We start from the raw sequence: 54,589 nt of genomic DNA, 5'->3' as shown, positions 1-54,589 counted from the left end.
ATGTCGATGGCCTTCTGCTCCCAGTCGACGAAGAGGTCACGGTACTCGGGCTTCAGGAACACCAGCCGTGCCCAGTTCCGCTCCGCGGCCGGCAACTCCGCCCAGTCGCCGAAGACCGCGGCCGCCATCCGGTTCCAGGCGAGGATCTCCGTGCGCCGCCCGACGACGTACGCGGGCACACCGTCCATCGTGTCCAGCAGCTGTCGCAGGGCCACCCGCACCTGCTGCGGGCGGGCCGTCTGCTTCTTCTTGTGCTTCGGTTTCGCCAGGTGGGTGAGGTGCGCGTGCTCCGCGTCCGAGAGCCTCAGCGCCCGCGCGATCGAGTCCAGGACCTCCGCCGACACATTCCGCCCGTTGCCCTGCTCCAGGCGCGTGTAGTACGCCACCGACACCCCGGCCAGCTGGGCGAGCTCCTCGCGCCGCAGCCCCGGCACCCGCCGGTGCCGGCCGAAGTCCGGCAGGCCGACGTCCTCCGGCTTCAGCCGGGCCCGCCGGGTACGCAGGAACTCACTCAGCTCGGCCCGCCGGTCCAGGGGCGCGCCGGAGGCCTCGGGCGGATCGGTCGTGGAGTCCATGCATCCAGTATTCATGGTCCTACGACCACGATCCTGACCCCGCCAGTAGTAGGCACGGCAGACGTACGCAGAAGTGTGACCTGGGTGAATCCGGGGACAGCGGGCACACTGGACTCCGTGCCCGGCCGGAAGGCAGGCCGGGACGACGCCCCCCGCTAGGAGATCCCCGGCATGACCACCGTTGCCGCGTACGCCGCACCCGCCGCCAAGGCTCCGTTGGAGCGCACGACGATCGAACGCCGTCCGGTCGGAGAGTTCGACGTCCTGATCGACATCAAGTTCGCCGGAATCTGTCACTCCGACATCCACCAGGCCACGGAGGGCTGGGGCGAGGCGATCTTCCCCATGGTGCCGGGCCACGAGATCGCCGGCATAGTCTCCGAGGTCGGCCCCGGCGTCACCAAGTACGCCGTCGGCGACCGCGTCGGCGTCGGCTGCCTCGTCGACTCCTGCCGTGAGTGCGACAACTGCAAGGCCGGCCTGGAGCAGTACTGCACCGGCGGCAGCGTCGGGACGTACAACGCGATCGGCAAGGACGGCGAGCCCACCTATGGCGGCTACTCGGAGAAGATCGTCGTCGACGAGAACTACGTCGTCCGGATCCCCGACGGCCTCGCCCTGGACGTCGCCGCGCCGCTGCTGTGCGCCGGCATCACCACGTACTCCCCGCTGAAGCACTGGAACGCGGGCCCCGGCAAGAAGGTCGCGATCCTCGGCATGGGCGGCCTCGGCCACATGGGCGTCAAGATCGCCCACGCGCTCGGCGCCGAGGTGACGGTCCTGTCCCAGTCGCTGCGCAAGAAGGACGACGGTCTCAAGCTGGGCGCCGACCACTACTACGCGACCAGCGACGAGAAGACCTTCGAGGACCTGAAGGGAACCTTCGACCTCATCCTCTCCACGGTCTCGGCCCCGCTGAACCTGGACGCGTTCCTCTCCCTCCTCAGGACGGACGGCGCGTTCGTGAACGTCGGCGCTCCGGAGGAGCCCGTCAAGCTCAACCTGTTCTCGGTGATCGGCGGCCGCAAGACCCTCGCCGGATCCGGCATCGGCGGCATCCAGGAGACCCAGGAGATGCTGGACTTCTGCGCGGAGCACGGACTCGGCGCCGAGATCGAGCTGATCAGCGCGGCGGAGGTCAACGACGCGTACGAGCGGGTGCTCTCGAGCGACGTGCGGTACCGCTTCGTGATCGACGCGGCGACGATCTGACGACCGTCCCGCCCGTGCGCAGGGCCCTCGGCGTACGCGCCGGGGGCCCGTCCTCATCCCAGGCAGTCGAAGGGCCCGTCCGGCGACGGCTGGTACAGCGACCAGAGGATCAGGCCCTGGAGGACGAGCAGCAGCAGGGCGGCCGGCAGCACCATCCCCGCCATCTGCACCGGCCCCCGCGGATGCCGCGGCCGCAGCAGCCGCCGCCCGGCGAGCGCCACCGCGGCGAGCGTGGCGAAGAGTCCGGCGTACGCCGTCGCGTACATGGCCCAGCCGTTCACCAGGTCCCGGCAGGCGGCCAGTTCGGCCTGGGCGTGCCGGTCCTCCACCACGTCGAAGCCGTACGCCAGCAGCACTCCGAGCGCGAGCAGGACGACGGACGAGGACGCGATGCCCCAGCCCTCGGTCTTGGTGTCGGTGGTCGCGCCGGTGCGCAGCTCCGGGAGCGTGTCGGTACTCATGCCCATCAGGATGTGCGCGAGGGGCCTCCGGGTTCCCGCCCCAGCAGCAACAGCAGATACGGCCCGCGGACCAGCGCCGTCAGCGCGCCCCGACGGGGGCGGACGGTCATGCTCATCCGGGTCGGCCTCCTTGACCGGTGCCGGGAGTATGTTGAGTAGGAGGGAGGCCCAGCGATGACTGTCCAGCTGAACCACACGATCGTCGCCGCCCACGACAAGCGGGCCTCGGCCCGGTTCCTCGCCGACATCCTCGGCCTGGAAGTGAGCGAGCCCTACGGCCCCTTCGTCCCGGTCGCGATCCCCAACGGCGTGACCCTCGACTACCTGGACACCGACGGGGACATCACCCCGCAGCACTACGCGTTCCTGGTCTCCGAGGACGACTTCGACACGATCTTCGGCCGTGTCCGGGAGGCCGGGCTGACCTACTGGGCCGATCCCTTCCACCGCCGGCCGGGCGAGATCAACCACAACGACGGCGGCCGGGGAGCGTACTTCGACGACCCCGACGGCCACCGCCTGGAGATCCTCACCCGGCCCTATGGGAGCGGGGGCGACTGAGCCCGCCGAACCCCGCCGGTTGCCGGTTCGTGGCTCAGGCCCGCAGACCCTTGAGCCCGTCGTAGGCGGACATCACCATCTCCAACCCCCTGGTGTCCCCCGAGGGTTCACGCATCTGGTTCGTCACGTACGCCACCGTCATGCGCGCCTCGGGCTCGATCATGACCAGCGAGCCGCCCCAGCCGCCCCAGCCGTAGGTGCTGCCGAACAGCCCGTAGCCCAGACCCCAGCGGACCGGCATGCCCAGGACACGGTCCTCGCCGTTGAACTGCTCCTCCCACGCACGCGCACAGCCCGCCTGCGACAGCAGCCGAGTCCCGCCCACGGATCCTCCGCAGGCCATCACCGACTGGACGAGGGCGACCGAGCGGGCGTTGCCGAATCCGCCGGCCGCGGGGATCTGCGCCCGCCGCCAGGCCACGCTGTTCCCGTCCCGGACCCGGAACGCGGTCGCGGTCCCGTCCCCGTCTCCGGTGCCCGCCGCCGGGGCCGCCGCCTGGCCGGGTGCGCTCGCGGTGTAGTCCTCGTCCCGGCCCGGTGGCGGGACCGTCGGCGCCACCCTGTGGTCGTGCTCGGCCGACAGCCCGAGGTGGAAGTCCGCCCCGAGCGGCCCGGCGACCTCGTCGGCGAAGAACTCGCCCGGACCGCGACCGGTGATCCGCCGTATGACCTCACCGACGAGAAACCCCTGGGTGAGCGAGTGGTACCCGGCCGCGGTGCCCGGCTCCCACTGCGGCGCCTGCCCGGCCAGCCGAGCCGTGGCGGCCGGCCAGTCGTAGAGCTCTGTCACCGGCCCGTTCCAGTCGGGCAGGCCCGCGGTGTGCCCCAGGAGGTGCCGCACCAGGACCCCCTCCTTGCCGGCCGCGGCGAACTCGGGCCAGTACCGGGCGACGGGCGCGTCCGGATCGAGCTCGCCCCGGTCGGCCAGTATCAGCGCGCACAGCGCCGTCATCGTCTTCGTGACGGAGAAGACGTTGACGATCGTGTCCCGCTCCCAGGGCACCGTCCGCTCCGGGTCGGCGAACCCGCCCCAGACGTCCACCACCGGCTCACCGTCGACGAACACCGCCACCGAGCCGCCCACGTCCCCGTCGTCCAGCAACTCGGCCAGCGCACTGGGCACCGCCGTGAACAGATCGTCGTACGAGCCCTGAATGTCAGCCATGCACGGTATTACCCCGCACCCGCAACCGGAGAGCAACCGAATTCCGGGGGCGGGCCCGGCGTGCGGACCGCCGGCCGTACCGGGCCGCTACCGTCCGGAACCGCCGGCCGAGGTCTTGGTCAGCGGGGAGGCCTGCCCGCCCATGTCGAGACGGAACGGCGGATATTCATCGGTCATCAACGCGGCATAGGCCGCCACCCGCGCGGCCCAGCGAGCCAGACCGAGCAGGAAATCGAAGAGGTGAACCGGATACCGGGCGGTGACCGCCAGGATGATCACGGCGACGAGGGAGAGGAAGGGAATCAGGCCACCGCCGTGCCAGCTGTCGTCCCCCCAGCCCCAGGCCCAGTCGCCGAAGAACATCCCGACGACGATGTACTGCGGGATCGCCAGCAGCCACCACTTCACCAGGACGAGCCCACGGGAAAGACGCTCGGGATAGACGACGTCGAAATGCGCCGGGTAGTCGGATACCTCCGCGAGGGTGAACGGCGGATAGCGGTCGGTGCCGAGCACGGTGTGCGCGTAGTAGCCGACACGCCAGTTCCAGCGCATCACGCCGACATTGAAGTCGAAGAGGGAGCGGGGGTACCGGCCGGTGAACAGGATGGCGAAGAACGCGACGACCGTCGCGACGGAGAACGCGATCCACAGGAAGAACAGCACGATGTAGTGCGGAATGGCGAGGAGCCACTTCACCAACCACAGCCATCTGGACAACCGGGGATCGAGGAACGCCTCGATACGCACGGGTGACACGGTGACCGGAATCATGTGGGCCGCCCCTTTCCGAGCGCGATCATGAATTCAGGCTCGCACGGGAGGGGAATGGCCGCGACCTGGGCCACGGGGGGCGCGCCGGACGGCCCTCGGCGGATCGCTGCCGTCGACGCCGGCGCACGGCCCTGCCCCCGACTCGGCTCCCGCCGGATCCGGCCGGTCAGTCCACCAGGGGCAAGGCGGCCGCAATCTTGTTCCGCTCCTTGCGGCCGACCAGCGGGAAGATGATCCTCAGGCCCTGCTCGCTGTCCGCCGACGAGACGACGAAGGACGAGTTGAGCACCCGCTCCTTGATCGCCGAGCGGACGAGGCCGGCACGCGGGATCGTCATCAGGTGCTCTTCCGGCCGGGCGAACGTCGGGTTCGCCCGGAAGATGAAGATGCGGCGGTCGGTCATCGCCAAGTACATGGGGGTCGGCACCGGGATCACGGCCATTCCACCGCCGCTGAGGATCGCCGAGGCCGCCGCGAACGCCGACGTCCTGCGCACGGTGACGGAACTCAGATTCACGATGGTCGTCACTTCGACCTGCTCCCCGGGCTCGAGCATGGGCTCGACGGCGGCCAAGAGAAGCCGGCGGCGCTTTCCGTTCACGGGGACACTCCTGAAAGATCGACTGCGAACCGTACGGGACTGTCCCGTACGACGTGCGTGATCAGGTATCCCATGAGATGCCCGGGACACATGGGCCCACAGCGCGGAGCGGGGCCCCGCGGGGGCTTGAGAGTTCGGTTGTGCGGCAGCCCGTCATCCTTGCAGGGTGAGCAAGAAGCTCGTCTTCGACGGGACAAGGGCGTTCCTGGGGCAGCAGGCGAGCGGCGGAGTCCAGGTCTCCCCTGCTGACGAGGGCGTGGATCTCGTGGGTGAGTGGGGTGACGTCGCGGATGGCGACCGTCCACTCGTCCGCGTAGCGCCGTGCGGCCTCACCGGAGAGGCCGAGTCCTAGGGACCGGTACGGCAGGGGGTGGAGGTGCAGGTGCCGCTCGGAGTCCCACTGCACGCGGGTGGCTGCGCGCTTCTACTGGCGCTGCCAGGCGGCGCGATCGGGGCGCGCCCCGCGGACATGGTTCGACAGACAGGCCTGGCGCAGGGCAGAGTCTCCTCGGCCGCAGGCAGCTGAGCGCGGACCTGCTCGGCGTCGAGAAGGAAGTCCGCGAACCAGCCCGGCAGTCGCGTCGGGGCCCAGGGCGTCCTTGTGGTCAGGCACCGCGCCGACGATCCACACACCTGTGAGCCGATCCCCAGGAGTCCGCCGAACAGCGTGTACACGATGCGCCGCCAGGATTCGGGCGTCGGCAGCACAGAGGCGGTGAGGAACCTTTCCCTTGTCTCCCGCTGGTATCCGGAAAGCCTCTGTTCAAGGTCCGGCCGCTCGACTCAGGCCTCCTTCTTCGTCCCTTTCATCACGCAACCATGATCCACGCTTCCGCGGGTTCACCCAAGGGGACTGATTGTGCAGTCCGATTTGATCAGGTTTGATCAGGCTTCGGTGCTGCCGAAGAGGGTGTCGGCCGGCCCGCGTGTCCACAGGGAAAGGTCGCTGCTCGTCGCCACGGCGATGGTCTGTCCGGAGGGCGAGAAGCCGGCTGTGCGGAATGTGGAGTAGTTCGAGTGGAAGATGTGCCACCACTGCTCTCCGTGCGGACCCGCGTGGGGCAACCCACCGTCGCGGGACAGCAGGACACGCTCGTTCGGCCAGGCCGGGGTGACGACCTCCAGGGTCCAGCCGTCCGCGGTGGTGGTGTGCAGCCCCCCGCCGAAAAGCCCCGCGATGCGCACGCGGCTTCCGGCGATCGGCCCCAGTCCGGGGCACGAAAGGTCGGCAACCGCGTCGGGGGTGCTGTCCTCGGGGCCGGGGTCGCGGTCCCTGGCGATCTTCTCCCCGGTGACGGCATCGAAGAGACCGTGACCGTCGTGGGAGACGACCATCACCAAGTCGTGGCCGCTGGCGGGATGCGTCGCGAAGCCGATTCCGAGCAGTCCGCCGACAGGAACGCCGTATGCGTACTCGAAGACGGGCTGCCAGGGTTCAGGAGCGGGCACCACGGGGGCCGCGAGAAGCCGGTTCCGCATCGCCTGCTGGTACACCGAGAGCTCGGGCTCACGCTCCGACTGCTCGACCGGAGCCGCCTTCCTCGTCCACTTCATCACGGCTCCATGATCCACGCTACGGCGGGTTCCCCAACGGAGTCGATGATGCAGGCCAGCGCTCAAGCACATGCTCTTGCAGTCTGTGAACGCGGCTTGATGACCCACGTCATCCTGTGGAGTCGGCCGGTTCAGGCGGCCACCGGTTTTCCCCTTCACCACGTAGGGCGTCGGTCAAGACGTCCCCGAGTTCGACTCGAACGGGCCCTCGGACTCTCCGGGTGAGGCCACCGGCGCGGGGCGGGCCCAGGCCGGTGCGCTCCCCGCGGTGGTCTCGGTGGCAGGTGGCAGGTGGCAGGTGGCAGGTGGCAGGGGGTCGGGCGGCCGCGGGCGGGTTGGACGGGCACGGAATCGCTTGGAGCCCTCGCGCGTTGAGCACAGTGGCTAGGGGATGCCGGTGGTGTGCGAGCCGAGTAGACCGAGTGAGCGAGCTGACAGAGATGGGAGGCCGTAATGGCTGCGCAGACGCAGAGGGCCGTGCTGGCCGGCGGATGCTTCTGGGGGATGGAGGAGCTGATCCGCAGGCTCCCGGGCGTGACGGCGACTCGGGTCGGATACACGGGGGGTGACGTGCCGAACGCGACGTACCACAACCATGGCACGCACGCGGAGGCCATTGAGATCCTCTTCGACCCCGAGAAGACCGACTTCCGCACGATCCTGGAGTTCTTCTTCCAGATCCACGACCCGAGCACCAAGAACCGTCAGGGCAACGACATCGGCCTCAGCTACCGCTCGGCGATCTACTACGTGGATGACGAGCAGAAGCGGATCGCCGAGGACACCATCGCGGATGTGGACGCGTCCGGACTGTGGCCCGGCAAGGTCGTCACCGAGGTGGAGCCGGTCGGCCCCTTCTGGGAGGCCGAGCCCGAGCACCAGGACTACCTGCAGCGTTACCCGGACGGCTACACCTGTCACTTCCCGCGCCCGGGATGGCGGCTGCCCGCCCGCGCGCAGGGCTGACCACGAGGCGGCCCGGCAGAAGACGGAGGCCGCGCCGGGCGAGGCTCCGCCGACGCTCTCCCCGTCTTCGTCGTACGACAAGGCGTCGTGGGGCGAAAACGAAGACGGCTGTCGGCTGCGGCTCAGCCGGCGGCCGTGGCGACCAGCCGGCCGCCGTGGCGGCGCCGGTGGGACGAGACGCCCCCCGCTGCTCAGTGCGGGAGTGTCGCCGGGCTGCCGCCATTCGCCTCGTAGCCCGCCACCGCCAGCGCCCGGTACACCGCGAACTCGCCGGCCGGGTCCGCGGAGAGGGTCCAGGGCAGGGCGCCGACGTGACCGTCGACGTGTATGAGCTGGTTCATGGCCTCCGCCCAGCGCTCGCTCCGCACCAGGAAGAAGACGAGCAGATGGCGCACGTGCGCCAGCATCGGGTCGTCGGGACGGGCCGCGTGCACCGCGAAAAGGGCGCCGTGGATCGCCTTCGTCACGACCTCGCTCTGGTAGAAGCTGCTGACCAGGTTCACCTCGGGAAGGTGCTCGAAGACCGCGAAGAGCGGCATCGCCGCGAGGAGCGAGCCCCGTGGGGCCCGGGCCGCGGCCGCCTCCGCGAACGAGTTGGCCAGCTCGCGCGAGCCGTGCCACTTCTCGCACCAGTAGTGCAGGGCAGCCAGATGCGCTCCCATGTGTGCCGGGGCGCGGTCAAGGATCTTCAGCCAGAGCTGCTCGAACTCCTTCTGCGAGTAGTTCAGCCCGCGCGCCACCGACAGCTCGACGATGTACGGCACCGGGTCACCGGGGGAGAGCAGCGCCGCCTGGCCACAGGCGTCCTTGGCCTCCTCCATGATGATCCGGAAGTCGTCCGTGCCCGGCGTGGACGTCCGCCACGCCTGCTGGACCAGGAACTCGGCGTGCACCGCCGCACCGCCGGCGTCCTTGGGCGCCTCCACCCGCCACACCCGCAGCCACTGCCCGCCCGGCGCCTCACTGACACCACCCGGCCGCTGCTGCAACTCCAGCGCCGCCGCGCCGGCGAAGGCCTGCACGCGCTGCCAGCGCAGCTCGCCCTCGATCTCCGTACCGGCCAGCAGCTGCTGGGCCGCCCGGTAGTCCTGCGTGTGCTGCACCACGTCCAGGACGTCCAGCAGGTCCTGGTCGGGTCCGGGCATGCGGATGTCCAGCTCCTCGGTGCGTACGAAGCCGTAGTTCGCCGGGTCCGCGGCGTCCGGGTGGCCTTCCGGCACCTGCTCGATCATCCCGCGCCTGCGCCGCAGGAACGGCAGCACCACGAAGCTGAGCATGATCAGCGCCATCAGGACCCAGAGAATCTCCATGCCTCAAGCGAACCAGACCGCGCCGACAATTGGCCAACCCCGCCCCCACCACCTGTGGAAAAAGTCCCTTCCGACCCCCGCAGCCTGTGGAAAACGCCCCCTCCGGCCGCACACAGCACCACGCCGGACCCCGGAGCGCGGCGGGCGGCCGGGCAGCAGTCCCGCAGCAATCCCGCGAGCGCACTACGCTCGATGCCCATGAGCGACAGGCACATCAGTCAGCATTTCGAGACCCTGGCGATCCACGCGGGCAACACCGCCGATCCCCTCACCGGCGCGGTCGTCCCGCCGATCTACCAGGTCTCGACCTACAAGCAGGACGGCGTCGGCGGCCTGCGCGGCGGCTACGAGTACAGCCGCAGCGCCAACCCGACCCGCACCGCCCTGGAGGAGAACCTCGCCGCCCTCGAGGGCGGCCGCCGAGGCCTCGCGTTCGCTTCCGGACTGGCGGCCGAGGACTGCCTGTTGCGTACGCTGCTCAGCCCCGGCGACCACGTGGTCATCCCCAACGACGCGTACGGCGGCACCTTCCGCCTCTTCGCCAAGGTCGTCGCCCGCTGGGGCGTGGAGTGGTCGGTCGCCGACACCAGCGACCCGGCCGCCGTACGGGCCGCGATCACCCCGAAGACCAAGGCCGTGTGGGTGGAGACGCCCTCCAACCCGCTGCTCGGCATCACCGACATCGCCGCCGTCGCCGAGGTCGCCCGGGACGCGGGCGCGAAGCTCGTCGTCGACAACACCTTCGCCACGCCGTACCTGCAGCAGCCGCTGTCGCTCGGCGCGGACGTCGTCGTGCACTCGCTGACCAAGTACATGGGCGGCCACTCCGACGTCGTCGGCGGTGCGCTGATCGTCAGCGACCGGGAGCTGGGCGAGGAACTGGCGTACCACCAGAACGCGATGGGCGCGGTCGCCGGGCCCTTCGACTCCTGGCTGGTGCTGCGCGGCACCAAGACGCTGTCGGTGCGCATGGACCGGCACAGCGAGAACGCCACGAAGGTCGCCGACATGCTGACCCGGCACGCGCGCGTGACGAGCGTCCTGTACCCGGGCCTGCCCGAGCACCCCGGTCACGAGGTGGCCGCCAAGCAGATGCGGTCCTTCGGCGGCATGATCTCCTTCCGGGTCGCCGGCGGCGAGGAAGCGGCCGTCGAGGTCTGCAACCGCGCCCAGGTGTTCACGCTCGGGGAGTCCCTCGGCGGCGTCGAGTCCCTCATCGAGCACCCCGGCCGCATGACGCACGCCTCCGCTGCGGGCTCGGCCCTGGAGGTCCCCGCCGACCTGGTCCGGCTCTCGGTGGGCATCGAGAACGTCGACGACCTGCTGGAGGACCTGCAGCAGGCCCTCGGGTAGCCCTTCAGGGCTTCACCAGCCAGTGAGCGGTGGGGTCGTCTCCGACGGCGGCTCCACCCAGGGGCGGGTCGTGACCGCCCAGACGGTGAACACCACGGTCGCCGCGAACAGCAGCAGCCACAGCAGCCGCAGAGCGGTCGTACGGCGCCGCAGGATGCGGCTGCCGCGACGGACGGCGTCCGCGTGGAGTTCCGCCGGTACGTGCGGCGTGGTCCGCTCCATCATCTGCCGTACGACGGCCTCCCGCTCGGTCCGGTTCACGATGCCGCCGCCTTCGCCCGCAGACGCGCGGGAGCCGTGCCGTGCGGCGGCCGCAGGAGGGCCGCCGTCGCGCGGTCGCAGATCAGGTGGACGCGTTCCGCGGGCAGCCCGAGCAGCGCCGCCACCTGTTCCTCGGCGACACCCTCGTAGAGCCTCAGGACCAGGACGAGCCGCTGCTGCGGGGAGAGCACGGCCAGCGGGCCGGCGGGACGCGTGCGGGCACGTCCGAACGGCAGCCCGGCGTACGGGTGCCATGTCCCGCGCGCGAAGCGGACGGCCAGACACTCACGGGCGTGGTTGTACGGGTCCTCGCCCCGCAGTCGGCCCCAGCACGCGTACGTGTGCGCGAGGGCGCGGGTCAGAAGGCGCCGCGCGCGCGGGTTGTCGTCCGGGGCCTCCGCCGTCAGCAGCGTGGCGGCCTGCAGCAGCCGTCCGCCCGCGCCGGCCACGAACGCCTCGAACTCCCGGGCCCGGCCGGCCTCCTGGACCGTACGCCTCTCTCGCACAGCGAGCCTCCCGCCTGACGGCGACCCCCTGGGAACGGATCCCGGCTACCGGTCTCATATGAGGCCAGGGGCGGCCTCCCGGTCAAGAGTCACGCACGCCCGCCGGGAAATCGCCCCACGCGCGGGTGCGCCCCGGCCCCTAGGACAGCAGACTCACCCTCACGGCCTTCGTCTTGATCGGTGCACCTTGGTCGGAGCACAGGATCAGACCAAGGCGCCCGCCCCCACGTCCGGCGAATCCCCAGGTGAGCGACCCAGTTCGAGCCGTCGTTCGAGGCCGGAAGAAACAGAACAAGCTTAAAGCTTCGATTCTGAGTTGTTCAGGAGGAGAGGGCCGCCGAGCCGCACGCGCCCGTTCGTACGAATCCGTACATGGAGCGGTACGCGCAGGATTAGACCTCGTCCACGGGTGTGAACCAGAAACGGATCCTCGTCGTAGCGGTAGGTGGCCTCACCGAGCCGAAGACCCGGCGTCAACACGCGATCAACGGTGCTCGCTCGGTCCACTCAAGTTGCAGAGCAGGAGAGAACCTGGTGAAGAAGCCCTTGAGGAAGATCCTGGCCGGTTTGACCGGTGTACTGGCTGTGGCCGGTTTGACCGTCGCCAACGCTCCCAGTGCGCAGGCGGCACCCCAGTCCACCGTGGCAGCCCAGGGCATTGTGTGGGAGATCTGGAACAACTACAACGGCCTGTTTCTCGATGCCGACTCCGGCCGCAACGTTTACACGTACCCCAGGAACAACGGCACCGGCCAGCTTTGGGCCGAGCGCGCCGGAGACCGCCGATCCAACGTGGCAACCGGAGAGTGCCTCAACCAGTCATCGTGGGGCGGGGACGTCGGGACGTACCCCTGCTCGACCCTTGACACCGAGAAGTGGGTCCATGAGTCGCACCCCGGCGGCGTAGTGATCAGGCTCCGGGGTTTCCCTTACTGCCTGTCGTCGGGCGATAAGCCCGGCCCTGTCCCGGGCTCCCGGCTCGTCACCACGGAGGTCTGCGCCCCCGACAAGAAGCAGCTCTGGTCGGTTCGCGCGGTTTTCTGAGCTTGTTTTTTCTTCCGGCCTCGAACGACGGCTCGAACTGGGTCGCTCACCTGGGGATTCGCCGGACGTGGGGGCGGGCGCCTTGGTCTGATCCTGTGCTCCGACCAAGGTGCACCGATCAAGACGAAGGCCGTGAGGGTGAGTCTGCTGTCTGACGCTGTCCGGAGGGAAGCGTTCGCGGAAGCGTCACGCTTCCGGGGCGAGTTCTACGAGTGTCTGACCGCCCGGCGCGATGAGTTGTTCGAGCTGGTGGACGCGGTGCTGTGCGCGGAGCGGGCGGTGAGGTCCCCGGTCGACCTGACGCTGCTGCCCGAGCACCGACGTGGGCACGGAGCGATGTACGGCGGCCTGAACCACGGCCGGATCGACATGGACCGGCTGCGGACTGTCCTGGCCGGGCTGGCCCCGCCCGCCTCGGCCCGGTCCTGGGCCTGCCCGCCTCCACCGTGCACCGCATCCTCACCCGCCACGGCCTGAACCGGCTTGCGCACCTGGACAGGCCCACCGGACAAGTCATCCGCCGCTACGAACGCGACCGGCCCGGCGAACTCCTCCACGTCGACGTCAAGAAACTCGGCCGCATCCCCGACGGCGGCGGCCACAAGGTCCTTGGCCGACAAGCGGGCCGGGCCACCCGCAGCGCGATGGGCTTCGACTACATCCACTCCGCCGTCGACGACCACAGCCGTCTCGCCTACAGCGAGATCCACGCCGACGAGAAAGCCGCCACCTGCGCAGCCTTTCTCCGCCGGGCCGCAGCCTTCTTCCACACCACGGGCATCACCCGCATCGAGCGGGTCCTGACCGACAACGCTTGGCCCTACCGCAAGAGCTTCGCCTGGCAGCAGGCACTCGCCGACCTCGGCGCGAGCCGAAAGCTCACCCGCGCCTACCGGCCGCAGACCAACGGCAAGGTCGAACGCTTCAACCGCACCCTGCTTGACGAGTGGGCCTACCTCAAGCCCTACACCAGCACGGCGCCTCGCCGCGTTGTCGGGATCGCCCGCGTACGGCCCGGTACGCGGACGACCCTCCGCCTTGCGATGCACCGCACCAGACGCCGCGGGCCCCGCCCTCCGGGCGGACGACGCCACTTTCGAAACACGCCCTAGCCTCCGGCGCGGACGGACGCGACGAACGCTCCCCAGGCGGCCCGGTGAACGACGTTCACCGGGCCGCCTGGGGTCCCGCGCCCGGAGCGCGAATCGAATTCCAACCGACGTACCCCCTGCGGCGTCTCCGTACATGTGAAGCACATCAAGCGCAGGAAGCACACGGGGCACAGGAAGCTCAGGACGCGTGGCTCGCTGACGGGCGCGGCCGCCCTGGTCGCCGCCCTGCTGCTGGGGGCGGCCCTGAGCGGCACGGACGGTGCGGTCGCCGCGGGCAGCGGTGCCGCGTCCGCCGTGACCGAGTCCTACGACCTGGGGGACTCGGCGTTCACCGACCCGGAGACGGGCACGGTCAGCGAGGTGCGCGCGGTCGTCCACCGCCCCGCGCGCGTGAGCGGCCGGCTGCCGCTGGTGGTGCTGTCGCACGGCTCCTGGTACGCCTGCACCGACCCCTCGGCCGAGGCCTGGCCCTGCGACAAGGGAAGGCCGTACCCCAGCTACCGGGGCTACGAGTACCTGGCGGAGAGCCTCGCCGAACGAGGTTTCGTCGTCGTGTCGCTGAGCGCGGACGGCATCAACATGACGTCGTTCGACTACGGGGACCGCGCCCGGCTGATCAACGAACACCTGCGGCTGTGGCAGCGGCTGGCGCAGGGCGGCGGGGCCCTCGCCAAGCGGCTCCCCGCGCTGCGCGGACACGTGGACATGCGGCGCGTCGGGACCCTCGGGCACTCCCGGGGCGGCAAGGCGGTGATGTGGCAGGCGTCGGACAAGCACCGCGGCGAGGTTCCCGCCGGTGTCCGGGTCGGGGCCGTCCTGGCGCTGGCGCCGGTGAAGTTCGACGACCCGGAGGGGGACGACAGCGACACGCTCGTCACACGGACGCCGGTCGCCGTGGTGACCTCCGGCTGCGACGGTGCCGTCGGGGAGAAGGGCCAGGAGTACCTGGACGACGCCGAGGGGCGCACCGAGGAGCCGGCGTACTCCGTCTCGCTGCGCGACGCGAACCACAACTACTTCAACACGCGGTGGACCCCGCCGGCCTCGCTGGGCGAGGACGACAGCACCTGCCCCGACCGCGAACTGGCCCCCGCGACCCAGCAGAACGCGCTCACCGCGTACGCCACCGCGTTCTTCGAGAAGTACCTCGAGGGTGACAGCGGCGGCGAGGGCGTCCTCACCGGAAAGCGCGCCCTGCCGGGGGTGGCGTCGACCACGCGTGTGGTCGAGCCGGTGGCCCGCTGAGGGCGGCACACCTATTGCACGGTGATGGAGTCCAGCTTGCCCCGCAGGTAGGCGTGCGAGTCGACCGGCTCGTACGCCACCCGTCCCACCGGCGCGGGCACGGACTCCACGGTCGTCCCCGGGGTGCACTCGCCGAAGTAGACGAGGGACATCAGCTCCTCCGCGGGCTCGTCGGCCGGAGGCGGGAGCACCCGGTGCCGACCCGACCGCCACCGGTCCCCCGTCCAACGGGCCATCAGGTCACCGATGTTGATGGTGAACGCCGCCGGGTCGAAGGGCGCGTCCTCCCAGCCGCCCGCGTCCGTCCAGACCTGGAGCCCGCCCTTGCCGGCCTGCCGGTCGAGGATCGTCACCGTCCCGAAGTCGGTGTGCGGGCCGATGCGGAACTGGCCGGGCTCGGGCTCCCCGACGACGTCCGTCCCCGGATACCAGTTGATGTTGAAGCCGTAGGTGGGGTGGTCCATGTGGCGGGAGAAGAAGTCCGGTTCGAGGCCGAGGGCCTCACCGAGCAGCGAGAGCAGCTGTTTCTCCAGCTCGCCCATCTTCTCCAGGTACTCCGCGCAGAGCACTTCCAGCTCGGGCACCTCCGCGGGCCACACGTTCGGCGCGTACCACTCCGCGTTGATCACCGGGTCGTCGAAGGGCTCGTGGGTGGCGAAGGTGAGCGACTCCTTCAGGTCGGGCGGGGTCTCGGTCCCCTCCGAGTAGCCGTTGGCCTCCGCGCCGGGGCCGAGCCAGCCGCGGCCGCCGACCTTCACCGCGTACGGCTGCTTGACCTCGACGGGGAGGCCGAAGAAGGCCCGCGCGGCCGAACGGATCCGGGACCGCAGGGCGGGGTCCACGCCGTGCCCGGTGACCAGCAGGAAACCGGCCGTCTGCAGAGCCTCGTCGACGGTACGGGCGATACCGGCGCGGGTCTCGGCGTCGCCGTCGCGCCAGGGCGCGAGGTCGATCGTGGGGATTCGTGGCTTACTCACCGATGTCCTCGTTCCACAGAGCCGGGTTCTTCTCGATGAAGTCGCCCATCAGGGCGACGCACTCGGGGTCGTCCAGGAGCACGATCTCCACGCCGTGCCGCGCCAGCCAGTCGTGCCCGCCGTGGAAGGTGACGGCCTCGCCCACGACGACCCTCGAGATGCCGAACTGGCGGACCAGGCCCGAGCAGTACCAGCACGGTGAGAGGGTCGTGACCATCGTCGTGCCGCGGTACGACCGCTGCCGGCCCGCCGCGCGGAACGCTGCCGTCTCCGCGTGCATGGAGGGGTCGTCGTCCTGGACGCGCCGGTTGTGTCCGCGGCCGAGCAGGCGGCCGTCGGCGCCGTAGAGGGCGGCGCCGATCGGGATGCCGCCCTCGGCCAGCCCGGCACGGGCCTCGGCGACGGCCGTGGCGAGCCAGGCGCGGGCGGTCGTCTGATCCACAGAGTCCATGACCTCACTCTGCTCTGACCGAAACACCTGGGCAACGTGCGGAAAGTACTCTCCGGGCAGCCCGCAGCCGGACGTTCTGTCAGCGGAACCCTCAACGGAACTGTCAGCGCCCTGGAGGTCCCCGTGCCCGCACTCACCCTCCGCGAAGTCCTGGCCCTCGACCCGGTGCGGGCCAGCGAACCCGAGCTGCTCGCCGGCGCCGCCGGACTCGACCGTCCCGTCCGCTGGGTCCACTCCAGCGAGGTCTACGAGGGCGCCAACTTCCTCGACGGCGGAGAGCTGCTGCTCACCAACGGTTTCGGGCTGACGGACGCGGACGACGAGGTCCGGCGGCGGTACGTGCGCGAGCTGGCCGCGCGGGGAGCCGCCGGGCTCGCGGTGGAGGTGGGGCGGTCCCTGCCGAGCATGCCGGCCGAGGTGATCGACGAGGCCCGCCGGCTCGAGCTGCCGCTGCTGGCCATGCACCGGGTCGTGCCCTTCGTACGGATCACCGAGGCCGCGAACCGGGCGATCGTGGCCCGGGGCCTGTCGGGGCGTTCCGTGACCCGGCCGTGGGGTGACGACCACACGGCGGCCCTGCTGGCCGACCTCGCCGACCGGGCCGCGCTGAACCAGCCGGAGGTGGAGGCGCGGGCGGCCCTCGCCGGGTTCCATCCGGGGCCGGGGGCGCGGCTGATCGGTGTCTCCGTACACGGCACGCGCGAGGTGGGGACGGTCGACCGGGCCGTACGGCTGCTGGGAGGCGGCGGGGTGCTGCGGGCCGCCTTTCCCGGGGACGTCCTCGCCCTGCTCGCGCTGTCCGGGAGCCGGGCCGGGGATCCGGTGCGCGTCGTCCAGGAGGCATTCCGGGCGGCCGCCGAGCCCGGGCTGACGGTCGCCGTGGGGCACGTGGTCGCGGCCGGCGGCGGCTGGCTGCGCTGGAGCGAGACCCTGCGCGCGGCCCGTACGACCCTGGAACTGGCGCTGACCGTGCCCGCCGCCGAGCCCGCCGCGCCGGACGGCCCCCTGGTGACCTCCTCCCGCGCCTTCGCCCTGGAGCGGGAGCTGACCCGGGGCGGGGTGGACGCCAACCGGGAGCGGCTCGCGGGCATGGTCCAGCACGCGCTGGGCCCCCTCCTGGAGTGGGAGGCGGCCCATGCCAGCGACCTGGTCCGCACCCTGGAGGTCCATCTGCGCAACGGTTGCTCGCCCACGCGTACGGCGGCGTTGCTGCACATCGGCCGCCAGTCCCTCTACCAGCGCCTGGAACGGATCGAGTCCCTCCTCGGCCTGGAGATCGGCGACCCGGACCTGCTGGGCGAGCTCCTGGCGGCGACCTGCGCGCACCGGGTGGTGCGGGGGACGGCGGGCGCGGTCCGTCTCGTGGGCGTCAGCGCAGCCTGACGCGGGCGGGGCCGTCCAGCCCTGTCGAAATCCCCCGGAAAATGTCCCGGCGCCCGGCAGGTAACCTGTGCCGATCACCGCCGCGCACGCGGCAGTTGGGCCCTGGGTGCGTGGGAGGAACGGTCATGGTTGCTGCTCCGGTGCTGGAGGAGCTGCGGGAGGTCTGCCAGCCGCAGGCCAAGCTGGCGAGCCGGAACGGTGAGCACTGGGCTGGGCGGCTGTACATGCGGCGCGTCTCGCTGCGGTTCACCCGCCAGCTGGTGCGCACCCCGGTCACCCCCGACCAGCTGACCTGGACGATGGTGGTGTGCGGGGTGCTGTCGGGGGCCGCGCTGCTGATACCGGGGGTGGCGGGGGCCGTCCTCGCCGCCCTCCTCATGCAGCTGTTCCTGCTGTTCGACTGCGTCGACGGTGAGGTCGCCCGCTGGAAGGGGCAGAACAGCGCGACCGGGATCTACGTCGACCGGCTCGGCGCCTATCTGGCGGACGCGGCGCTGATGATCGGGTTCGGCTTCCGGGCGGCGCAGTCCGGTATCGGCGGCTGGGCGGGCTTCAACGGCTGGGTGTCGCTGGGGCTCGCGACCGCCCTCGGGGTCGTGCTGCTGAAGGCGTCCACCGACCTGGTGGACGTGGCCCGGGCCCGGCGCGGGCTGGCCGTCGCCGACGACGAGGCCGCCGCGCCCCGCTCGCAGGGCGTGGCCTCGGTGCGCAGGCTCGCCGCAGCCTTCAAGATCCACCGGGTGACCAACGGCATCGAGGCCTCCCTGGTCCTCCTCGTCGTCGCGTTCGCCGACGCCGCGACCGGGGGTGTCGAGCCGACCCGCTGGACGCTCGCCGCCATCGCCGTCATCACCTGGCTGATGGTCCCGGCCCACCTGCTGTCGATCCTGTCGTCGTCCCGTTTGCGGTGACTTCCGGGATTTCCCTCAGGCGCGCAGCACCGCGATCAGACGTTCGAACCGGGCCCGCCAGTCGGATTCCCGTTCGCCCTCGCCCTGGAACTCGTGCGTGAAACGCAGGACGGACGCGTCGTCCCCGTCCCGCTCCAGATGGAAGCGGACGCGGCCGATGGCCGGGAAGGTGTACTCGGCGACCCGGTCCACGTCCCAGGCGGTGACCTGACCCTCCCCCGGCCCGCGCAGCACGACCACGCCACCGAGCCGGGGTTCGAGCAGCTCCACCCCGGTCCACCAGGCGGCCAGCCCGTCCGGCGTGCTCACCGCCGGCCAGACCGCCTCCATGGGGACCGGAAGCCGTACCAGGAGGTGCATGACACCAGGGTGGCCCGCGCGAGCCGGTTTCGCACGGTTACGGCCTCCGGCCCTTCTGGCCCGACCGGGCCCCGAGGTTCCCCCGCGCGGATGCGTCTTCGCAGATTCGTCTCCACGCCCCTCTTCCTGTCCGCGCGACGAAGGCCGGTTCCCGTGACTCAGGTCACAGGGAACCGGCCTTCACCGCGGGCGGGTCACACGCCGGCGTAGGAGTGCTTGCCGGAGACGAAGATGTTGACGCCGTAGTAGTTGAACAGCCAGCAGCCGAAGGCGATCAGGGCCAGGTAGGCGGCCTTGCGGCCCTTCCAGCCGGCCGTGGCGCGGGCGTGCAGGTAGCAGGCGTAGGCGACCCAGGTGATGAACGACCAGGTCTCCTTGGGGTCCCAGCCCCAGTAGCGGCCCCAGGCGTCGCCCGCCCAGATCGCGCCCGCGATGATCGTGAAGGTCCACAGCGGGAAGACCGCCGCGTTCACCCGGTACGCGAACTTGTCGAGGGAGGCCGAGGCGGGCAGCCGGTCGAGCACCGAGTTCGCGAACGTGCCGGGCTTGCCGCCGGTCGCGAGCTTGTTCTCGTACGCGTCCTTGAAGAGGTACAGGATCGTGGCGACCGCGCCGACGTAGAACACCGCGCCACAGAAGATCGCGGTGGAGACGTGGATGTACAGCCAGTACGAGTGCAGCGCCGGCACCAGCTGGTCGCTCGCCGTGTACAGCACGGTGACCGCGAGGCCCAGGTCGAGCAGGACCGTGGTGATCAGGAACAGGCCGAGCCAGCGCACGTTCTTCTTCAGCGCCAGCAGCGCGAGGTACACGCCGACGGCCACCGTGGAGAAGGTGAGGTTGAACTCGTACATGTTGCCCCAGGGCGCCCGCCCCACCGAGGCCGCGCGGGCGACGACCCCGCCCAGCTCGACCAGGAACGCCAGCACCGTGAGGGAGATGGCGATCCGGCCGTACATGTCGCCCTGCTCGTCCCCGCCGTGCGCACCCGGCCCGTCGGGCACGTCCCGCGCGCCGGCGGCGGACCGCACGACGACCTGCGGCCGCTCCAGTACGGCGGTGGAGCCGCCCTTCTTCACGGTGACGGCCGGGCCCTCGGCCTTGGCCTTCGCGTCGGCCGTGAGCGCGGCGGCGGTCCGGCCGACCCTGCTGCGGCTGCCGAAGAGCCATTCGGCGATGTACGCGAAGAAGGCCAGGGTGTAGACGGCCATCGCGGAGTAGATCAGCGTGTTGCTGATGCTCGCGAGGTGTTCGTTGGTGGCGGTGGCCAACTCGGTTGCGGCGGCGAGAGTCACTGCTCAGCCTCTTTTTCGGCAGGTACGACTTGGAGGTCGGGGGAATCGGAGTCGTTCTCGGGGTCGGGGGCCCCGGGAGCCTGGTCGTACAGGATCCCGGCGAGTTCGCCGAGTTCCTCGGGCACCTTGGCCGACTCGCTGCGGCCGAGGCCGGCCATCTCGACGACCGTGACGCCGTCGGCGCCCTTCACCGCGCGCACCCACACCCGGCGGCGCTGGATGAACAGGGAGGCGGCCAGGCCGAAGATCGCGGTGAGCGCGCCGGTCAGCGCCCAGCCGCCGGCGGGCTGCTGGGTGATCTGGAAGTTCGCCCACTGCTTGGTGCTCTCGTAGGTGATCGAGCCGGCCCCGTCCGGGAGCTTCATGGTCTCACCGGGCCTCAGGTTCTCCCGCAGCTGCGCGCCCTTGGCGTCCTTGAACGCCTTCACATGCGTCTTGTCGAGCTGGTAAACGCTCTGCGGGATGCCCGAGTTGACGCCCAGGTCGCCGTGGTACGGCGCCAGGTTCAGCACCGGGTTGCGCAGCGCGGGGAACGTGGAGGCGGTCTCGCTGCCCGGCGTGTACGACGGCAGGAAGAAGGCCGAGACGCCCAGCTGCTCTGTGACGCCCCTGGCGTTCCGGTAACCGTCCAGGACCTTGATCACACCGGTGGAGGTGACGTTGGAGTCGAGCGGCAGCAGCGGGACGGCGTCGTGGAAGACGACGTTGCCCTTGCCGTCGCGGACGGTGATCACGGGCGCGTAGCCGTGGGCGGTGAGGTAGATCTTCGAGTCGTCGATCTCCAGCGGGTGGTTGACCTGGACGGTGGTCTTCTTGTCCTTGCCGTACGCGCCGACGCTGTAGGTGAGGGCCGCCTCGTAGGTGCGCGGGGTGCCCGTGTTGGGGCCGGAGGTCTCGTACGTGCCGGTGAACTTGTCCAGGGTGAAGCTGAACGGGTTCAGGTCGCCGATGTCGAAGAGGTTGCCGGACTTGAAGTCGTCGTAGGAGATCAGGGTGTTGGAGAACCCGTTGCCCTCGACCAGGAGCTTGTTGCCCTCGGACTTGAAGAGCTGGCCCCAGGCGAAGGCGACCAGCAGCACGATGAGGGCGATGTGGAAGGCGAGGTTGCCGACCTCGCGCAGATAGCCCTTCTCGGCGGCGACGGCGTCCCCGGTGAGGTCGGCGCGGAAGCGGCGCTTCCTCAGGAGGACGAGCGCGGCCTCGCGGACCTGCTCCGGCTCGGCCCCGGTACGCCAGGTCGTGTGGGCCGGCAGCCGGGTCAGGCGCCTCGGCGCGGCCGGCGGGCGGCCGCGCAGCTGGCCCGTGAACTGCCAGGTGCGGGGGACGATGCAGCCGATGAGGGAGACGAACAGCAGGATGTAGACCGCGGAGAACCACACCGAGCTGTAGACGTGGAAGAGGCCGAGCCTGTCGTAGACCGGGGCGAGGGTCTGGTGGGCCTCGCGGAAGTCGGCGACTTTCGTGGCGTCGTTGCCGGACTGCGGGATCAGCGAGCCGGGGATCGCGCCGAGCGCCACCAGCAGCAGCAGGAGCAGCGCGACCCGCATGGAGGTCAGCTGGCGCCAGAACCAGCGGGCCCAGCCGATGACACCGAGCGCGGGTCCGTTGGACAGCGTCTCCACGGGCGCGGTGGACAACTGGGAGCCGGCGGCGCCGAGATCCCGGTCCTCGGAGGTGGCCGGCGTCTCACCGGTGGTCGTGGTCTTGCTCATGGATCAGATCCCCACAGTGAAGCCGGCGGACCAGGACTGCATGTCCTGCACGATTCGGTCCCACGCACCGGTCAGCAGCAGCAGACCGGTCACGATCATCATCGTGCCGCCGATCCGCATCACCCAGACGTAGTGACGCTTGACCCAGCCGAAGGCGCCGAGCGCCTTGCGGAAGGCGACCGCGGCCAGCACGAACGGCACGCCGAGCCCGAGGCAGTAGGCGACGGTCAGTATGGCACCGCGGCCGGCGCTCCCCTGCTGGGAGGAGAGGGCGATCACGGAGGCGAGGGTGGGGCCGATGCACGGGGTCCAGCCGATGCCGAACAGGGCGCCGAGCAGCGGGGCGCCGACGAGCCCCGTGGCGGGCCTCCTGTGGAAGCGGAACTCCCGGGCGGTCATCCAGGGCATCAGGCCCATGAAGAAGACCCCCATGAGGATCATGAGCACGCCCAGCACCTTGGACAGGACGCCCTGGTTCTCCTGGAGCGTCTGGCCGAAGTAGCCGAACAGGGCACCGCTGGAGACGAACACGGCGGTGAAGCCGAGGACGAACAGGGAGGCGCCGGCGACCATCCGGCCGCGCCGGGCCTCGGCCAGGTCGCTGCCGGTCACACCGGTGACGTACGACAGGTAGCCGGGGACGAGCGGCAGGACGCAGGGCGAGAAGAAGGAGACGAGACCGCCGAGCAGGGCGACCGGCAGGGCGAGGAGCAGGGCGCCGTTGAGGACCGTGTCGTTGTAGCCGTCCGCCGCGGCGAGCGTGGTGAGCGCGCTCACGTCACTTCTCCGCGAGGACCGGGGCGATCATCTTGCGCAGCTTCGCCTCGCTGAGCCCGGCCAGCGAGCGGGCGGCGATCTTCCCCTCCCGGTCTATGACCAGAGTGGAGGGGATGGCCTGCGGGTTGAGCGTGCCCTTCTTGAAACGGAGCATCAGTTTGCTGCTCGGGTCGTACAGGCTGGGGTAGGTGACGCCGTACTGCTCCTCGAAGGCGCGGGCGCTCCTGACCTGGGGGTCGGCGACGTTGATGCCGACGAACTGCACGCCCTGCGGCTGGAGATCCTTGGCGACCTTCTCGAGGTTGGGAGCCTCGGCGCGGCAGGGGGAGCACCAGGACCCCCACACGTTCAGGACGACGACCTTGCCCTTGTAGGAGGAGAGCGAGAGCTGCTGGTCGTCGATGGTCTTGCCGGACAGGTCGGGCGCCGGGTCGCGCTTGCCCTTCTCGACGGTGGAGATGCCGTCCTTGCCCATGATGAAGTTGGTGTCACCGCCGCCGCCCGAGACGCCTCCCGAGGTGCAGGCGGACAGCAGCAGTGTCGCCGCGGCGGCGACGGCGACGGACACTGGGGTGCGGCTGGCACTCATGTGAAAAGTTTCGCATGCCCGTTCTGGGGATCTTGCGCACCCCCCTTGCGGGCGGAAACCCGCATTTCAGGCGGCGGTTTTGGAGGGTGTGGGGACCTCTGCCAGGAACCGCTTCCAGCCGCCGGCCGGCTGCTGGCCGACATCCAGCGTGCGCAGCTTGTCGAGGATCTCCGGCTTCTGTACGTCGATCCAGTCCACGAACTGGCGGAAGGAGACCAGGCGTACGTCCCCGCCCTTCTCCTTCTCGCGGGCGATGTGCTTGAACGCCTCCTCGACGGCGTCCATGTAGATGCCGCCGTTCCACTGCTCGAAGTGGTTGCCGACGAAGAAGGGGGCGCGGTTTGTCTCGTATGCCCGCTGGAAGCCGGATATATACGCTTTGGCGGACTGCCGACGCCAGCCCGGGTAGTTGTGGCGGGGGGCGTTGGTCGAGTTGATCGACTGGTTGGCGAGCATGTTGTAGTCCATGGAGAGGACTTCGAAACTGCGTCCGGGGAAAGGTATCTGCTGCAAGGGCAGGTCCCAGAGCCCCTGCTTCTTCTGCGGCCACACCTGACGCCCGCCCGGCGAGGAGGCGTCGTAGCGCCAGCCGAGGGCGCGGGCGGTGGGCAGCAGGTTGCCCTGGCCGAGGAGACAGGGCGTGCGGCCGCCGACGAGTTCCTTGTCGTAGTCGAAGGGCAGGGCGGGCAGGTCGGTCCAGCCGGTGTTGGTCCGCCACTCCTTGACGAAGGACTTCGCCTGGTCGATCTCGCTGCGCCACTGCGCGGGCGTCCAGTTGCCGACGCTGCCGCTCCCGCCACAGAAGTGCCCGTTGAAGTGGGTGCCTATCTCGTGCCCTTCGAGCCAGGCCCGGCGGACGTTGGTGAGCGTCATCCGTACGTGCTCGTCGGTGAGGTAGCCGATGTCGGAGGCACCGCGCGGGTTGTTCGGGGGGTCGTAGAGCCGCTTCTTCGACTCGGGCAGCACATAGAGCCCGGAGAGGAAGAAGGTCATGGCCGCGCCGTGTTCCTTGGCGAGGTCCAGGAAGCGCGGGAAGAGACCGTTGCCGACCTCGCCGGCCCCGTCCCAGGAGAAGACGACGAACTGCGGGGGCTCCTGGCCGGGCTCCAGCGGCTCGGGCTTGGTCGGCTGGTGGGGCTGCCTGCCGGTGAAGGAGGTGGAGCCGTCGCCGAGGGGGCGGGCGGTGGCCTTGGGGCTGCTGGAGCTTTTCTTCCGGGATCCGCCGGAACCACCGGCGGGGGTCGGGTCCGGGCCGGTGAGGCTGCCGCAGCCCACGAGTCCGGCAGTGGCGGCCGCCCCGGCACCGAGTCCGAGTGCTCCCCTTCGGGTGATGGCGCGCATGGCAACCCCGTTCGTCACGTTCCCTGGTGGTCACCCATTCAGAGGACGCGACGAACGAGGAGGTTCCGCCAGTACTTCCGGATTCCGTAACAGACGCGAACAGAGGCAACTAGAAAGGGCTTACGGGCTCTTCGGGCTCACGGGTCCGTCCGTCACGCGCCGAAGGCCTTGCCCTGGCCCGCCCCCTTGGCCGGCTTGGCGCCGGCGCGGAGATGGGGCGGCACGAGGTCGATGGCGGGCTCGCTGTAACCGACGGAGACGATCTTGTCGCCCCGGTAGGTGAAGGTCGTCAGCGAGGCGAGCGTGCACTGCCGCTTGCGCGGGTCGTGCCACAGCCGGCGCCGCTCGACGTAGGACCGCACGATCCAGATCGGCAGCTGGTGGCTGACCAGCACGGCCTCGTGCCCACGGGCCATGTCCCTGGCCGCGTCCAGCGCCCCCTTCATCCGCACGACCTGGTCGACGTACGGCTCGCCCCAGGACGGCTTGAACGGGTTGACCAGGTGCTTCCAGTTCGCCGGCTTCTTGAGCGCCCCGTCCCCCACCCCGAAGGTCTTGCCCTGGAAGACGTTCTCGGCCTCGATGAGCCGCTCGTCGGTGGCGAGGTCGAGCCCGTGCGCCTTCGCGATCGGCGTCGCCGTCTCCTGCGCCCGCTCCAGCGGCGAGGCGACGACGTACGTCACATCGCGGGAGGCGAGATGCTCGGCGACCCGGTCGGCCATCTGCCGGCCGAGCTCGGAGAGGTGGTAGCCGCCGAGACGGCCGTACAGGACCCCGTCGGGGTTGGCGACCTCACCGTGCCGCATGAGGTGGACGACGGTGATGTCGTTCTTGTTGCCGAGGTTGCTGGTGTTGGCATTGTCACTCACGCGGTGGCCTCCGCAGCCGCTCGGGCCGCCGCCGGCAGGGCGTCGGCGATCCGCTGGATGGCCCGGTCGTCGTGGGCCGTGGACACGAACCAGGACTCGAAGGACGACGGCGGCAGATACACGCCGTTCGCCAGCAGCGAGTGGAAGAAGGCGGTGAAGCGGAAGGACTCCTGCGCCTTGGCGTCCTCGTAGCCGCGCACCGGCCGGTCGGTGAAGAACACGGAGAACATGTTGGAGGCGCTCTGCAGGGTGTGCGCGACGCCCTCCTTGCCCAGCGCCTCCGAGACCAGCGCCTGGATCTGCTCGGACGCGGCGTTGACCTTCGCGTACGCGGCGTCGTCGAGCAGACGGAGCTGGGCGAGCCCGGCGGCCGTGGCGACCGGGTTCCCGGAGAGGGTGCCGGCCTGGTAGACGGGCCCGGCGGGCGCGAGGTGCGCCATGACGTCGGCCCGCCCGCCGAAGGCCGCGGCGGGGAAGCCCCCGCCCATGACCTTCCCGAAGGTCATCAGGTCGGGCCTGACCCCGTCGATCCCGTACCATCCGGCGCGGCTGGTCCGGAAGCCGGTCATGACCTCGTCGGAGATGAAGAGGGCGCCGTTCGCCCGGCAGGCGTCCTTGAGCCCCTGGTTGAACCCGGGCAGGGGCGGGACGACGCCCATGTTCCCCGGCGAGGCCTCCGTGATGAGGCAGGCGATCTCCCCGGGGTGCCGGTGGAAGGCCTCCTGCACGGCCTCCAGGTCGTTGTACGGCAGGACGATCGTGTCGGCGGCCTGAGCGCCCGTGACACCCGGCGTGTCCGGCAGCGCGAAGGTGGCGACACCGGACCCGGCCGCGGCGAGGAGCGAGTCGACGTGACCGTGGTAGCACCCGGCGAACTTGATCACCTTCGAGCGCTGGGTGAACCCGCGGGCGAGCCGGATGGCCGACATGGTCGCCTCGGTCCCGCTGGACACCAGCCGCACCTGCTCCACGGGCTCCACGCGCTCGACGATCTCCTCGGCGAGCGCGACCTCGCCCTCACCGGGCGTACCGAACGAGGTGCCGCGGGAGACGGCGTCCTGGACGGCGGCGATCACCTCGGGGTGGGAGTGCCCGAGGATCATGGGCCCCCAGGAGCAGACCAGGTCGACGTACTCCCGCCCGTCGGTGTCGGTGAGGTACGGACCCGTACCGGACACCATGAACCGGGGCGTTCCGCCCACCGCGCGGAAGGCACGGACCGGCGAGTTCACACCGCCTGGCGTGACGACGGCCGCACGGTCGAACAACGCCTGCGAGACGGGCGCATCGTATGAATAGGGCAGTTCGCTCATGACCTGCGACTTCTCCGACCTTCTCCGACTTGCTGGACTCCGGTTGCCAGTGACTCTCCAGGGTAGGCCCCCACCTCCGCCCCTCCCCCATCAGCCGGCATCTGCGAAACTGAGACGGACTGAGCCTGATAGACGTAGCTCACAACGACCGTGTGTCGAGGGGCTGCGAAGATCCTGCGGACAGGTGTTTTTCCACGCACGTTTCGGCGGGCGGCCGTGGGGGAGGTCACTGACACGATGATCGGGTTGCGCGGCGGGGCCACGCGTCCTAGAAAAGCAGTCGGGTGGAGATATGCATCGCGGTGGCGGACTGGGCGAGGGGACTGATGACCTGGGTCCTCGACGTGCCCGGCGGGGAAGGCACCGGCGCGACGCGGAGGAAGCCAACGAAGCACGTCAGAATCAGGGTGTGAATCCGGGCATCAACCCGGCAGTACCGAATGAGCCCGAGCGGATCGACCGGCGAGTCGACCATCGGGTCGATCGCCTCCGGGCGGGGAGCAGGAATGGTGGTCGGGTGGGGGTGACGTACAAGTACTTCGGCGCGCCGGACGGCGCCACGGCGGCCCGCGTCCCGATCTCGATGCGCCCCGAGGAACTCGGCGGCGACGAGCTCGGCATGAACGGCATGTTCACCAAGATCAAGCCGGAGACGATGGCCGCGATGGTGCTGACCGGCATCGAAGGCGTCCCCCTCCACAAGGTGCCCCCGCTCGAACTGGTCGTCCTGCACCCCGACTACGCGGTCGTGAAGCTCCCCATGACGGTGGTCGACCCGCTCCGCGACATCGGCGAGGAAGCGGTCGGCGCGGCCGCCTTCATCTGGTCCACGGTCCCGGACCGCGGCGGCCCACGGGACGCGTTCAACGTGTACCAGTTGCTGCACGAATGGCAGGACTTCAGCCATCGGTTGCATGAGGCGGGGCATCAGCCTTATTGCCTGGTGTGGCCCTGACCTGAGGCTTCGTGCGGATCGGGAGCACATCGAGCTGTCGCCTTCTGCCGCACGGTCGGCCCCCGGGTGCCCGAACCACCCGCTGATCGGCTTCGGGCCGGGGCCGGTCCGGCAGGATCCGCCGGACCGGCCCCGGCCCGAGGTGGGTTCAGGGCTTGAGCGTGAAGGTGAAGTCGCCGGTGAGCTTGCCGCTCAGCCGGACGGCCGAAACGAGCTTCCCCTCCGTGATCAGTCTCTCGACCCCGGCCCGCGAAAGACCGCGACCTTCAGCGATCAGCCGCACCGGCCGGACGGGGATCCGCGCCGCGAAGCGGACCGAGACGTCGATCACCTCGCGATCCAGGTGGTCCGGTCCGCCGGTGTCGAGGCGCCAGGCGTCGTCCCAGTCGAGGGCGATGCGATTACGGCGCTGCACGACCGGATCCTGGAGCAGCTCAGCTGTCAGGTCGGGGGCGTTGTCATGCAGCCGGTCCAGCAGCCCGGGTCGTACGGACCGCACATTCGTCCGTTCCAGGACCGTGAGCTTTGCGGTGTCCCCGCAAACGGTACAGAGCACGAGGAGCCAGGCGTCCAGCATCTTGTGGTTTGCGTTGACGCGGAATTTGCCGCTCGCCCGGAAGCGCTCGGACGCGCACGCGTGACAACGGCGGAGAACGAGCGGCAGGCAGGTGGGCACGACCACCCAGTCATTGAACACAGAAGTACACCGGTTCCAGTGAGAAGTCCGCAGCAAAAGGCAGCGCGGCGCACAGGCGCGACGCGCGACGAATCAGCGCTCGGGAGGTCTCACACGGTGTACAACGGCACGTCCTTGCCTGGACAACTTGGTTCGACAGCACGGTAGAGGCGCACAGCGGCGCTGCTCCACTGGTTTTTCGAGCGCCTCACCGCCAGGTCCTGTCCTGCGGACCATGGATGAACCCGCCCTGTTCTTCCCACACTTCGAGGCGTGCTCGACGGCGAGGGCCCCTCCGACGTCAACCCCACCGCCGCGCGCGGCGAGCGAGTCAGCGTGGCTCCGACCCGACCGTTCTCAGCGGCTCGGCATCGGTCCGGGCCATATGGCCGAAGCGTCGTCGCGATCGGGGTCGGGCAGCCGGACCGGGCGGACGGGGATGCTGCGGACGCGTCCTTCCGCCACCGCCGTCCAGGGTGCGGGGTGACCCGAGTAGCACAGTGTGGTCAGGACGAAGACGCCGTCGGCGTAGACCTCGACGTACTCGCCGACGGTGAGAACGCGCAGGGTCGTGGCGGGTTCGGGCAGGACGGTCTCGGTCAGCGGTGCGCCGGCGGGGCCGGTGATCCAGAGGTTCTTGCCGTCGCAGCCGACGACCAGGGCGGCGCGGCCGTCGTCCCCGGCCGTCCGCAGGGTGATCTCGACGCGGCCGGACACCTCGATGTCACCGACCGCGTGCAGCGCCGGGTCCCGTGTCTCCTCGCCCAGCCAGCTGTCCAGGCCCGGCCACCACTGAAGGCGGGGCGCCGAGTCCTCCGGCACGACAAGGGACTTGGGCTGGGCGAGCATGCCCCGGCAGCGTTCGCCGGAGTCGGTGAGGTCGACGCGGCGGGGAGTGGTGTGCAGGACGACACGGGTGCCGTCGGGGGCGGCGACGACGCGAGGGGCGTAGGAGCCGGTCGGACCCATTGGGCCCCGGCGGGTCCACGGGCCGCGCAGGCGGGGTGCCGTCCACGCCTCGAAGCCACGTGTCGCGCCGATCGAACCGATCAGCAGCCAGCTGCCGTCGTCGAGGCGTTCCAGGACCGGGCACTCCAACTCGTCCACGTCACCGGGTGAGACCAGCGGCGGATGGACCGTCCAGTGCTCCAGGTCGTCCGAGGTCGCCCACGCCACACAGCCGCTGACCTCCACCGGCAGGGAGGCGTCGGCGGCGCAGACGACCATGACCCAGCCGTCCGACTCGTCGTCGGGCACGACGAACGGGTCGCGCCAGCCCATGCGTTCGCCGGTGCGGTACCAGCGGGCATCCGCCTCGACGACCGGCCCGGTGCCGTGCCGGCGCCAGCCGGTGCCGTCGGTGCGGTCGGAGTACGCGAGACCGACCGACTGCAACGGCCAGCCGTCGGCCGTCAGTCCGCTCACGCCCGTGTAGAACATCGCCATTCCGTCGCCGTACGGGATGGGGTGCATGGTCCACACCGCCTGCTGGTCGAAGCGGCCGGGCAGGCCGTTGCCGAAGGCGGTGCCCTCGGGCCGCCAGCCGACCAGGTCGGTGGAGGTGGCCCTGCCGTACGAGGTCTCCATCCTGAGGTGGTCGAACTCGGCCGTCCACGGCCCCTGCAGGTGCAGCACCGCGTAGGTGCCGTCGTCGTCGCGCAGCAGGGCGAAGTCGTTCACGCAGAGGCCGGGCGGGGCGTATCGCATGCACAGTTCCTGTCGGCTCGCAGCGCTCAAACGCGTGCGCTGAACGTCAACCACGAAAGGTCTCGCTTAAGAATCGGCCCAAGTAAAACTGAACGCAAACGCTTGCGCAACAAGGAGGCCGGGTTTACGGTCTCGTCACCCACAGATCACACCGACGTGAAACCGACGGGAGAAAAGCGCAGTGACCGTCAGCATCACCGATGTCGCCCGCGCCGCCGGAGTATCGGCGTCCACCGTGTCCCGGGCACTGCGCGGCCAGCCGGGCGTGTCCGACGAGGTGCGGGCACAGATCGCGGCAGTCGCCGCACAGCTCGGCTACACGGCCTCCCGCTCGGCGTCCAGCCTGGCGAGTGGGCGCACCTTCACGATCGGGGTCGTGGTCCCGTACGTGGGCCGCTGGTTCTTCGGCACCGTGCTGGACGCCGCCGAGCACGTGTTCAGCGCCGCCGGGTACGACGTCCTGCTGTACAACCTCGGCTCGCCGGAGTCACGCAAGCGTTTCTTCACCAAGCTGCCGGTGCGCAAGCGGGTGGATGCCGTGCTGTCGCTGCTCATCCCCGACGAGGAGGAGTCGACCGCCCTGCGCTCCCTGGGGGTGCCGCTGGCCAGCACGGTCGGCGGCGCCCGGCCCGGCTTCACCGTGGTCGGCATCGACGACCGGGCGGGCGCGGAGAGCGCCGTACGGCATCTGGTGAACCTCGGCCACCGCCGGATCGGCATGATCAGCGGGGCGAGCGGGCCGCTGCACTGGACCACGCCCATCGCGCGCCGCCAGGCGTACCTGGACGTGCTGGCCGAGGCCGGCATCGAGCACGACCGTGCCCTGGAGGCGGACGGCGACTACACCGTCGAGGGCGGTGAACGGGCCATGACCGAGCTGCTCGCCACCTCCCGGCCGCCGACGGCCGTGTTCGCGCAGTCCGACGAGATGGCGATGGGCGCGCTGCGCGCCCTGCGGCGACACCGGCTGAAGGTGCCGGACGACGTGTCCGTCGTCGGCTTCGACGACCACGAACTCGCCGATGTGGTCGGGCTGACCACCGTCGCGCAGCCGGTCGCGGGGCAGGGCGCCGAGGCCGCCCGGCTGCTGCTGCGACAGCTCGACGAGCCGCACGCCGAGCGGCCCGGACACGTACGGATGCCCATCCGTCTCGTCCTGCGCGAGACGACCGCCCCACCGCGCCCGCGCGGACCCCAGTAACCCCTCCACGGCCGTCAGGCCCAGGGATCCCACACCCACGCCGCCAAAGCACCAGCGCACTTCGAACCCTCGCATCGCACGGAGGCACCAGCATGAGCTCGACCAGCAGAAGGCACCGCCGCACCGCTTGTACGGGCGTCGCCCTCGTCCTGCCCCTCGCGACCCTGGCCGCGTGCGGCTCGGGCAGCGGCACCGACGCGTCCGCGGAGGCGGGCAGCGGCAAGGGCACCATCAGCGTCTGGGCCCATCAGGGACAGAAGAGCGAGGACACCGCCCTGCAGAACGCGGTGAAGTCCTTCAACTCCTCCCAGGCCAGGATCAAGGTCGAGCTGAAGCTCATCCCCGGCAACGACTACACCAAGACCATCACCGCCACCGACGCCTCCAAGCTGCCGGACGTGATGGAGTTCGACGGCCCGACCATGGCGAACTTCGTCTACAACAAGAAGCTCGCCGCGATGGACGACTACGTCTCCTCCAAGACGATGGCCAACGCCACGGACGCGAGCAAGTCACAGGGCGAGATAGACGGCAAGCACTACGGCCTGGGCATGTACGACTCGGGGCTCGGCATCTACGGCAACAAGAAGCTGCTGGACGCGGCCGGGGTGAAGTACCCGACGAGCCTGTCCGACGACTGGACGGCCGACCAGTTCACGGCCGCGCTGGGCGCGCTCAAGGCGAAGGACTCCGACGGCAAGCCCCTGGACCTCCAGGAGAACAACGGCTACGCCACCGAGTGGGGCACCTACGGCTTCGCCCCGATCGTCTGGTCGGCCGGCGGCTCGCTGCTCAAGGACGGCAAGGCCGAGGGCGCCCTCGACACCCCGGCCGTGGTCTCGGCGATGAAGACCTTCCAGTCCTGGAAGACGTACGTCGACCCCAACACCGACGGCAACGCCTTCGCCAAGGGCCGCGTCGCGCTGAGCTGGGTCGGCCACTGGATGTACCCCGCCTACAGCAAGGCCCTCGGCAGCGACCTCGTCGTGCTTCCGCTGCCCGACTTCGGCAACGGCCCCAAGACCGGCCAGGGCTCCTGGGCCTGGGGCATCGGCGCGAACAGCAAGAACGCCAAGGCGGCCGGCGCCTTCCTCGACTTCCTCCTCAACGACGCCAACGTCACCGCGATGACGACGGCCAACGGCGCGCCGCCCGCCACGAGGACCGCGCTCGCCGCGAGCCCCCTCTACAAGCAGGGCGGCCCGCTCCAGCTCTTCGCCGAGCAGCTCGCCAAGCCCTGTGGCGACAGCGACATCACCAAGTCCTGCGTCGCCGTGACCCGCCCGGTCACCGCCGGATACCCCACGGTCACCGCCAAGTTCAGCGACGCCCTGAACGCCGTCTACGGCGGCGACGACCCGAAGAGCGCCCTGGAGAAGGCCGCCCGCGGCATCGACCAGGACTTCTCCGACAACGCCGGCTACCAGATCCCGTAGGAACCGTCGGCCGGGCGGGCGCGTACGCCACCGCCCGTCCCGGCCGGGAACAGGACCCCCGTGAAGACCGTGGAATCCGCGCATGCCGCGCCCGCCGACAGGGAGCAAGGCCCGCCCGTGAACTCCGTGAAGCGCTCGCGGCCGGCGCGAAAGAACCGGGACTGGGTGCACGGGCTGCTCATGTCCACTCCGGCCGTCGTCGGGCTCATCGCCTTCGTCGGCGTCCCGTTCGGCTACGCCGTCGTCCTCTCCTTCTACAACGTGCGTCTCGGCTCCCCGCTGGCGCCCACCTTCTTCGGCCTTGAGCAGTACCGTCGGCTGTTCACCGACCCGGACCTGTCCGGCCCGTTCCTGCGGGCGCTGCTGAACAACCTGACCTTCGCCGTGGTCGTCGTACCGCTCCAGACGGGTCTGGCACTGGCCCTGGCCATTCTGCTCAACCGCAAACTCAAGGCCATCGGTCTCTTCCGGTCCCTGTTCTTCCTGCCGGTCGTCTTCCCGATGGCGCTGGTGGCCGTCATCTGGCGGCTCATCCTGGCCCGCAGCGACCAGGGTCTGCTCAACTCCGCGCTGCACGCGGTGAGTTTCGGCAACTGGGGCGCCTTCGACTGGCTCGGCGACGGGGCCACCGCCATGGCCTCGATCATCGTGCTGTCCGTCTGGCAGGGCGTCGGCTTCCAGATGGTCATCCTCCTCGCCGGCCTGCAGCAGATCCCCGGCGAGCTCTACGAGGCGGCCGAGCTCGACCGGGCCGGCCGCTGGCAGCAGTTCCGGCACGTCACCCTGCCGGGCATCCGCGGCACCCTCGTCTTCGTCGCCATGCTCACCTCCGTGCTGTCCTTCCGGGTCTTCGACCAGGTCTACGTCCTCATCCACGGCGGCGGCCTGGACGAGGACGCCGCCCGCACCGTGATGTACCAGGCCGTCACCACCGCCTTCGACCAGAACAACATCGGCCAGGCGTCCGCGATCACCGTCGTCTTCTTCCTGATCGTCGTCGCCCTGACCCTCATCCAGCGCCGCGTCGTCCGGCCCGACAACGAGGACTGACCCACGATGGCCACGACCCGCGCGCCCCTGCGCCGCTTCGCCGACTACGCCGTCCTCGCAGTCCTGGCATTCGTCTTCGTACTGCCCGTGCTGTATCTGCTCCTGGGCAGCCTCAAGCCCTCCGACGAAGTACTGAACGGCCTGACCGGCTTCCTCCCCACCCATCTGTCCTTCGACAACTACGCTCACGTCCTCGACGCACTCGACTCCGACAGCACCGGCTACTTCTGGCGCTTCATGGGCGTCTCACTGCTCGTCGCGTTCGTCGTGGTGACCGGTGGTCTCTTCGTCAACTCGATGGCCGCGTACGGCTTGTCACGGCTGAAGTGGCGCGGCCGGGAAGCCGTCTTCACCCTCGTCCTGCTGCTGATGCTGGTGCCGTTCGAGTCGGTCGCCGTACCGCTCTTCTATCTGTTCAACGACCAGCGCAACACCCTCTACGTCCAGGCGGTCCCGTTCATCGCCAACGCCTTCTCGGTCTACCAGTTCCACACGTTCTTCCGCTCGATCCCGCCGAGCATCGAAGAGGCGGCCCGGCTGGACGGGGCGGGTCCCTGGCGCACCTTCTTCGCGATCGTCGTGCCGATGTCGAAGCCGGTGTTCGCCTCGGTCGCGATCCTCACCTTCCTCACCCAGTGGGGTTCCTTCCTGTGGCCGGTCCTGATGGTCTCCGACCCCTCCGTCCGCCCCCTCCCCCTGGAGATGAGCGTCTTCCAGGGCCAGCAGCCCCCGGACTGGGGCCAGATCCTCGCCTTCGGCGTCCTCCTCGTCCTGCCCGTCCTGATCGTCTTCGCGTTCTTCCAGCGCTGGTTCGTCCAGGGAGTCGCCAGCTCCGCCGTCAAGGGGTGAGCGGTCTTCAGGTGACGTCGGCCAGGCCGAATACCAGCGCCGGGTGAACACTGCCGGCACGTCGTTCTGCCGCCGCTCCGCGCCTGATCTGGCGCGGACACCGGGGGTGCCGGTGAGCCGGTCGGAGCAACAGGCGTGGTGGAGCGGTTCCCGGCCGCCCCGCGGACCAGGCGGTCGCGGCAACCGCTGGACGTCATGGCGCCGGACGTCCTGCTGACCGCCGACGGCGGCGGGTTCACGGCCGCCGCTCCCGCTCCGGTCCACGGGGCCGAACTCGTCGTCAGGATGCCGTCCGCCCGGGCCGGGTGGTGTCGGCCGGGTGGCGCGTCGGCGGGCCGGATCGAACTCGACGGCCGGCCGACCCCGGGTGAGCCTCGTCGGGGAGAACGGCGAGGTCACCCGCGTCCACACGAAGCGAACCCGCGGACACCGACACGGTCCGACCGACCGGCCGAACTCACCGGGTGGCCCGCCGCTCACAGGCTCCGCCTAGGATGGCCCCGATGAACAGTCCCGAGCAGCGCCCCGCGCCGTCGCCCCCGCGGCGGTGGCGGGCGCTGTTCGTGCTCGGGCTGCTGGCCGGGCTGTTGGCGATGCATGCCCTGGCCCCCGGCGGTGCCGCCCCTGAGCACGCGGGGGCGCGGCACATGCCGGCCGTCGAGGTCGGCGCGCACGTCGAAGTCAGCGCTCATGAGGACTGTGGCGGAGGCGGTGGGGACTGCGGTGGAGGCCACCTCCATCACGCCGACCCCACCTGTGTGGCGGCCGCGGTGAGCGGTGCGCCGGCCCTGCCCGCTCTCCTTCCCGACCCGGTGGCCGTGCCGGATCCCGCCGACGCCGTCCGCTCGTACCCGGCCGAGGCACCGGACAGCGCACGCGCACCACCGTCCCTGGCGGAACTGCAGCTCCTGCGGATCTAGACACCACCCGCACCGCGGCCACGACACGGCGACGCGGTGCGCCTCGGCATGTCCGGATCCCCCTGCGCACAGCACGGCGCAGCACACCACAGCACTGCAGGAGTTCCCGTATGCGTCACACCCGTACCCTGACCCGCCGCGCCGCCCTGGCGGCCGCGTCCGTCACCGCCGCGCTCGTCCTCGCCGCCTGCGGCAACGACGGCGGCCACAGCACCGGCAGCGGAGAAGCGGGCGGTCACGGTTCCTCGTCGTCGTCCGCCGGCGCCGACGCCGCGGCCGGCGCGCACAACGCCCAGGACGTGTCCTTCGCGCAGGGCATGATCCCGCACCACCGCCAGGCCCTGGAGATGGCCGGGCTGGCCGCCGAGCGGGCATCGTCCGCCCAGGTCAAGGACCTCGCCGCGCGTGTCGAGAAGGCGCAGGACCCGGAGATCAAGACCATGAGCGGCTGGCTGAAGTCGTGGGGCGAGGACGTCCCGACGTCGTCCGACAGCTCGGCGGAATCGATGCCCGGCATGGACCACTCCACCTCCGGGATGCCCGGCATGGACCACTCCACCTCCGGGATGCCCGGGATGATGGACGGCTCCGACATGGACGAGCTGGAGAAGGCGTCCGGCGCCGACTTCGACACCATGTTCCTGACCATGATGATCGAGCACCACAAGGGTGCCGTGGAGATGGCCACCACCGAGAAGGCCAAGGGGAAGTACGGCGCCGCCACCTCCATGGCCGACGACATCGTCACCGCGCAGACCGCCGAGATCGCCGAGATGAACAAGCTCCTCGGCAAGAGCTGACAGCCCGTGGGGAGGGGGCCGGTGACCGCGCCGGCCCTCCACCCCTCACCCCGGGCGCGATGGACACCCAGCCTGACGAGCCGTTGACATAGGAATGCCTCGAAGGGGCATTCGGACAAGCAAGGCAAAAGTAAGGAGCGTGCGGCCCGTTCGGTCCGTGCAACCGACAACCGGGAGTATCCAATGGCGAGTTACGGCAGCTCTTCTGCCGCGTCCTCCGGATCGCGCACCAACGGCCTGGCGATCGCGAGCCTGTGCTGCGGCATCGTCGGACTGTTCATCCTGAACATCGTGCTGGGTCCGCTGGCCATCGTCTTCGGTGCTGTCGCCCGACGCCAGGCAGCGGTCAAGAACGGCGCCGGAATGGCGAAGGCCGGCATCATCCTCGGCGTCGTCGACGTGGTCGTCTGGGGCGTGCTCTTGGCCGTGGCCGCCAGCAACGGCGGCTTCAGCTGGTACGTGGGCGGCTGACGGCAACACCCCGTACGGCAGTGGGCTCCCGACCGAGGGTCGGGAGCCCACCCGCATCCCTGTCAGTCGCCGGAAACGGCGGTCAGGGCGTCGACCAGCTGCCGGGCGCGTGTCTCCTCCCCGAGGAGGAGCTCGACCAGGTGGCCGGTGCCCGGGTCGGCCGTCGCCGCGCTGCCGGAGTCGGCCGAACTCGCCGCGCTGGGGCCAGCCGCCTCAGCGAGGTACTGCTCGACGGGCCGGGCGTCAGCCGTCAGACGGACGCGACCAGCGGTCAGTGCGCTGTGGACCGACGTGTAGTCGATGCCCAGGCGGGCCAGCCGCTCACCGCCCGTGTACCGGGTGTCGGGAGCAGGAGCGTTCTCCCCCGCCAGATGCGGGTACCGGAGCGCGACCTCGTGGGTGGCCAGGATCGCCAGCAGGACGTGCTCGGTGCCCGCCACGTCGGCACCGAGGCGACGTGCCTGCTCGTAGGTCTCCAGTTCGACCCACCAGGCAGGCCTCGAGGCCAAGTTGGTCCCGGCGCTCTTGACCAGCCACCGCTTCCAGAAGGGCAGGTGCCGATAGTGGCTACGACCGAGAAGAACGTCGCGGGTGGCGTGCAGCAGGGGGGTGAGGCCGTCCTCATGGCCCGCGGTGCCGCCGTCGAGGCGGGCACGTACGGCTTGCGGTGAGATGCCGCAGACACCCAGCACCTCCACGGCGCGGTTGTCCTGCTCCAGCAGCGCCCGCAGCAGATGGACGGCGCCGAACCTCACCGCGCCGTCCCGCCGTGCCTGCGCCATCGCGGCGGTCAGCGCCCTGGCCGCGGCGCCCGTGAAGCGGACCCGCCGCTCACCGTCTTCGCCCAGCACGTCCTGCGCGGCCACGCTGTTCTCGACGTCGTCGGCGCCGCTCCACGCGCCGTCCCGGTCTTCCCTGTCCCGCAACACCGCCAGCAGCGCGGTCCTGGTCGCCCCTTCGGCCGCGAGGGCTTCGCACGCATCCCCCTTGGCCGTGGTGATGCCGGCGAGTAAGTGCTCGGTACCGATGGCTTCCCCGTCGGCAGCCGTCTGCGCGCCCCGGGCGGCCCCCAGGATTTTCGCGATGCTCCAGTCGGGCTCCAGGATCGTTTCCATGCTGCCTTTCCTCTTCGTGCTGGACCTGACGTGCAGCCTGCCCAACCGGGGCGTGGACCGCATCGCCCCAGAGGCGGATCTCCTCCTGCCCCTCCGGGTGCACCTGGTTCACCCGGGGCCGGATTGCCGGGGACAGCGCCGCTCGCGGAGAACCCCAGCTCAGCCCCCACCGACGAGGCGAGTTCCGCCCGGCAAGAGCCGTCCGGCAAAATGATGATCTGACAGTCACTCACCATGGTTGCCCTCATGGCGCATTCCGTGGCGGGACACGAGTCTTGGACGGAGCCAGGCAGCATGACCTCTCCCCACGGCGGCGACGGCGGCCCAGTGTTGAAGATCGACACGAGCAAGCCGCACCCGGCCCGGATGTACGACTACTTCCTCGGCGGGAAGGACAACTACGAGGTCGATCAGGAAGCCGCCGAGAGGTTCATCAAGGCGGCCCCCGAGGTGCGGGCCGCCGTCCGGGCCAACCGTGCCTTCATGCACCGCGCCGTCCGGCACGTCGTGGAGGAGGGCGGCATCCGGCAGATCCTGGACATCGGCACGGGCCTGCCGACCGAGCCCAACGTGCACCAGACGGCGCGCGCCATCGCCCCCGGGACCGCGGTGGCCTACGTCGACAACGACCCGATCGTCAGCGCCCACTCGCGGACCCTCCTGGACGACGACGACACCAACACCTCCGTCGTCCTGGCCGACCTGCGCGACCCCCGGGCCGTCCTCGACCACCCCGACGTGCGCAGGGTCATCGACTTCGACCAGCCGGTGGCGCTGCTGCTGGTGGCGGTCCTGCACTTCATCACCGAGGCGGAGGAGCCGGACGCCGTCGTCGCCACCCTCCTCGACGCGCTGCCCACGGGGTCGTATCTCATCCTGTCCCACGCGACGGTCGACATCCACGGGGACGGCCGCGCGGAGGCGGTGAAGGTCTACAACAGCGCCACCGCCTCCATGAACCCCCGCAACCGCGCCCGGGTCCTGGACTTCTTCGGCGATCTCACCCTGCTCGACCCGGGCCTGGTCCTCGTCCCGCACTGGCGTCCCGACGTGCCGGTCGACCCCGACCTGCCCCCGATCGGCTTCTACGGCGGCGTGGCGCGCAAGGACGGCTGAAACCACCCGGCCCGACCGGAGCACGACCGACACCAAGCCGTGCAGGGTGCAGGTGGCGGCGAGTGGGTCCCCGGGCTGCTCACCGAGTGGCGGCAGGGCCCCGACCGCCGGTGGTCCGGGGTGGCGACGTGTGTCGTCGACGGCGAGCAGACGACCGGCGTCGAGGACGAGGCGGAACTCCGGCCGGCCTGAGAGGCGCGCGGGGTGACGAAAAGGCCGGCCGGGTGCGTCGGCGGCCGGCCGGCCCTTTCGGTGGTGCGTCCCGCTCGGGGGGTCAGTCCGTGCCGAGTTCCATGGCCGCGCGGTCCAGCAGCTCGTCCTCCTCGGAGACCTCGCCGCGGGAGGCGATGGCCTCGGCGCCGCCCTCGGGGAGGGCGCCGATCAGCCCCGTGGCGACCGCCTGGGCGGCGCCGAGGGCGGGGGTCGCCGTGGTGCCGATCAGGCCGAGGCCGACGTACTGCTCCAGCTTGGAACGCGAGTCGGCGATGTCGAGGTTGCGCATGGTGAGCTGGCCGATGCGGTCCACCGGGCCGAACGCCGAGTCCTCGGTGCGCTCCATGGACAGCTTGTCCGGGTGGTAGCTGAAGGCCGGGCCCGTGGTGTCGAGGATCGAGTAGTCCTCGCCGCGCCGCAGACGGAGCGTGACCTCGCCGGTGACGGCGGCGCCGACCCAGCGCTGCAGGGACTCGCGCACCATCAGCGCCTGCGGGTCCAGCCAGCGGCCCTCGTACATCAGCCGCCCGAGGCGCCGTCCCTCGTTGTGGTACTGGGCGACGGTGTCCTCGTTGTGGATCGCGTTGACCAGACGCTCGTACGCGGCGTGCAGCAGGGCCATGCCGGGCGCCTCGTAGATGCCGCGGCTCTTGGCCTCGATGATCCGGTTCTCGATCTGGTCGGACATGCCGAGGCCGTGCCGGCCGCCGATGGCGTTGGCCTCCATCACCAGCTCGACGGCGGAGCCGAACTCCTTGCCGTTGATGGTGACCGGGCGGCCCTGGTCGAAGCCGATCGTCACGTCCTCGGTGGCGATCTCGACCGACGGGTCCCAGAACCGCACGCCCATGATCGGCTCGACGGTCTCGATCCCGGTGTCCAGGTGCTCCAGCGTCTTCGCCTCGTGGGTCGCGCCCCAGATGTTGGCGTCGGTGGAGTACGCCTTCTCCGTGCTGTCCCGGTAGGGCAGTCCGTGGGCGACGAGCCACTCGGACATCTCCTTGCGGCCGCCGAGTTCCGTCACGAAGTCGGCGTCCAGCCAGGGCTTGTAGATCCGCAGGTGCGGGTTGGCGAGCAGACCGTAGCGGTAGAACCGCTCGATGTCGTTGCCCTTGAAGGTCGAGCCGTCGCCCCAGATCTGGACGTCGTCCTCGAGCATCGCCCGCACCAGCAGGGTGCCGGTGACGGCGCGGCCCAGCGGCGTGGTGTTGAAGTACGCCCGCCCGCCCGAGCGGATGTGGAACGCGCCGCAGGCGAGCGCGGCCAGGCCCTCCTCGACCAGCGCCGCACGGCAGTCGACCAGGCGCGCGACCTCCGCACCGTAGGTCTTCGCCCGGCCGGGCACCGAGGCGATGTCGGGCTCGTCGTACTGGCCGATGTCGGCGGTGTAGGTGCACGGAACGGCACCCTTGTCGCGCATCCACGCGACGGCGACCGACGTGTCGAGCCCGCCCGAGAAGGCGATGCCGACGCGCTCGCCGACCGGAAGGGAGGTGAGGACCTTGGACATAGGAAGAGTATGCGCGATAACGCATGATCATGCAAAGTCGCGCAGGGCGCCTGTGTCACGGGTCACATCAGACCCCTGCCACGGACGGCCCGGCGCACCCGCAATCCCCCACGCGTCCCCGACCGAGCGAGGAAGCGAGGAAGCGAGGCGACGCGCGGGTGACCGTCGCCGACGCGAGGCAGCGGTTCACCGAGCGCATACGACCGGGCGTGTCGTGGTCGCGGCCCCTCGGCGCGGTCGCCTGCCGGGGCGTGGCATCACCGCCCTCACGACATGGCCGACCCGGACAAACTCCGGTCGGTCGGGTGGCCTACGCCCCTTCCGCCTCCCTCAGGAGTTGGCGGGCCCGCCAGGCCTGGCGCACGGTGTGGACGCGGATGCCGGTGAACAGCAGGACGGCGGCGCCGATGCCGACCGCGACCCACCCGCCTTCCCGGGCGACGGCCACGTAGAACATGAAGCCGCAGAAGACGGCGCCGAAGACGATGAGCAGCGGTTCGCGCACCCAGAACGGGAGGAGGCGGAGGATGAGTCCGAGCATGCGACCAGTTGAGCAGGTTCATGCCAGGTACGCCACAGGATTTGCCCACTTCCTCCACAGGTTCGTCACTCGCCGGCCCGCTGGACGCTCTGCTCCGCCCAGATCGTCTTGCCGGCCCTGGTGCCGGGACGGGTGCCCCAGCGTTCGCTGAGCTGGGCGACCAGGAGCAGGCCCCGGCCGCCCTCGTCGTAGGTGCGGGCGCGGCGCATGTGGGGGGCCGTGCTGCTGGCGTCGGAGACCTCGCAGATGAGGGTGCGGTCGTGGATGAGGCGCAGCTGCACGGGCGGTTCGGCGTGCCGGATGGCGTTGGTGACCAGCTCGCTGACGATCAGCTCGGTGACGAAGGACGCTTCGGTCAGCCCCCAGGCCTCCAGCCGCTCGACGACGTTCTTGCGGGTCTCGGCGACGGCGGCGGGATCGGGCGCCACGTCCCAGATGGCGACCCGGGAGGCGTCGAGCGCCCGGGTGCGGGCGACGAGCAGCGCCACGTCGTCGGAGGGCAGCTGCGGCAGCATCCGGGCGAGGACCGTGTCGCACAGGGCGTCCAGGGAGGCGGCGGGCTCGGCCAGCGTGCGGCACAGCCGGGAGACGCGGTCCTCGGTGTCGTCGGCGCGGACGCGGGAGTCGATCAGACCGTCGGTGTAGAGGACCAGGACGCTGCCCTCGGGCAGGTCGAACTCGACCGCCTCGAAGGGAAGTCCGCCCAGGCCCAGCGGGGGGCCGGCCGGCAGGTCGAGCAGCTCCACCGCGCCGTCCGGGCTCACCAGGGCGGGCAGCGGGTGCCCGGCCCTCGCGAGCGCGCAGCGGCGGGAGACGGGGTCGTAGACGGCGTACAGGCAGGTCGCGCCCACGTCCCCGATGGTCTCCCCGGCTTCGGGGACCTCCGCCTCGGTGGCGAGCCGGGCCACCAGGTCGTCGAGGTGGGTGAGGAGTTCGTCGGGGGGAAGATCGATGTCGGCCAGGGTGCGTACGGCCGTCCGCAGCCGCCCCATGGTCGCGGAGGCGTGGATGCCGTGCCCCACGACGTCCCCCACGACGAGCGCCACCCTCGCCCCGGACAGCGGGATCACGTCGAACCAGTCGCCGCCCACCCCGGCCCGGGCACCGGCCGGCAGATAGCGGAAGTCGACCTCCACCGCGGACTGCTCGGGCAGCCGCTGGGGCAGCAGACTGCGCTGCAGGGTGACCGCCGTGCCGCGGGCGCGGGTGTAGCGCCGGGCGTTGTCGATGCAGACCGCGGCCCTGGCCGCCAGCTCCTCGGCGAGGACGAGGTCGTCCTGCTGGAACGGGTCGGGCCGCCGGTGCCGGGCGAAGACGACGACCCCGAGGGTGGTGCCGCGGGCCGACAGGGGCACGGCCATCACGGAGTGGAAACCGAATTCACGGACGCGGGCGCTCCGCACCGGATCCTCGGCGACCCATTCGGCCATCGGGGACTCGGACACCCGGCAGCGCACGGCCCGTCCCGAGCGCAGACTCTCGACCGGCGGGGACCCCTCCGGGTACTCGTCCACCTCCCCCAGGCCGAGGACCGCCTCGGGGACGCCGGGCAGCACGGACTGGTGGGCGACGCGCCGCAGCAGCAGGGACCCGCCGGTCGTGGGCTCCTCCTGCCCCTCCTCGAACGAGGTCAGCAGGTCCACACTGAGGAAGTCGGCGAGGTCCGGGACCGCCACGTCCGCCAGCTCCTGCGCGGTGCGGATCACGTCGAGCGTGCTGCCGATCCGGGTGCTGGCCGCGGCGATCAGCTGAAGACGCGTGCGGGCCCAGTACTGCTCGGTCATGTCGTGCCCGGTGGCGGCCACGCCCAGGACGTGGCCGTCCGGGTCCTCCACCCGGTAGAGATGGACCGACCAGGCGTGTTCCCGGGTCTCGCCGGGGGCCCGCGCGTGGTTCTCGACGTACTGCGGCTCGCCGGTCTCCAGGGCCAGCCGCATCCGCTCCTCGACCTGCCCCGTCAACGGCATGGGGATCACGTCCGTCATCCGCAGCCCGCGCAGATCGTCCTCGACCAGGCCCAGTGCGCGCTGCGCGCAGCTGTTGGACCGGCGGTAGCGCAGGTCCATGTCGTACACCGAGGTCGCGCAGGACGGGGACTGCAGCATCCCCCGGCTCATGAGCGCCTCGTCCTCGGGCCGGGGGCGCTGCCCGGCCCCGGCGCAGACGAGGAGCCAGTCACGGGAGCCGTCGTCAGCCGTCCGGTGATGCGCCAGGACCTTGGCCTCCAGACGGTGGCCGGTCCGGTGCCGGAGCGCGAGCGTGCCGTGCCATCTGGGCAGCGCGGCGAGCGGCGGAAGGTCACGTACGGCCGCCTCCTCGGCCAGCAGCGCGGCCGCCGGCCGGCCCACGACCTGCTCCGCCGGGTATCCGAGCAGCCCCTCGGCACCGTCGTTCCACCCGGTCACGGTGCCGTGCTCGTCGAGCGTGACCCGCGCGGTGAGTGCCTCCATGGCCTGTCATCTCGCTCTCCTGCGTGACGCTTTTCAGGCATATGAGGCTTTAGTACCCATTCGATCAGGTGTTCAGGCCGCAACCGGTCGGCCGCGTTCCCGGCTGCCGGAGGCGCAGGGCGGGCTCACTTCACCCCCACCGTCCGCAGCACCGTCAGCACCAGTGCCCGGGCCGCGTCGGTCACCTCCCGCACGGACACGTGCTCCCGCGCGCTGTGCGCGACGGCGATGTCCCCGGGGCCGAACTGCAGCGTCGGTATCCCCGCGGCGGTGTAGAGCCGCAGGTCGCTGCCGTACGTCGCGCCGCGCTCCCGGGGCCGGCCGGCGCCGGTGGCGTCGGCGTACGCGTCGGCGACGGTGTCCCGCAGCGGATGCCCCGCCGCCAGCCGCCCGCTCGCGAACTGCCCGCCCGGCCATTCCACCACCGCCGGATGCGCCCCGAGCCAGGGATCCTCGGCGCACACCTCCGCCACGCACCGCTCCAGCGCCGCGCGCGCCTCGGCCGGTTCCTCCCCGAGCCGCACCCCCAGCCGCCCCTCCGCGACCAGCGTGTCCGGCACGCTGCTGGCCCAGTCGCCGGAACGCAGGGTGCCGACGGACAGGGAGTAGGGGATCGGGTACTCGGCGAGGAGCGGATCGGCGTCGCGGTTGCGGTCCGCCTCCAGGCGGGCCAGCGCCCGGTGCAGGGGCAGATAGGCGTCGATCGCGCTCACCCCCGCCTCGCGCGAGCCGGCGTGGGCGGCCCTGCCGGGCACGGTGATCCGGAAGGTCAGCGCTCCCGCGTTGGCGGTGATGACCGTCCCGGCGGTCGGCTCGGCGATCACGCACGCGTCACCGCCGTACCCCCGCCGCAGGGTCCCGAAGGCACCGATCCCGCCGTCCTCCTCCCCCACCACGCAGTGCACCGCGACCCGCCCGCGCAGCCGCACCCCGGCCGCCCGGATCGCCGCCAGCGCGGCCAGCTGCGCCACGAGCCCCGCCTTCATGTCACAGGCCCCGCGCCCGTGCACGAGGCCGCCGGCCACCCTCGGCACGAACGGATCGCCGTCCCACGCCGCCGGATCCCCGGGCGGTACGACGTCCACATGTCCCTGGAGGACGAGCGTCGGCCCGTCCCCGCCCCCCGGGGTGTGCCCCACCAGCCCCCACGCCTCCTCGCGCGGCACCTCCATACCGGGGAAGTCCGGATCCGCGAACAGCGCGGGCAGATCCATGGACCACAGGTCGACGTCCAGCCCGAGCCGCTCCAGCCGCCCCGCCAGATGATGCTGCAGCTCGGACTCGGCGGCGCTCCCGGTGACGCTCGGTATCGCGATCAGCTCCAGCAGCGTCCGTACGGCGTCCGTCTCGTCGACCGCCGCCAGCGCGGCCGCCTCCTGCCCGCTCGGCATACCCGTCCCCTCCCGCTCCCCCGCTCCGTCTGCCCACAGTGAACCAGGCGGGCGTTCCCCCGGAGGGGCCAGTCCACCGCGCCGGGGGCGGCCGCTGCGCCGACTCTGGGGAACGGGCATGCGCGTCGGGGCAGGTCCATCGAGAGCGGAGATGCCGATGAGCGGTTGCGCCGAACTCGTGCGGATCGCTGTCATCGGGGACTGCCCCGTCTTCCGGCACGGCATCTCGCATCTGATCGGCACCGCTCCCGACCTCCATCTGGTCGTGGCCGTGCCGTCGGTGGAGAGCGCGGACGGCAGACTGCGCGAGGCGGAAGTCGTCCTGATGGACCTCCAGCAGTCCGGTCCGAGACTCGCCGCGACCGTGACGACGCTGCGCAGGAGGGGGCATGCCGTCCTCGTCGTGTCGTCCTCACCCCGGCTGGACGCGGTTCAGGTGATCCAGGCGGGCGCGAGCGGTTATCTGAGCCGGCAGGCGGAGCCGAACGAAGTACTGACGGCCATCCGGACCGTGGGCTCGGGCCGCAGCTATGTGTCCGCGCCCGCCAGCCAGCTGGTGGAACGGTCCCCCCGTTTCACGGACCGGGAACGGGAAATCCTGCGCCTTCTCGCCCACGGTGCGACCGACCACGAAATCGCCGCGGAATTGGGCATCAGCAAGCACACCGTCCAGTCACACCTCGACCGGATCGGCGAGAAGACGGGCTCGCGCCGCCGCCCCGACCTCACCCGGATCGCCGTGGAACAAGGGCTCACCGAGCGGGGGTGAAGGCCTGCGGGTGGGTAGTCCTACCCCGCCCGACGTGGGCATTTGTCGCTCTTGTTTCGGCAGGACGGACGCAAGACCGTGAGAAGGGAGCCGACCAACTAGGAGAAGTCATGCGTAATCGTCTCGCAATTCTCACCGTCGCAGCGCTGCTGCCCCTGACAGGAGCGGCGGCATCGCTCGCCGTCGCCGGTCAGGCGCAAGCCGTCACCCTCGGCAAAGTCACGGTATTCGGAACGGTCGACGACTGCGACGACGACTCTTCCCCCGACACGGTGAAGATAAAGGCGGGCTCGGAAACGAAGACCGACAATTCGCTCGCGGGGAACAGCAACTCGTACTCCGTCACGTTCAAGAAGATCGGCACGAACGCCACGGTGACGGCGAAGGCGACCGTGACCTGCGAGAGCGGAGCCACCTACAAGCAGAGCTTCGACGTCAAGGGTTCGCCCAACACGGACACCGTGAAGCGGAAGCAGAACCTCGAGCCGCAGTAGGACCGGTGCGCCGGGCCGGGTTTCGCCAGGGCGACGCCCGGCCCGGCCGCATGGTCCCCCGTCAGAACCCCCCGCCCACCGTGAACCCGATCACCGACCCGCCCCCCGCCCGCCGGTGCGCGAAGGGCGTGCCCCCGTGGGCCAGCGCCACCTCGCGCACGATCGACAGGCCCAGGCCGGAGCCCGGCAGGGAGCGGGCGTCGGCGGCGCGGTAGAAGCGGTCGAAGACGCGGATGAGGTCGGCCTCGGCGATGCCGGGTCCCCGGTCGAGGACCTCGACGCGGACGACTCCGGGCCGGGCGGGCCCGGTGACGGCGATCTCGACGGGCGCCCGGCCCTCCCGGTCGAACTTGGTCGCGTTCTCGACGAGATTGGACACCGCCCGCTGGAGCATCCCCGGCCGCCCGTCGGTGGTGGTGTCGCCGCTCGCCCGGACCAGGACCTCCCGTCCGGTGCGGCGCCGGGCGAGCCCCGCGACCTCCTCGGCGACCTCGGCGAGGTCCAGCTTCCGCGGCGGCTCGTTGTCGGACTGCCCGGCCGCGAGGTCGACGAGCTCGTTGACCAGGTCGGTGAGCTCGCGGGCCTCCTGGGTCAGGTCCGCCACCAGGTCCTCCCGCATGGACGCGGGCAGTTCGTCGATCCTCCGCAGCAGCGAGATGTTCGTACGCAACGAGGTCAGCGGCGTCCGCAGCTCGTGCCCCGCGTCCTGCACCAGACGGCGCTGGTCCTCCTCCGACTGGGCGAGCCGCCCCAGCATGCGGTCGAAGGCGCGACCCAGCCGGCCCACCTCGTCATGGCCGGTCACCGGCACCTGGACACCGAGGCGGCGGGTGCGGGCGACGTCCTCGGCGGCGGTGGTGAGGATGACCAGACGGTGCGTGATGCGCCGGGCCAGCCACCAGCCGAACAGCCCCGCCGCCGTCACCACCGCGATCATCAGGATCAGCGTGCGCTGCTGGAGCGCCCGCAGCAGGTCCTCGGTGTCGCTGAACTCCTGCGCCACCTGCACCGCGCCCCGCCCGCCACCGAGCGCGACCGTCGCCACGCGGTACACATCGCTGCCGACGTCCACGTCCTTGTGCTCGGCCATCCGCCCGGCCGCCGCGGCCGCCGCGACCTCCCGGTCGGCGGGCACCACCGGCAGGCCGGGGCTCCCGCTGTCCACGACCGTGCCGTCCGCGCCCAGCACCTGCACGTTCGTCCGCGCGGGACGCACGATGTCGTGCCCCGGCGCCGCCGAGGAGAAGTCCTCCGGCGCCATCCGGTGCCCGCGCACCTCGTCCCGCAGATCCTGTACGACCTCGTCGAACACCGACTCCTGGTCGACCCGCACCAGCCGGGCGGCCGCCGAGTACGACAGCACACCCACCAACACGGTCACGGCGGCGGTCACGGCCGCGAAGGACACCGCGAACGTGGTGCGCAGCGAGACCAGCTTCGGCCGGGGCCCGGCGAGCAGTCGGCGCAGCCGCCCCACTCAGTCCTCCCGCAGGACGTAACCCACTCCGCGCACCGTGTGGATCAGCTGTGAGGCACCCGGCTGATCGAGCTTGCGGCGCAGATAGCCGACGTAGACGGCCAGGTTCTTGGAGCCGGGCCCGAAGTCGTAGCCCCAGATACGGTCGTAGATCGTCGAGTGGTCGAGGACGATCCCGGCGTTGCGCACCATCAGTTCCAGCAGCTCGAACTCGGTGCGCGTGAGCTCCAGCTCCTTCTCGCCCCGCCAGGCCCGCCGCGCCTGCGGGTCCATCCGCAGTCCGGCCGCCTCCAGATACCGCTCGGATCCCTGCCTGGGAGCGACGGCGGGGGTGGCCGCCTCGGACACGCCGGGGGCGCTGACCGTCCCGGACCTGCGCAGCAGCGCCCGCAGCCGGGCGAAGACTTCCTCGACGTCGAACGGTTTGACGACGTAGTCGTCGGCGCCGGCGTCCAGGCCGGCGATCCGGTCGGCGGTCTCCACCAGCGCGGTCAGCATCAGGATCGGTGTGCGGTCGCCCTCGGCGCGCAGCACCCGGCAGACCTGGAGACCGTCGATCCCGGGCATCATCACGTCGAGGACGAGCACGTCCGGCGGCGACTTGTGGGCGTGCGCCAGCGCCTCGACGCCGTCGGCGACCGCGGTGACCTGGTAGCCCTCCAGGGCCAGGGCCCGTTCCAGGGCGTGACGGATGGCGCGGTCGTCTTCGGCGAGCAGCAGGGTGGGAGGCACGCGTCCAGTTTGCCAAGCTTTCGGAGTCGGACGACCTGATGATCTTCCTTCCGATGCCCTTCTTACTGCCCTCTCACTCTGCCGAGGGCACCCCGCCGCCACGGTGCCGACAACCCGCCGGCCGTTCTCAGCCGGCGGGCCGCAGCGCCGCCAGCTGGTCGGCGAACGGTACGACGTCGAAGTCGTCCTTCACCTTCCTGGGCGCCGAAAGCCCGCTCATCAGCGCCGCCAGCTCCCCCGCCGCCCGCTCGATCCGCTCGGGCAGACCCTCCGCGCCCCAGTCCTCGGAGGCCGCGTAGACGGCGGTCGGCACGACGACGGCCCGCAGGTAGGCGAAGAGCGGCCGCAGCGCGTGCTCCAGCACCAGCGAGTGGCGGGCGCTGCCCCCGGTCGCAGCGATCAGTACCGGCTTGCCCGCCAGCGCGTCCTGGTCCAGCACGTCGAAGAACGACTTGAACAGCCCACTGTAGGAGGCGGAGAACACCGGCGTGACGACGATCAGGCCGTCCGCCCCCGTCACCGCGTCCAGGGCGTCCGCGAGCTTGCGGCCGGGGAAGCCGTTGGTGAGGTTGTGCGCGATCTCCACGGCGAGGTCGCGCACCTCCACGAACCGGACGTCGACGGACGCCTTCCCCGCCACGGCCTGCGCCAGCCGGTCGGCCAGCAGCCGGGTCGACGACGGGACGCTCAGCCCCGCCGAGACGACGACGAGCCTCATGCCACGACCTCCTCGGCTTCCTTCGCGGCGAGCAGCGACCGGTGGGTGGGCGCCTCCGGCACCTCGGCCGGCCGGCCGACCGCGAACTCCTTGCGCAGCACCGGCACGACCTCCTCGCCGAGCATGTCGATCTGCTCCAGGACGGTCTTCAGGGGCAGCCCCGCGTGGTCCACGAGGAACAGCTGGCGCTGGTAGTCCCCGGCGTACTCGCGGAAGGACAGCGTCTTCTCGATGACCTGCTCCGGCGTGCCGACGGTCAGCGGGGTCTGGTCGGTGAAGTCCTCCAGGGACGGCCCGTGCCCGTAGACCGGCGCGTTGTCGAAGTACGGCCGGAACTCGCGCACGGCGTCCTGGGAGTTCTTCCGCATGAACACCTGCCCGCCGAGCCCCACGATGGCCTGCTCGGGCGTGCCGTGCCCGTAGTGCGCGTACCGCGCCCGGTACAGCTCGACCATCCGCTTGGTGTGGTCGGCCGGCCAGAAGATGTTGTTGTGGAAGAAGCCGTCGCCGTAGTAGGCGGCCTGCTCGGCGATCTCGGGGGACCGGATCGACCCGTGCCAGACGAACGGCGGTACGTCGTCCAGCGGCCGGGGCGTCGACGTGAACCCCTGCAGGGCGGTCCGGAACTTCCCCTCCCAGTCCACGACGTCCTCGCGCCACAGCCGGCGCAGCAGGGCGTAGTTCTCGATGGCGAGGTTGATGCCCTGTCGGATGTCCTGCCCGAACCAGGGGTACACCGGTCCGGTGTTCCCGCGGCCCATCATCAGGTCCACCCGCCCGTCGGCCAGATGCTGGAGCATCGCGAAGTCCTCGGCGATCTTCACCGGGTCGTTCGTGGTGATCAGGGTGGTGGAGGTGGACAGGATCAGCTTCTCCGTCCGCGCGGCTATCCAGCCGAGCATGGTGGTCGGGGACGAGGGCACGAACGGCGGGTTGTGGTGCTCACCGGTCGCGAAGACGTCGAGCCCGACCTCCTCCGCCTTCAGCGCGATGGCGACCATGGCCTTGATCCGCTCGCGCTCGCTCGGCGTACGGCCCGTCGTCGGGTCCGGCGTGACATCGCCCACCGTGAAGATCCCGAACTGCATGGTCGCTCAACCTCCAAAGTTGTTGACCATTCAACTATACCCGTCCAACGACCCCCCTCCGTTTCTTATTCCGGCACCCGCACCACACCACCGACCCCCGCCGCCCCGGGTCCGCGTCACTACCCGAGCGGCACCGCGTCCATGTACGCGTTGGACGGCTTGCGCACCTTCTCCACCCTGCGCGCATCCACCGCCACCGCCGCCGAGGACGACCCCAGCACCCCGCCCGCATGCCAGGTCCCGTCCACAGTCACCCACGTGTCGGCCTTCAGCGAGGCACCCCCGTACACCCGCACCTTCAGCGTCATCGAGTCCGCCGCACAACAGCTGATGACGATCCGGGTGAGATACCAGCTCCGCTCGTCGGCACGCGTCACGAACCCGGTCATCCGGACCGTACGCCCCTTGATGGCCCGCGAGCGATCCTGCTGCACCCGCTGCGTGAACTCGGTGAGCGTGATCGGCAGAGGCGAGGTCGCGGGCAGCGGATCGAAGTCGTCCTCCTGCACCTCGACCGCCTTCACCGGCTCCCGCGAGGCGGTGTACGACCCCAGCGCGGGCGGAGCGTAGAACAAAAGGCTCAGCACCGGCAGGAACAGCAGCCAGGCAACGCGCGGCACACCGGAGTGGTCGTGACCATGGCCGTGCTCCTCGTGCCCCTCCCCGGAGGACGAGGCCCACGCCTCCGCCACCCCCAGCCCGATCAGCAGCACCCCGGAGGCGATCAGCAGCGGCCGCATCCCCTCCTTCACGTACCGCAGGTACTCCTCCGTGAACAACGAGGTGTGCAACAACCCCAGCCCAGCGAGCACCAGCAGCCCCACCTGCACGAACCGTTTCACAGGAGCACCCCTCCGACCACCGCGCTGCACACCACCGCGACGACGACCGTCGCCGAGGAGAACCGGACCGCGAAGGCCCGCCCGAACGTCCCCGCCTGCAACGCGATCAGCTTCAGGTCGACCATCGGCCCCACCACCATGAACGCCAGCCGCGCGACCGGCGAGAACCCGCTCAGCGAGGCCGCCACGAACGCGTCCGCCTCGCTGCACACCGCCAGCAGGATCGCCAGCGCCGCCAGGAACAGCACCGACAGCCATACCGAACCCGAGAACGCGTCCAGCACCGACCGCGGCACCGCCACGTTGAACGTCGCCGCCGCCATCGCCCCGACCACCAGAAAACCCCCCGCGTGCAGGAAGTCGTGCTGGAAACCGCGCCGGAACTCCGTCCAACGGTCGGCCCCCGGCCGGTGCCCCGTGTGCCGTACGACGGGCCGCAGCCACTCCTCCCGCCCCAGCCAGAGCCACAGCCAGCCCATCACGGCGGCCGTGACCAGCGAGGCGAGCAGCCGGGCCAGCACCATCTCCGGGGCGCCGGGAAACGCGACGGCCGTCGCGGTCAGCACCACCGGGTTCACGGCGGGCGCGGAGAGCAGGAAGGCGAAGGCGGCCGCAGGGGTCACTCCCCGCCCGATCAGACTGTTCGCCACCGGCACCGACGCGCACTCGCACCCCGGCAGCACCACCCCCGCCATCCCCGCGACCGGCACCGCCAGCGCCGCCCGCTTCGGCAGCAGCCGCCCGAACACGGTCGCCGGCACGAACGCGTTGATCGCCCCCGACAAGGCCGTACCCAGCAACAGGAACGGCAGCGCCTGCACGGTCACCGCCAGACACACCGTCCGCCACGCCTGCACGGCCGGCTCGTCCAGCGACCGCCCCACGACCACCAGCACCAACCCCGGCAGCACGGCCGCACCCAGCAGCAACAGCGGCCAGCGCCGCGGCAGTTGCCGCGCGGGAACCGCCTCCGCCAGGTCCACGCGTATGTCGACGTCCTGCATGTCCGCCCTAGACCCGGCCTTCCCGCAACCGTGCGATCCGATCCCCGTGGAACTCCACCGTCCGCCTCATGTGCCGCAGGATCACCGCGACCTCGTCGTCCGCCAGGTCCTCGAACAAGGGCGAGCGGTCCCCGCCCAGCCGCTCCCACATCCGCCCGAACTCGGCGATCCGCTCCGGCACGGTCGCCACCAGCACCCGCCGCCGGTCGACCGCGTCCCGCTCCCGGACCACGTACCCCGCCCTCTCCAGCCGGTCCACCAGCCGCGTCGCCGACCCGGTGGTCAGTCCCGTCAGCTCGGCCACCCGGCCCGTCGTCACCGGCTCCCGCTCCAGCGTCAGCAGGTTCAGGCACTGCAGATCGGTCGGATGCAGCCCCAGCCGGTCGGCGAGCGCCTGATTGAACAGGGCGTACGACGCCACGTACCGGCGGGAGACGGTGGACAACTCGTCCAGCAGCCTCGACCGCACGTTCCCGGACATCGCCCAACCCCTTCGTCAGCGCCGTTGCCGAGATCGTACTCAGGGACAGCCCCGGCCTCAGAAGTAGTACGCGTCGCCCGTGTCGAGCACCAGCACCCGCAGCCGGTCATTGGCGCGATTGCGGTCCACCGACCCGCCGGGCCACACCGTGTCGACCGCCGGCGTCAGCCGTACGTCGACCCCCCGCCCGCCGTCCCTGCGAGGCCGCCCTGCACCACCGCCACGGCACCCCAGACGGCGAACCCCGCATCCTGCGCATGCCACCACTCCTCGTCACGTCCTCGCGGGGAGGCATCCCCCGCGAGGAGGTGACGAGGCGCCCCCAACGGTCAGGTCAGTTCCTCGGGCAGCAGCCCGAGCTGCTCCATGAACTCCATCTCGTCGAAGTACAGCCGATAGTCGACGATCTTCCCCTCGGCGCCGACGGTGGCGAGGTCCACCCCGCGGAGCCTGATCTGCTTCTGCGTCGGGGGCAGCGACTCCCCCGAGGGCAGCTGGATCGGCCCTGTGTTCCGGCCCGTGAAGAACCCCTCGTCGATGGCCGTGTTGCCGATCTCGTACGAGTGCACCGGCTCGTAGCGGGCGTCAGTGATCATGTCCGTCAGCTGACGCCAGTACTGCGTGATCTCCGCACGCCCGTGCATCTCACCGCCGTCGGGAGTGAAGGCCACCGCGTCCTCCGCGAACAGCTCACCCACCCGCCGGGAGTCCGCCTGCCTGGTGAGAGACTCGGTGAGCCGGTCCATGACCTCTCGCGCCTGTCCCATGGTCCACCTCCCTGTCAGAGGATCACCCGAGCCCATTTTCCCACCGATATCCTGGCCGGACAGACTTTCGACGGCTCGACCACGTCCAAGGAGCAGCCCATGGCCACCGCCGCACCGTCCGCCGCCTCCAGCATCGCCGTCGTGACCGGTGCGAGCAGCGGAATCGGCGCCGCCACGGCCCGCCGGCTCGCCGCCGCCGGTTACCGCGTCGTCCTCACCGCCCGCCGCAAGGACCGCATCGAGGCGCTGGCCGAGGAGATCACCACGGCGGGCGGCTCGGCCACCGCGTACCAGCTGGACGTGACGGACCGCGCGGCGGTCGACGAGTTCGCGACGGCCTTCACGACGATCGGCGTCCTGGTGAACAACGCGGGCGGTGCCCTCGGCGCCGACCCCGTGGCCACCGGCGACCCGGCCGACTGGCGCACGATGTACGAGACGAACGTCCTCGGCACCCTGCACGTCACCCAGGCCCTGCTCCCCAAGCTGGTGGCGAGCGGCGACGGCACGGTGGTCGTGGTCTCCTCCACCGCCGGCCACGGCACGTACGAGGGCGGCGCCGGGTACGTCGCCGCCAAGCACGGCGCCCACGTCCTCGCCGAGACCCTCCGCCTCGAGATCGTCGGGCAGCCGGTCCGCGTCATCGAGATCGCCCCCGGCATGGTCAAGACCGACGAGTTCGCCCTGACCCGCTTCGGCGGCGACCAGGACAAGGCCGCCAAGGTCTACGAGGGCGTCGCCGAGCCCCTCACCGCCGACGACGTGGCCGAGACGATCGCCTGGGCGGTGACCCGCCCCAGCCACGTCAACGTCGACCTGCTGGTCCTCCGTCCCCGCGCGCAGGCGTCGAACACCAAGGTGCACAGGGAGCTGGGATGACCCCCGAGGACCCGCCCGCCAAGGAGCAGCACAACGAACGCCTGATGTGGTGGTGGCTCGGCTACTTCCTCTTCGGCATCCACATCGTCGCGTTCGTGATGATCTACGCGGTCAGGCACGCCAAGTAGAGCTCTGGTGCCGGGCGAACGTCGCCTGCCGCGGCACTAGGTGTTCTGTCCACGGAGGTTGGTGACGCAGGTCTCGGCTGAGGGATCTTGAAATGGGTGAGGGCCTTCTGGCCTGGTGTGGACTGCGACAT

General features: G+C 70.7%; 57 protein-coding genes and 3 pseudogenes (1 of these 60 cut by a window edge). 24 read left to right on the top strand and 36 right to left on the bottom strand.

The window, feature by feature from the left end; all coding sequences use genetic code 11:
• Positions 1-575, bottom strand: the 5' portion of a protein-coding gene (locus tag ACIBVL_RS17250) for a helix-turn-helix domain-containing protein (protein WP_399097998.1). The gene continues 340 nt to the left of window position 1, outside the view; only the first 575 of its 915 coding nucleotides appear in the window; it begins with the start codon at positions 573-575; its stop codon lies off the left edge, out of view.
• A 171-nt stretch (positions 576-746) separates the two neighbouring features.
• On the opposite strand from ACIBVL_RS17250, the gene ACIBVL_RS17245 reads away from it, so the two are divergent.
• The gene (locus ACIBVL_RS17245; RefSeq protein WP_399097997.1) at positions 747-1,787 is read left to right on the top strand and encodes an NAD(P)-dependent alcohol dehydrogenase; all 1,041 of its coding nucleotides are present in this window, start codon (positions 747-749) and stop codon (positions 1,785-1,787) included.
• Between the two features lie 53 nt (positions 1,788-1,840).
• Here the strand turns inward: ACIBVL_RS17245 and ACIBVL_RS17240 are convergent, their stop codons facing one another.
• A complete protein-coding gene (locus ACIBVL_RS17240; protein WP_399097996.1) occupies positions 1,841-2,248 on the bottom strand; it encodes a hypothetical protein in 408 nt (135 codons plus the stop codon).
• A gap of 174 nt (positions 2,249-2,422) precedes the next feature.
• Here ACIBVL_RS17240 and ACIBVL_RS17235 point away from each other — a divergent pair, with 174 nt between their 5' ends.
• On the top strand, positions 2,423-2,809 hold the full coding sequence (locus tag ACIBVL_RS17235) for a VOC family protein (RefSeq protein WP_399097995.1): 387 nt from the start codon (positions 2,423-2,425) through the stop codon (positions 2,807-2,809).
• Between the two features lie 34 nt (positions 2,810-2,843).
• Here the strand turns inward: ACIBVL_RS17235 and ACIBVL_RS17230 are convergent, their stop codons facing one another.
• From ACIBVL_RS17230 to ACIBVL_RS17210, 5 genes and pseudogenes are all read right to left on the bottom strand, one after another.
• A complete protein-coding gene (locus ACIBVL_RS17230) occupies positions 2,844-3,974 on the bottom strand; it encodes a serine hydrolase domain-containing protein (protein ID WP_399097994.1) in 1,131 nt (376 codons plus the stop codon).
• Positions 3,975-4,061: 87 nt separating this feature from the next.
• On the bottom strand, positions 4,062-4,748 hold the full coding sequence (locus tag ACIBVL_RS17225; RefSeq protein ID WP_399097993.1) for a DUF4389 domain-containing protein: 687 nt from the start codon (positions 4,746-4,748) through the stop codon (positions 4,062-4,064).
• 166 nt (positions 4,749-4,914) lie between these two features.
• The gene (locus ACIBVL_RS17220) at positions 4,915-5,349 is read right to left on the bottom strand and encodes a hypothetical protein (protein ID WP_399097992.1); all 435 of its coding nucleotides are present in this window, start codon (positions 5,347-5,349) and stop codon (positions 4,915-4,917) included.
• Between the two features lie 166 nt (positions 5,350-5,515).
• Positions 5,516-5,848 (bottom strand): annotated as a pseudogene (locus ACIBVL_RS17215) (DUF4291 family protein); the annotation flags it as partial.
• A gap of 386 nt (positions 5,849-6,234) precedes the next feature.
• Entirely contained in the window at positions 6,235-6,903 is a 669-nt protein-coding gene (locus tag ACIBVL_RS17210) for a hypothetical protein (RefSeq protein WP_399097991.1), read from the bottom strand.
• Between the two features lie 453 nt (positions 6,904-7,356).
• On the opposite strand from ACIBVL_RS17210, the gene msrA reads away from it, so the two are divergent.
• Entirely contained in the window at positions 7,357-7,869 is a 513-nt protein-coding gene (gene msrA, locus ACIBVL_RS17205) for a peptide-methionine (S)-S-oxide reductase MsrA (RefSeq protein ID WP_399097990.1), read from the top strand.
• A gap of 191 nt (positions 7,870-8,060) precedes the next feature.
• Here msrA and ACIBVL_RS17200 read toward each other — a convergent pair whose 3' ends face one another.
• A complete protein-coding gene (locus ACIBVL_RS17200) occupies positions 8,061-9,179 on the bottom strand; it encodes a hypothetical protein (protein ID WP_399097989.1) in 1,119 nt (372 codons plus the stop codon).
• 198 nt (positions 9,180-9,377) lie between these two features.
• Here ACIBVL_RS17200 and ACIBVL_RS17195 point away from each other — a divergent pair, with 198 nt between their 5' ends.
• On the top strand, positions 9,378-10,532 hold the full coding sequence (locus ACIBVL_RS17195) for a cystathionine gamma-synthase (protein WP_399097988.1): 1,155 nt from the start codon (positions 9,378-9,380) through the stop codon (positions 10,530-10,532).
• A gap of 12 nt (positions 10,533-10,544) precedes the next feature.
• Here the strand turns inward: ACIBVL_RS17195 and ACIBVL_RS17190 are convergent, their stop codons facing one another.
• Positions 10,545-10,793 (bottom strand): hypothetical protein, encoded by a 249-nt coding sequence (locus tag ACIBVL_RS17190; protein WP_399097987.1) that lies wholly within the window; start codon positions 10,791-10,793, stop codon positions 10,545-10,547.
• Complete coding sequence (locus tag ACIBVL_RS17185; RefSeq protein ID WP_399097986.1) at positions 10,790-11,299, bottom strand: sigma factor-like helix-turn-helix DNA-binding protein; 510 nt, start codon at positions 11,297-11,299, stop codon at positions 10,790-10,792. The genes ACIBVL_RS17190 and ACIBVL_RS17185 overlap by 4 nt, the downstream gene beginning before the upstream one ends.
• A gap of 534 nt (positions 11,300-11,833) precedes the next feature.
• Here ACIBVL_RS17185 and ACIBVL_RS17180 point away from each other — a divergent pair.
• The 4 genes and pseudogenes from ACIBVL_RS17180 to ACIBVL_RS17165 all read left to right on the top strand — a co-directional run bounded on the left by ACIBVL_RS17180 (position 11,834) and on the right by ACIBVL_RS17165 (position 14,700).
• Positions 11,834-12,343 carry an RICIN domain-containing protein gene (locus ACIBVL_RS17180; protein ID WP_399097985.1) on the top strand — a complete coding sequence of 170 codons (510 nt, stop codon included), beginning with the start codon at positions 11,834-11,836 and terminating at the stop codon, positions 12,341-12,343.
• 138 nt (positions 12,344-12,481) lie between these two features.
• A pseudogene (locus ACIBVL_RS17175) lies at positions 12,482-12,754 on the top strand (transposase); the annotation flags it as partial.
• Positions 12,739-13,329: pseudogene (locus ACIBVL_RS17170) on the top strand (DDE-type integrase/transposase/recombinase); the annotation flags it as partial. The pseudogenes ACIBVL_RS17175 and ACIBVL_RS17170, both read left to right, overlap by 16 nt.
• 261 nt (positions 13,330-13,590) lie before the next feature.
• The gene (locus tag ACIBVL_RS17165; protein WP_399097984.1) at positions 13,591-14,700 is read left to right on the top strand and encodes an alpha/beta hydrolase family protein; all 1,110 of its coding nucleotides are present in this window, start codon (positions 13,591-13,593) and stop codon (positions 14,698-14,700) included.
• 11 nt (positions 14,701-14,711) lie between these two features.
• On the opposite strand, the gene ACIBVL_RS17160 is transcribed toward ACIBVL_RS17165, so the two are convergent.
• Positions 14,712-15,677: an isopenicillin N synthase family dioxygenase gene (locus ACIBVL_RS17160; RefSeq protein WP_399097983.1), complete on the bottom strand. Its 966-nt coding sequence runs from the start codon at positions 15,675-15,677 to the stop codon at positions 14,712-14,714.
• On the bottom strand, positions 15,670-16,128 hold the full coding sequence (locus tag ACIBVL_RS17155; RefSeq protein ID WP_399097982.1) for a nucleoside deaminase: 459 nt from the start codon (positions 16,126-16,128) through the stop codon (positions 15,670-15,672). The genes ACIBVL_RS17160 and ACIBVL_RS17155 overlap by 8 nt, the downstream gene beginning before the upstream one ends.
• 123 nt (positions 16,129-16,251) lie before the next feature.
• On the opposite strand from ACIBVL_RS17155, the gene ACIBVL_RS17150 reads away from it, so the two are divergent.
• Both ACIBVL_RS17150 and ACIBVL_RS17145 read left to right on the top strand, forming a co-directional pair.
• Positions 16,252-17,511 carry a PucR family transcriptional regulator gene (locus ACIBVL_RS17150; protein ID WP_399097981.1) on the top strand — a complete coding sequence of 420 codons (1,260 nt, stop codon included), beginning with the start codon at positions 16,252-16,254 and terminating at the stop codon, positions 17,509-17,511.
• 125 nt (positions 17,512-17,636) lie between these two features.
• On the top strand, positions 17,637-18,422 hold the full coding sequence (locus ACIBVL_RS17145; RefSeq protein ID WP_399097980.1) for a CDP-alcohol phosphatidyltransferase family protein: 786 nt from the start codon (positions 17,637-17,639) through the stop codon (positions 18,420-18,422).
• A gap of 15 nt (positions 18,423-18,437) precedes the next feature.
• Here the strand turns inward: ACIBVL_RS17145 and ACIBVL_RS17140 are convergent, their stop codons facing one another.
• The 8 genes from ACIBVL_RS17140 to hemL all read right to left on the bottom strand — a co-directional run bounded on the left by ACIBVL_RS17140 (position 18,438) and on the right by hemL (position 26,678).
• Positions 18,438-18,782: an SRPBCC domain-containing protein gene (locus tag ACIBVL_RS17140; RefSeq protein ID WP_399097979.1), complete on the bottom strand. Its 345-nt coding sequence runs from the start codon at positions 18,780-18,782 to the stop codon at positions 18,438-18,440.
• Positions 18,783-18,976: 194 nt separating this feature from the next.
• Complete coding sequence (gene ccsB, locus ACIBVL_RS17135) at positions 18,977-20,077, bottom strand: c-type cytochrome biogenesis protein CcsB (RefSeq protein WP_399097978.1); 1,101 nt, start codon at positions 20,075-20,077, stop codon at positions 18,977-18,979.
• On the bottom strand, positions 20,074-21,789 hold the full coding sequence (locus ACIBVL_RS17130) for a cytochrome c biogenesis protein ResB (protein WP_399097977.1): 1,716 nt from the start codon (positions 21,787-21,789) through the stop codon (positions 20,074-20,076). The genes ccsB and ACIBVL_RS17130 overlap by 4 nt, the downstream gene beginning before the upstream one ends.
• A gap of 3 nt (positions 21,790-21,792) precedes the next feature.
• Entirely contained in the window at positions 21,793-22,566 is a 774-nt protein-coding gene (locus tag ACIBVL_RS17125) for a cytochrome c biogenesis CcdA family protein (protein WP_399097976.1), read from the bottom strand.
• A 1-nt stretch (position 22,567) separates the two neighbouring features.
• On the bottom strand, positions 22,568-23,155 hold the full coding sequence (locus tag ACIBVL_RS17120; protein WP_399097975.1) for a TlpA family protein disulfide reductase: 588 nt from the start codon (positions 23,153-23,155) through the stop codon (positions 22,568-22,570).
• 66 nt (positions 23,156-23,221) lie between these two features.
• On the bottom strand, positions 23,222-24,496 hold the full coding sequence (locus tag ACIBVL_RS17115) for a hypothetical protein (RefSeq protein ID WP_399097974.1): 1,275 nt from the start codon (positions 24,494-24,496) through the stop codon (positions 23,222-23,224).
• A 152-nt stretch (positions 24,497-24,648) separates the two neighbouring features.
• Positions 24,649-25,302, bottom strand: a complete 654-nt coding sequence (locus tag ACIBVL_RS17110) for a histidine phosphatase family protein (RefSeq protein WP_399098426.1) — start codon at positions 25,300-25,302, stop codon at positions 24,649-24,651.
• Positions 25,303-25,361: 59 nt separating this feature from the next.
• Entirely contained in the window at positions 25,362-26,678 is a 1,317-nt protein-coding gene (gene hemL / locus ACIBVL_RS17105; RefSeq protein WP_399097973.1) for a glutamate-1-semialdehyde 2,1-aminomutase, read from the bottom strand.
• A 517-nt stretch (positions 26,679-27,195) separates the two neighbouring features.
• On the opposite strand from hemL, the gene ACIBVL_RS17100 reads away from it, so the two are divergent.
• The gene (locus tag ACIBVL_RS17100) at positions 27,196-27,633 is read left to right on the top strand and encodes a hypothetical protein (protein WP_010353923.1); all 438 of its coding nucleotides are present in this window, start codon (positions 27,196-27,198) and stop codon (positions 27,631-27,633) included.
• 148 nt (positions 27,634-27,781) lie between these two features.
• On the opposite strand, the gene ACIBVL_RS17095 is transcribed toward ACIBVL_RS17100, so the two are convergent.
• Together ACIBVL_RS17095 and ACIBVL_RS17090 are read right to left on the bottom strand one after the other, a co-directional pair.
• Positions 27,782-28,330: a DUF1062 domain-containing protein gene (locus tag ACIBVL_RS17095; RefSeq protein ID WP_399097972.1), complete on the bottom strand. Its 549-nt coding sequence runs from the start codon at positions 28,328-28,330 to the stop codon at positions 27,782-27,784.
• A 336-nt stretch (positions 28,331-28,666) separates the two neighbouring features.
• Positions 28,667-30,016 (bottom strand): mucin-1, encoded by a 1,350-nt coding sequence (locus ACIBVL_RS17090; RefSeq protein ID WP_399097971.1) that lies wholly within the window; start codon positions 30,014-30,016, stop codon positions 28,667-28,669.
• A 181-nt stretch (positions 30,017-30,197) separates the two neighbouring features.
• On the opposite strand from ACIBVL_RS17090, the gene ACIBVL_RS17085 reads away from it, so the two are divergent.
• The 7 genes from ACIBVL_RS17085 (at position 30,198) to ACIBVL_RS17055 (ending at position 36,743) form a co-directional block, all read left to right on the top strand.
• Positions 30,198-31,217 (top strand): LacI family DNA-binding transcriptional regulator, encoded by a 1,020-nt coding sequence (locus tag ACIBVL_RS17085; RefSeq protein ID WP_399097970.1) that lies wholly within the window; start codon positions 30,198-30,200, stop codon positions 31,215-31,217.
• Positions 31,218-31,309: 92 nt separating this feature from the next.
• Positions 31,310-32,653: an extracellular solute-binding protein gene (locus ACIBVL_RS17080; protein ID WP_399097969.1), complete on the top strand. Its 1,344-nt coding sequence runs from the start codon at positions 31,310-31,312 to the stop codon at positions 32,651-32,653.
• A gap of 117 nt (positions 32,654-32,770) precedes the next feature.
• Positions 32,771-33,703 carry a carbohydrate ABC transporter permease gene (locus ACIBVL_RS17075; RefSeq protein WP_399097968.1) on the top strand — a complete coding sequence of 311 codons (933 nt, stop codon included), beginning with the start codon at positions 32,771-32,773 and terminating at the stop codon, positions 33,701-33,703.
• A gap of 6 nt (positions 33,704-33,709) precedes the next feature.
• Positions 33,710-34,552: a carbohydrate ABC transporter permease gene (locus ACIBVL_RS17070; RefSeq protein ID WP_399097967.1), complete on the top strand. Its 843-nt coding sequence runs from the start codon at positions 33,710-33,712 to the stop codon at positions 34,550-34,552.
• A gap of 503 nt (positions 34,553-35,055) precedes the next feature.
• Positions 35,056-35,472 (top strand): DUF6153 family protein, encoded by a 417-nt coding sequence (locus ACIBVL_RS17065; protein WP_399097966.1) that lies wholly within the window; start codon positions 35,056-35,058, stop codon positions 35,470-35,472.
• A 110-nt stretch (positions 35,473-35,582) separates the two neighbouring features.
• Complete coding sequence (locus ACIBVL_RS17060) at positions 35,583-36,272, top strand: DUF305 domain-containing protein (RefSeq protein WP_399097965.1); 690 nt, start codon at positions 35,583-35,585, stop codon at positions 36,270-36,272.
• Positions 36,273-36,455: 183 nt separating this feature from the next.
• Entirely contained in the window at positions 36,456-36,743 is a 288-nt protein-coding gene (locus ACIBVL_RS17055) for a DUF4190 domain-containing protein (protein ID WP_399097964.1), read from the top strand.
• 62 nt (positions 36,744-36,805) lie between these two features.
• On the opposite strand, the gene ACIBVL_RS17050 is transcribed toward ACIBVL_RS17055, so the two are convergent.
• On the bottom strand, positions 36,806-37,858 hold the full coding sequence (locus ACIBVL_RS17050; protein WP_399097963.1) for a Clp protease N-terminal domain-containing protein: 1,053 nt from the start codon (positions 37,856-37,858) through the stop codon (positions 36,806-36,808).
• A 294-nt stretch (positions 37,859-38,152) separates the two neighbouring features.
• Here ACIBVL_RS17050 and ACIBVL_RS17045 point away from each other — a divergent pair, with 294 nt between their 5' ends.
• Both ACIBVL_RS17045 and ACIBVL_RS17040 read left to right on the top strand, forming a co-directional pair.
• Positions 38,153-38,974, top strand: a complete 822-nt coding sequence (locus ACIBVL_RS17045) for an SAM-dependent methyltransferase (RefSeq protein ID WP_399097962.1) — start codon at positions 38,153-38,155, stop codon at positions 38,972-38,974.
• 39 nt (positions 38,975-39,013) lie between these two features.
• Positions 39,014-39,166, top strand: coding sequence for a hypothetical protein (locus ACIBVL_RS17040; RefSeq protein WP_399097961.1), 153 nt, complete (start codon positions 39,014-39,016; stop codon positions 39,164-39,166).
• Positions 39,167-39,248: 82 nt separating this feature from the next.
• Here ACIBVL_RS17040 and argG read toward each other — a convergent pair whose 3' ends face one another.
• From argG to ACIBVL_RS17020, 4 genes are all read right to left on the bottom strand, one after another.
• The gene (argG, locus tag ACIBVL_RS17035) at positions 39,249-40,697 is read right to left on the bottom strand and encodes an argininosuccinate synthase (RefSeq protein WP_399097960.1); all 1,449 of its coding nucleotides are present in this window, start codon (positions 40,695-40,697) and stop codon (positions 39,249-39,251) included.
• A 310-nt stretch (positions 40,698-41,007) separates the two neighbouring features.
• The gene (locus ACIBVL_RS17030) at positions 41,008-41,238 is read right to left on the bottom strand and encodes a hypothetical protein (protein WP_399097959.1); all 231 of its coding nucleotides are present in this window, start codon (positions 41,236-41,238) and stop codon (positions 41,008-41,010) included.
• A 65-nt stretch (positions 41,239-41,303) separates the two neighbouring features.
• Positions 41,304-43,688 carry a SpoIIE family protein phosphatase gene (locus ACIBVL_RS17025; protein WP_399097958.1) on the bottom strand — a complete coding sequence of 795 codons (2,385 nt, stop codon included), beginning with the start codon at positions 43,686-43,688 and terminating at the stop codon, positions 41,304-41,306.
• Positions 43,689-43,813: 125 nt separating this feature from the next.
• Positions 43,814-45,079 (bottom strand): ArgE/DapE family deacylase, encoded by a 1,266-nt coding sequence (locus tag ACIBVL_RS17020; RefSeq protein WP_399097957.1) that lies wholly within the window; start codon positions 45,077-45,079, stop codon positions 43,814-43,816.
• A gap of 157 nt (positions 45,080-45,236) precedes the next feature.
• Between ACIBVL_RS17020 and ACIBVL_RS17015 the strand changes: the two genes are divergently transcribed.
• A complete protein-coding gene (locus ACIBVL_RS17015) occupies positions 45,237-45,848 on the top strand; it encodes a LuxR C-terminal-related transcriptional regulator (RefSeq protein WP_399097956.1) in 612 nt (203 codons plus the stop codon).
• Between the two features lie 110 nt (positions 45,849-45,958).
• Positions 45,959-46,342 (top strand): hypothetical protein, encoded by a 384-nt coding sequence (locus ACIBVL_RS17010; RefSeq protein ID WP_399097955.1) that lies wholly within the window; start codon positions 45,959-45,961, stop codon positions 46,340-46,342.
• A 61-nt stretch (positions 46,343-46,403) separates the two neighbouring features.
• Here the strand turns inward: ACIBVL_RS17010 and ACIBVL_RS17005 are convergent, their stop codons facing one another.
• The 9 genes from ACIBVL_RS17005 to ACIBVL_RS16965 form a co-directional block, all read right to left on the bottom strand.
• Positions 46,404-47,819 (bottom strand): ATP-binding protein, encoded by a 1,416-nt coding sequence (locus ACIBVL_RS17005; protein ID WP_399097954.1) that lies wholly within the window; start codon positions 47,817-47,819, stop codon positions 46,404-46,406.
• Positions 47,820-48,551 (bottom strand): response regulator transcription factor, encoded by a 732-nt coding sequence (locus tag ACIBVL_RS17000; RefSeq protein WP_399097953.1) that lies wholly within the window; start codon positions 48,549-48,551, stop codon positions 47,820-47,822.
• 127 nt (positions 48,552-48,678) lie between these two features.
• Positions 48,679-49,269 (bottom strand): FMN reductase, encoded by a 591-nt coding sequence (locus ACIBVL_RS16995; RefSeq protein WP_399097952.1) that lies wholly within the window; start codon positions 49,267-49,269, stop codon positions 48,679-48,681.
• Positions 49,266-50,357, bottom strand: coding sequence for an LLM class flavin-dependent oxidoreductase (locus ACIBVL_RS16990; protein ID WP_399097951.1), 1,092 nt, complete (start codon positions 50,355-50,357; stop codon positions 49,266-49,268). Before ACIBVL_RS16990 ends, ACIBVL_RS16995 begins: the two co-directional genes overlap by 4 nt.
• A 119-nt stretch (positions 50,358-50,476) precedes the next feature.
• Positions 50,477-51,199, bottom strand: a complete 723-nt coding sequence (locus tag ACIBVL_RS16985; RefSeq protein WP_399097950.1) for a TIGR03943 family putative permease subunit — start codon at positions 51,197-51,199, stop codon at positions 50,477-50,479.
• A complete protein-coding gene (locus tag ACIBVL_RS16980; protein WP_399097949.1) occupies positions 51,196-52,203 on the bottom strand; it encodes a permease in 1,008 nt (335 codons plus the stop codon). Before ACIBVL_RS16980 ends, ACIBVL_RS16985 begins: the two co-directional genes overlap by 4 nt.
• 7 nt (positions 52,204-52,210) lie before the next feature.
• Entirely contained in the window at positions 52,211-52,684 is a 474-nt protein-coding gene (locus tag ACIBVL_RS16975) for a MarR family winged helix-turn-helix transcriptional regulator (RefSeq protein ID WP_399097948.1), read from the bottom strand.
• Positions 52,685-52,741: 57 nt separating this feature from the next.
• Positions 52,742-52,948 carry a hypothetical protein gene (locus ACIBVL_RS16970; protein ID WP_399097947.1) on the bottom strand — a complete coding sequence of 69 codons (207 nt, stop codon included), beginning with the start codon at positions 52,946-52,948 and terminating at the stop codon, positions 52,742-52,744.
• 65 nt (positions 52,949-53,013) lie between these two features.
• Positions 53,014-53,451 (bottom strand): ester cyclase, encoded by a 438-nt coding sequence (locus tag ACIBVL_RS16965; protein WP_399097946.1) that lies wholly within the window; start codon positions 53,449-53,451, stop codon positions 53,014-53,016.
• 99 nt (positions 53,452-53,550) lie between these two features.
• Between ACIBVL_RS16965 and ACIBVL_RS16960 the strand changes: the two genes are divergently transcribed.
• Both ACIBVL_RS16960 and ACIBVL_RS16955 read left to right on the top strand, forming a co-directional pair.
• Positions 53,551-54,330 (top strand): SDR family NAD(P)-dependent oxidoreductase, encoded by a 780-nt coding sequence (locus ACIBVL_RS16960; protein WP_399097945.1) that lies wholly within the window; start codon positions 53,551-53,553, stop codon positions 54,328-54,330.
• The gene (locus ACIBVL_RS16955) at positions 54,327-54,458 is read left to right on the top strand and encodes a hypothetical protein (RefSeq protein WP_399097944.1); all 132 of its coding nucleotides are present in this window, start codon (positions 54,327-54,329) and stop codon (positions 54,456-54,458) included. Before ACIBVL_RS16960 ends, ACIBVL_RS16955 begins: the two co-directional genes overlap by 4 nt.
• Positions 54,459-54,589: the final 131 nt, after the last annotated feature.

It is taken from the genome of Streptomyces sp. NPDC049687 (assembly GCF_044465285.1).
Taxonomy (GTDB): Bacteria; Actinomycetota; Actinomycetes; order Streptomycetales; family Streptomycetaceae; genus Streptomyces.
Note: the sequence above shows the minus strand (reverse complement) of the source record. Positions and strands in the feature narration are given on the sequence as shown.

Excerpts from the sequence above, each read along its gene's own strand:
- ACIBVL_RS16965 (WP_399097946.1), bottom strand. The coding sequence starts at position 53,451 with ATGGGACAGGCGCGAGAGGTCATGGACCGGCTCACCGAGTCTCTCACC.
- ACIBVL_RS17020 (WP_399097957.1), bottom strand. The coding sequence starts at position 45,079 with ATGCCGAGCGGGCAGGAGGCGGCCGCGCTGGCGGCGGTCGACGAGACG.
- argG (WP_399097960.1), bottom strand. The coding sequence starts at position 40,697 with ATGTCCAAGGTCCTCACCTCCCTTCCGGTCGGCGAGCGCGTCGGCATC.
- ACIBVL_RS17050 (WP_399097963.1), bottom strand. The coding sequence starts at position 37,858 with ATGGAAACGATCCTGGAGCCCGACTGGAGCATCGCGAAAATCCTGGGG.
- ACIBVL_RS17130 (WP_399097977.1), bottom strand. The coding sequence starts at position 21,789 with ATGAGCAAGACCACGACCACCGGTGAGACGCCGGCCACCTCCGAGGAC.
- ACIBVL_RS16975 (WP_399097948.1), bottom strand. The coding sequence starts at position 52,684 with ATGTCCGGGAACGTGCGGTCGAGGCTGCTGGACGAGTTGTCCACCGTC.
- ACIBVL_RS16980 (WP_399097949.1), bottom strand. The coding sequence starts at position 52,203 with ATGCAGGACGTCGACATACGCGTGGACCTGGCGGAGGCGGTTCCCGCG.
- ACIBVL_RS17155 (WP_399097982.1), bottom strand. The coding sequence starts at position 16,128 with ATGGACTCTGTGGATCAGACGACCGCCCGCGCCTGGCTCGCCACGGCC.
- ACIBVL_RS16955 (WP_399097944.1), top strand. The coding sequence starts at position 54,327 with ATGACCCCCGAGGACCCGCCCGCCAAGGAGCAGCACAACGAACGCCTG.
- ACIBVL_RS17030 (WP_399097959.1), bottom strand. The coding sequence starts at position 41,238 with ATGCTCGGACTCATCCTCCGCCTCCTCCCGTTCTGGGTGCGCGAACCG.
- ACIBVL_RS17235 (WP_399097995.1), top strand. The coding sequence starts at position 2,423 with ATGACTGTCCAGCTGAACCACACGATCGTCGCCGCCCACGACAAGCGG.
- ACIBVL_RS16990 (WP_399097951.1), bottom strand. The coding sequence starts at position 50,357 with ATGCAGTTCGGGATCTTCACGGTGGGCGATGTCACGCCGGACCCGACG.
- ACIBVL_RS17240 (WP_399097996.1), bottom strand. The coding sequence starts at position 2,248 with ATGAGTACCGACACGCTCCCGGAGCTGCGCACCGGCGCGACCACCGAC.
- ACIBVL_RS17245 (WP_399097997.1), top strand. The coding sequence starts at position 747 with ATGACCACCGTTGCCGCGTACGCCGCACCCGCCGCCAAGGCTCCGTTG.
- ACIBVL_RS17090 (WP_399097971.1), bottom strand. The coding sequence starts at position 30,016 with ATGCGATACGCCCCGCCCGGCCTCTGCGTGAACGACTTCGCCCTGCTG.
- ACIBVL_RS17065 (WP_399097966.1), top strand. The coding sequence starts at position 35,056 with ATGAACAGTCCCGAGCAGCGCCCCGCGCCGTCGCCCCCGCGGCGGTGG.
- ACIBVL_RS17115 (WP_399097974.1), bottom strand. The coding sequence starts at position 24,496 with ATGCGCGCCATCACCCGAAGGGGAGCACTCGGACTCGGTGCCGGGGCG.
- ACIBVL_RS17015 (WP_399097956.1), top strand. The coding sequence starts at position 45,237 with ATGAGCGGTTGCGCCGAACTCGTGCGGATCGCTGTCATCGGGGACTGC.
- ACIBVL_RS17070 (WP_399097967.1), top strand. The coding sequence starts at position 33,710 with ATGGCCACGACCCGCGCGCCCCTGCGCCGCTTCGCCGACTACGCCGTC.
- ACIBVL_RS16995 (WP_399097952.1), bottom strand. The coding sequence starts at position 49,269 with ATGAGGCTCGTCGTCGTCTCGGCGGGGCTGAGCGTCCCGTCGTCGACC.
- ACIBVL_RS17025 (WP_399097958.1), bottom strand. The coding sequence starts at position 43,688 with ATGGAGGCACTCACCGCGCGGGTCACGCTCGACGAGCACGGCACCGTG.
- ACIBVL_RS16960 (WP_399097945.1), top strand. The coding sequence starts at position 53,551 with ATGGCCACCGCCGCACCGTCCGCCGCCTCCAGCATCGCCGTCGTGACC.
- ACIBVL_RS17080 (WP_399097969.1), top strand. The coding sequence starts at position 31,310 with ATGAGCTCGACCAGCAGAAGGCACCGCCGCACCGCTTGTACGGGCGTC.
- ACIBVL_RS17110 (WP_399098426.1), bottom strand. The coding sequence starts at position 25,302 with ATGCGGCACGGTGAGGTCGCCAACCCCGACGGGGTCCTGTACGGCCGT.
- ACIBVL_RS17195 (WP_399097988.1), top strand. The coding sequence starts at position 9,378 with ATGAGCGACAGGCACATCAGTCAGCATTTCGAGACCCTGGCGATCCAC.
- ACIBVL_RS17120 (WP_399097975.1), bottom strand. The coding sequence starts at position 23,155 with ATGAGTGCCAGCCGCACCCCAGTGTCCGTCGCCGTCGCCGCCGCGGCG.
- hemL (WP_399097973.1), bottom strand. The coding sequence starts at position 26,678 with ATGAGCGAACTGCCCTATTCATACGATGCGCCCGTCTCGCAGGCGTTG.
- ACIBVL_RS17200 (WP_399097989.1), bottom strand. The coding sequence starts at position 9,179 with ATGGAGATTCTCTGGGTCCTGATGGCGCTGATCATGCTCAGCTTCGTG.
- ACIBVL_RS17140 (WP_399097979.1), bottom strand. The coding sequence starts at position 18,782 with ATGCACCTCCTGGTACGGCTTCCGGTCCCCATGGAGGCGGTCTGGCCG.
- ACIBVL_RS17060 (WP_399097965.1), top strand. The coding sequence starts at position 35,583 with ATGCGTCACACCCGTACCCTGACCCGCCGCGCCGCCCTGGCGGCCGCG.
- msrA (WP_399097990.1), top strand. The coding sequence starts at position 7,357 with ATGGCTGCGCAGACGCAGAGGGCCGTGCTGGCCGGCGGATGCTTCTGG.
- ACIBVL_RS17230 (WP_399097994.1), bottom strand. The coding sequence starts at position 3,974 with ATGGCTGACATTCAGGGCTCGTACGACGATCTGTTCACGGCGGTGCCC.
- ACIBVL_RS17055 (WP_399097964.1), top strand. The coding sequence starts at position 36,456 with ATGGCGAGTTACGGCAGCTCTTCTGCCGCGTCCTCCGGATCGCGCACC.
- ACIBVL_RS17210 (WP_399097991.1), bottom strand. The coding sequence starts at position 6,903 with ATGAAGTGGACGAGGAAGGCGGCTCCGGTCGAGCAGTCGGAGCGTGAG.
- ACIBVL_RS17225 (WP_399097993.1), bottom strand. The coding sequence starts at position 4,748 with ATGATTCCGGTCACCGTGTCACCCGTGCGTATCGAGGCGTTCCTCGAT.
- ACIBVL_RS17145 (WP_399097980.1), top strand. The coding sequence starts at position 17,637 with ATGGTTGCTGCTCCGGTGCTGGAGGAGCTGCGGGAGGTCTGCCAGCCG.
- ACIBVL_RS17010 (WP_399097955.1), top strand. The coding sequence starts at position 45,959 with ATGCGTAATCGTCTCGCAATTCTCACCGTCGCAGCGCTGCTGCCCCTG.
- ACIBVL_RS17045 (WP_399097962.1), top strand. The coding sequence starts at position 38,153 with ATGACCTCTCCCCACGGCGGCGACGGCGGCCCAGTGTTGAAGATCGAC.